Annotated in this window: 48 protein-coding genes and 4 pseudogenes (1 of these 52 running past the window's edge); 25 read left to right on the top strand and 27 right to left on the bottom strand. The window is 65.7% G+C overall.

Annotated elements, in window-relative coordinates; translation table 11 throughout:
• Together ABIE57_RS15545 and ABIE57_RS15540 are read right to left on the bottom strand one after the other, a co-directional pair.
• A protein-coding gene (locus ABIE57_RS15545; RefSeq protein ID WP_354539943.1) for a nicotinate-nucleotide adenylyltransferase crosses the window boundary here: on the bottom strand, nt 1–601 show its 5' portion. Its footprint begins 14 nt before the window's first position; only the first 601 of its 615 coding nucleotides appear in the window; it begins with the start codon at nt 599–601; its stop codon lies off the left edge, out of view.
• Nucleotides 602–648: 47 nt separating this feature from the next.
• Entirely contained in the window at nt 649–1821 is a 1173-nt protein-coding gene (locus ABIE57_RS15540) for an alpha/beta hydrolase (RefSeq protein WP_354539942.1), read from the bottom strand.
• Nucleotides 1822–1979: 158 nt separating this feature from the next.
• On the opposite strand from ABIE57_RS15540, the gene ABIE57_RS15535 reads away from it, so the two are divergent.
• Together ABIE57_RS15535 and ettA are read left to right on the top strand one after the other, a co-directional pair.
• Complete coding sequence (locus tag ABIE57_RS15535; protein WP_354539941.1) at nt 1980–3794, top strand: putative bifunctional diguanylate cyclase/phosphodiesterase; 1815 nt, start codon at nt 1980–1982, stop codon at nt 3792–3794.
• A gap of 71 nt (nt 3795–3865) precedes the next feature.
• Entirely contained in the window at nt 3866–5521 is a 1656-nt protein-coding gene (gene ettA, locus ABIE57_RS15530; protein WP_354539940.1) for an energy-dependent translational throttle protein EttA, read from the top strand.
• 159 nt (nt 5522–5680) lie between these two features.
• On the opposite strand, the gene ABIE57_RS15525 is transcribed toward ettA, so the two are convergent.
• The 20 genes from ABIE57_RS15525 to ABIE57_RS15430 form a co-directional block, all read right to left on the bottom strand.
• Nucleotides 5681–6574 (bottom strand): FAD:protein FMN transferase, encoded by an 894-nt coding sequence (locus tag ABIE57_RS15525; protein ID WP_354539939.1) that lies wholly within the window; start codon nt 6572–6574, stop codon nt 5681–5683.
• Nucleotides 6575–6579: 5 nt separating this feature from the next.
• Entirely contained in the window at nt 6580–7140 is a 561-nt protein-coding gene (locus ABIE57_RS15520) for a nitrous oxide reductase accessory protein NosL (RefSeq protein ID WP_354539938.1), read from the bottom strand.
• Nucleotides 7137–7958 carry an ABC transporter permease gene (locus tag ABIE57_RS15515; protein WP_354539937.1) on the bottom strand — a complete coding sequence of 274 codons (822 nt, stop codon included), beginning with the start codon at nt 7956–7958 and terminating at the stop codon, nt 7137–7139. The genes ABIE57_RS15520 and ABIE57_RS15515 overlap by 4 nt, the downstream gene beginning before the upstream one ends.
• Nucleotides 7955–8842 carry an ABC transporter ATP-binding protein gene (locus ABIE57_RS15510; RefSeq protein WP_354539936.1) on the bottom strand — a complete coding sequence of 296 codons (888 nt, stop codon included), beginning with the start codon at nt 8840–8842 and terminating at the stop codon, nt 7955–7957. The genes ABIE57_RS15515 and ABIE57_RS15510 overlap by 4 nt, the downstream gene beginning before the upstream one ends.
• The gene (locus tag ABIE57_RS15505; protein ID WP_354539935.1) at nt 8817–10139 is read right to left on the bottom strand and encodes a nitrous oxide reductase family maturation protein NosD; all 1323 of its coding nucleotides are present in this window, start codon (nt 10137–10139) and stop codon (nt 8817–8819) included. Before ABIE57_RS15505 ends, ABIE57_RS15510 begins: the two co-directional genes overlap by 26 nt.
• Before the next feature lie 2 nt (nt 10140–10141).
• Nucleotides 10142–12070: a TAT-dependent nitrous-oxide reductase gene (gene nosZ / locus ABIE57_RS15500; RefSeq protein ID WP_354539934.1), complete on the bottom strand. Its 1929-nt coding sequence runs from the start codon at nt 12068–12070 to the stop codon at nt 10142–10144.
• On the bottom strand, nt 12063–14267 hold the full coding sequence (locus tag ABIE57_RS15495) for a 4Fe-4S binding protein (RefSeq protein ID WP_354539933.1): 2205 nt from the start codon (nt 14265–14267) through the stop codon (nt 12063–12065). The genes nosZ and ABIE57_RS15495 overlap by 8 nt, the downstream gene beginning before the upstream one ends.
• Before the next feature lies 1 nt (nt 14268).
• Nucleotides 14269–14619, bottom strand: a complete 351-nt coding sequence (locus ABIE57_RS15490; RefSeq protein ID WP_354539932.1) for a DUF2946 family protein — start codon at nt 14617–14619, stop codon at nt 14269–14271.
• A gap of 55 nt (nt 14620–14674) precedes the next feature.
• Nucleotides 14675–14908, bottom strand: a complete 234-nt coding sequence (locus ABIE57_RS15485; protein WP_354539931.1) for a hypothetical protein — start codon at nt 14906–14908, stop codon at nt 14675–14677.
• Between the two features lie 16 nt (nt 14909–14924).
• Nucleotides 14925–16478, bottom strand: coding sequence for a cytochrome D1 domain-containing protein (locus tag ABIE57_RS15480; protein ID WP_354539930.1), 1554 nt, complete (start codon nt 16476–16478; stop codon nt 14925–14927).
• Nucleotides 16453–17664, bottom strand: coding sequence for a heme d1 biosynthesis radical SAM protein NirJ (nirJ, locus tag ABIE57_RS15475; protein ID WP_354539929.1), 1212 nt, complete (start codon nt 17662–17664; stop codon nt 16453–16455). The genes ABIE57_RS15480 and nirJ overlap by 26 nt, the downstream gene beginning before the upstream one ends.
• 3 nt (nt 17665–17667) lie before the next feature.
• Nucleotides 17668–18153, bottom strand: coding sequence for a siroheme decarboxylase subunit beta (ahbB, locus tag ABIE57_RS15470; protein WP_354539928.1), 486 nt, complete (start codon nt 18151–18153; stop codon nt 17668–17670).
• Entirely contained in the window at nt 18150–18623 is a 474-nt protein-coding gene (locus ABIE57_RS15465; RefSeq protein ID WP_354539927.1) for an Lrp/AsnC family transcriptional regulator, read from the bottom strand. Before ABIE57_RS15465 ends, ahbB (ABIE57_RS15470) begins: the two co-directional genes overlap by 4 nt.
• Complete coding sequence (ahbB, locus tag ABIE57_RS15460; RefSeq protein ID WP_354539926.1) at nt 18620–19606, bottom strand: siroheme decarboxylase subunit beta; 987 nt, start codon at nt 19604–19606, stop codon at nt 18620–18622. Before ahbB (ABIE57_RS15460) ends, ABIE57_RS15465 begins: the two co-directional genes overlap by 4 nt.
• Before the next feature lie 3 nt (nt 19607–19609).
• Complete coding sequence (locus ABIE57_RS15455) at nt 19610–20767, bottom strand: cytochrome D1 domain-containing protein (RefSeq protein ID WP_354539925.1); 1158 nt, start codon at nt 20765–20767, stop codon at nt 19610–19612.
• A complete protein-coding gene (locus ABIE57_RS15450; RefSeq protein ID WP_354539924.1) occupies nt 20764–21096 on the bottom strand; it encodes a c-type cytochrome in 333 nt (110 codons plus the stop codon). Before ABIE57_RS15450 ends, ABIE57_RS15455 begins: the two co-directional genes overlap by 4 nt.
• Nucleotides 21089–21871, bottom strand: a complete 783-nt coding sequence (gene cobA / locus ABIE57_RS15445; protein WP_354539923.1) for a uroporphyrinogen-III C-methyltransferase — start codon at nt 21869–21871, stop codon at nt 21089–21091. The genes ABIE57_RS15450 and cobA overlap by 8 nt, the downstream gene beginning before the upstream one ends.
• A gap of 66 nt (nt 21872–21937) precedes the next feature.
• Nucleotides 21938–22354, bottom strand: coding sequence for a hypothetical protein (locus tag ABIE57_RS15440; RefSeq protein ID WP_354539922.1), 417 nt, complete (start codon nt 22352–22354; stop codon nt 21938–21940).
• Nucleotides 22355–22434: 80 nt separating this feature from the next.
• Complete coding sequence (locus tag ABIE57_RS15435) at nt 22435–24183, bottom strand: NapC/NirT family cytochrome c (protein WP_354539921.1); 1749 nt, start codon at nt 24181–24183, stop codon at nt 22435–22437.
• Nucleotides 24184–24267: 84 nt separating this feature from the next.
• Complete coding sequence (locus tag ABIE57_RS15430) at nt 24268–25839, bottom strand: cytochrome D1 domain-containing protein (protein ID WP_354539920.1); 1572 nt, start codon at nt 25837–25839, stop codon at nt 24268–24270.
• Between the two features lie 252 nt (nt 25840–26091).
• Here ABIE57_RS15430 and ABIE57_RS15425 point away from each other — a divergent pair, with 252 nt between their 5' ends.
• The 7 genes from ABIE57_RS15425 to ABIE57_RS15395 all read left to right on the top strand — a co-directional run bounded on the left by ABIE57_RS15425 (nt 26092) and on the right by ABIE57_RS15395 (nt 32772).
• Nucleotides 26092–27303 (top strand): NnrS family protein, encoded by a 1212-nt coding sequence (locus tag ABIE57_RS15425; RefSeq protein ID WP_354539919.1) that lies wholly within the window; start codon nt 26092–26094, stop codon nt 27301–27303.
• Between the two features lie 76 nt (nt 27304–27379).
• A complete protein-coding gene (locus ABIE57_RS15420; protein WP_354539918.1) occupies nt 27380–27832 on the top strand; it encodes a c-type cytochrome in 453 nt (150 codons plus the stop codon).
• Nucleotides 27833–27844: 12 nt separating this feature from the next.
• Nucleotides 27845–29209, top strand: a complete 1365-nt coding sequence (locus ABIE57_RS15415) for a cbb3-type cytochrome c oxidase subunit I (protein ID WP_354539917.1) — start codon at nt 27845–27847, stop codon at nt 29207–29209.
• A 5-nt stretch (nt 29210–29214) separates the two neighbouring features.
• Nucleotides 29215–30024, top strand: a complete 810-nt coding sequence (locus ABIE57_RS15410; RefSeq protein ID WP_354539916.1) for a CbbQ/NirQ/NorQ/GpvN family protein — start codon at nt 29215–29217, stop codon at nt 30022–30024.
• An 8-nt stretch (nt 30025–30032) separates the two neighbouring features.
• The gene (locus tag ABIE57_RS15405) at nt 30033–31976 is read left to right on the top strand and encodes a nitric oxide reductase activation protein NorD (RefSeq protein ID WP_354539915.1); all 1944 of its coding nucleotides are present in this window, start codon (nt 30033–30035) and stop codon (nt 31974–31976) included.
• Complete coding sequence (locus ABIE57_RS15400; protein ID WP_354539914.1) at nt 31973–32515, top strand: cytochrome c oxidase subunit 3; 543 nt, start codon at nt 31973–31975, stop codon at nt 32513–32515. The genes ABIE57_RS15405 and ABIE57_RS15400 overlap by 4 nt, the downstream gene beginning before the upstream one ends.
• Nucleotides 32512–32772 (top strand): nitric oxide reductase F protein, encoded by a 261-nt coding sequence (locus ABIE57_RS15395; RefSeq protein WP_354539913.1) that lies wholly within the window; start codon nt 32512–32514, stop codon nt 32770–32772. The genes ABIE57_RS15400 and ABIE57_RS15395 overlap by 4 nt, the downstream gene beginning before the upstream one ends.
• A gap of 315 nt (nt 32773–33087) precedes the next feature.
• Here ABIE57_RS15395 and ABIE57_RS15390 read toward each other — a convergent pair whose 3' ends face one another.
• Complete coding sequence (locus ABIE57_RS15390; protein ID WP_354539912.1) at nt 33088–33792, bottom strand: Crp/Fnr family transcriptional regulator; 705 nt, start codon at nt 33790–33792, stop codon at nt 33088–33090.
• A 143-nt stretch (nt 33793–33935) separates the two neighbouring features.
• Here ABIE57_RS15390 and ABIE57_RS15385 point away from each other — a divergent pair, with 143 nt between their 5' ends.
• The 8 genes and pseudogenes from ABIE57_RS15385 to ABIE57_RS15350 all read left to right on the top strand — a co-directional run.
• A complete protein-coding gene (locus ABIE57_RS15385) occupies nt 33936–34247 on the top strand; it encodes a hypothetical protein (protein WP_354539911.1) in 312 nt (103 codons plus the stop codon).
• 247 nt (nt 34248–34494) lie between these two features.
• Nucleotides 34495–36282 carry a sensor histidine kinase gene (locus ABIE57_RS15380; RefSeq protein WP_354539910.1) on the top strand — a complete coding sequence of 596 codons (1788 nt, stop codon included), beginning with the start codon at nt 34495–34497 and terminating at the stop codon, nt 36280–36282.
• The gene (locus tag ABIE57_RS15375; protein WP_354539909.1) at nt 36279–37643 is read left to right on the top strand and encodes a sigma-54-dependent transcriptional regulator; all 1365 of its coding nucleotides are present in this window, start codon (nt 36279–36281) and stop codon (nt 37641–37643) included. The genes ABIE57_RS15380 and ABIE57_RS15375 overlap by 4 nt, the downstream gene beginning before the upstream one ends.
• Before the next feature lie 197 nt (nt 37644–37840).
• A complete protein-coding gene (locus ABIE57_RS15370; protein ID WP_354539908.1) occupies nt 37841–38815 on the top strand; it encodes a TAXI family TRAP transporter solute-binding subunit in 975 nt (324 codons plus the stop codon).
• A 97-nt stretch (nt 38816–38912) separates the two neighbouring features.
• A complete protein-coding gene (locus tag ABIE57_RS15365) occupies nt 38913–39842 on the top strand; it encodes a hypothetical protein (RefSeq protein WP_354539907.1) in 930 nt (309 codons plus the stop codon).
• 54 nt (nt 39843–39896) lie between these two features.
• The gene (locus ABIE57_RS15360; RefSeq protein WP_012112698.1) at nt 39897–41252 is read left to right on the top strand and encodes an IS1380-like element ISPme1 family transposase; all 1356 of its coding nucleotides are present in this window, start codon (nt 39897–39899) and stop codon (nt 41250–41252) included.
• Between the two features lie 267 nt (nt 41253–41519).
• The gene (locus ABIE57_RS15355) at nt 41520–42740 is read left to right on the top strand and encodes an MFS transporter (protein ID WP_101923154.1); all 1221 of its coding nucleotides are present in this window, start codon (nt 41520–41522) and stop codon (nt 42738–42740) included.
• 315 nt (nt 42741–43055) lie between these two features.
• Nucleotides 43056–44444: pseudogene (locus ABIE57_RS15350) on the top strand (TRAP transporter permease); the annotation flags it as partial.
• Between the two features lie 56 nt (nt 44445–44500).
• Here the strand turns inward: ABIE57_RS15350 and ABIE57_RS15345 are convergent.
• Complete coding sequence (locus ABIE57_RS15345; RefSeq protein WP_354539906.1) at nt 44501–45154, bottom strand: peroxiredoxin; 654 nt, start codon at nt 45152–45154, stop codon at nt 44501–44503.
• 123 nt (nt 45155–45277) lie between these two features.
• Between ABIE57_RS15345 and ABIE57_RS15340 the strand changes: the two genes are divergently transcribed.
• The 3 genes and pseudogenes from ABIE57_RS15340 to ABIE57_RS15330 all read left to right on the top strand — a co-directional run.
• The gene (locus ABIE57_RS15340) at nt 45278–46720 is read left to right on the top strand and encodes an aldehyde dehydrogenase family protein (RefSeq protein WP_354539905.1); all 1443 of its coding nucleotides are present in this window, start codon (nt 45278–45280) and stop codon (nt 46718–46720) included.
• 268 nt (nt 46721–46988) lie between these two features.
• Nucleotides 46989–47135, top strand: a pseudogene (locus ABIE57_RS20615) (SWIM zinc finger family protein); the annotation flags it as partial.
• A 1548-nt stretch (nt 47136–48683) separates the two neighbouring features.
• Nucleotides 48684–48827: pseudogene (locus ABIE57_RS15330) on the top strand (IS256 family transposase); the annotation flags it as partial.
• 107 nt (nt 48828–48934) lie between these two features.
• Here the strand turns inward: ABIE57_RS15330 and ABIE57_RS15325 are convergent.
• Together ABIE57_RS15325 and ABIE57_RS15320 are read right to left on the bottom strand one after the other, a co-directional pair.
• Entirely contained in the window at nt 48935–50965 is a 2031-nt protein-coding gene (locus tag ABIE57_RS15325) for a hypothetical protein (RefSeq protein ID WP_354539904.1), read from the bottom strand.
• A gap of 21 nt (nt 50966–50986) precedes the next feature.
• A complete protein-coding gene (locus ABIE57_RS15320; RefSeq protein WP_354539903.1) occupies nt 50987–52213 on the bottom strand; it encodes an ATP-grasp domain-containing protein in 1227 nt (408 codons plus the stop codon).
• Between the two features lie 329 nt (nt 52214–52542).
• Here ABIE57_RS15320 and ABIE57_RS15315 point away from each other — a divergent pair, with 329 nt between their 5' ends.
• From ABIE57_RS15315 to ABIE57_RS15295, 5 genes are all read left to right on the top strand, one after another.
• Entirely contained in the window at nt 52543–53511 is a 969-nt protein-coding gene (locus ABIE57_RS15315) for a helix-turn-helix domain-containing protein (protein ID WP_354539902.1), read from the top strand.
• 130 nt (nt 53512–53641) lie between these two features.
• On the top strand, nt 53642–54082 hold the full coding sequence (locus ABIE57_RS15310; protein ID WP_354539901.1) for a DUF6789 family protein: 441 nt from the start codon (nt 53642–53644) through the stop codon (nt 54080–54082).
• Between the two features lie 28 nt (nt 54083–54110).
• Nucleotides 54111–54857, top strand: coding sequence for a flavodoxin family protein (locus ABIE57_RS15305; protein ID WP_354539900.1), 747 nt, complete (start codon nt 54111–54113; stop codon nt 54855–54857).
• A gap of 38 nt (nt 54858–54895) precedes the next feature.
• Entirely contained in the window at nt 54896–55744 is an 849-nt protein-coding gene (locus tag ABIE57_RS15300; protein WP_354539899.1) for an alpha/beta fold hydrolase, read from the top strand.
• A gap of 50 nt (nt 55745–55794) precedes the next feature.
• Complete coding sequence (locus tag ABIE57_RS15295; protein WP_354539898.1) at nt 55795–55980, top strand: hypothetical protein; 186 nt, start codon at nt 55795–55797, stop codon at nt 55978–55980.
• Between the two features lie 215 nt (nt 55981–56195).
• Here the strand turns inward: ABIE57_RS15295 and ABIE57_RS15290 are convergent.
• Nucleotides 56196–56610 (bottom strand): annotated as a pseudogene (locus tag ABIE57_RS15290) (transposase); the annotation flags it as partial.
• Nucleotides 56611–56723: the final 113 nt, after the last annotated feature.

Here is a 56723-nt window from a genome sequence, read left to right as displayed (position 1 = left end):
CATCCGCCGTGATCCCGCGCGCGCGCAGCGCGGTGGAGGAAATATCCGTCATCGGCACGTTGACAAAGCACCATGCGGGCGGGCGCGCCGCCCCGAGCGCGTGGCTCTGTCCCGTCGCCAGCCGCGCGCCGCCATAGACCCGCGCCGCCACCGAGAGCCGCGCCGATATGCGCTGACCCGGCCGCGCCAGCACCCCCACCGGCACGCTGTCCATGATCGCGCGCCAGTCCTGCCAGCGGTGCAGTTGCGCCAGGTTGTCCGCCCCCATCAGCCACACGAACCGCCGCCCCGGACAGATGCGCCGGAGCGCGGCCAGCGTCTCGGCGGTGAATCGCATGCCCGCGCGCGTCTCGAAATCCGTGACCGCGATGCGCGGGTGATCCACCAAGGCGCGCGCCGCCGCCATCCGCGCGGGCAATGGCGCGGGGCCGTGGCGCTTCAGGGGGTTGCCGGGGCTGACCATCCACCACAACCGGTCCAGCCCGAAGCGGCGCAGCGCCTCGCGGCTGATATGCAGATGTCCGGCATGGGGCGGATCGAAAGAGCCGCCCAGAAGGCCAATCACCTGACCGGGACGTGAAAAGGGCAGGCCGTGGGTCATGCGCCTGTCATTGCCAGCGCGCCGCGCGGTGTAAAGCGGAAATGCGCTCAGCGGTCGGGATCGCCGATGCGCGGTGCGGGCCGGGCCTGCACCAGCCGCCAGAAATTGCCCTCATCCGGTTCAAGATTGCGCGCGCCGCTTGCGGGTGCCGCCCCGGTGGCGATGACGAGCGCCATGTCGCGCAGCACTTCGGGGTTGTTGCGGAAATAGTTGTGGCTGGAGGTGCCGGCGACCGCGCTCACATTGATGAAATCCACGTTGCGGATGCGGGTGAAGATCTCGCGCTCGGCCTCGTCCAGTTGCTCGAACGAGATCCGCCCGAACCGCGTTCCCGCCAGCAGCACCTGCGCGACGCCCAGCGCGCTGTCGCCGGGGTTGATATAGACGGTGATGCGGCCGAAGGCGGGGCCGAACCGTTCGGCAATGAGCCGCTGACGCACCACGGAGAAATCCAGATCGGGCGCGGCAAGGATCAGGTTCTCGACCTTGAGCGCCGCGCGCGGATCATGCCCGCCCGCCCGCGCCTCGATCACCAGCTCGCGCAGCGCGGTCGTGACCACATCGCTTCCCCGGCTATGGGCGACGATATGGATCTCGTTGAGCCCCGGCACATCGGCAAGGATGCGCAGCGTCTCCTTGAGATGAAACACCGAGAACTCGCCGCTTTCGCGGTCCTTGAAATAGCCGAAGGCGCCGGGATTTCCCGCAGGCCAGCCAAAAGCCACCGGCACCGTGCGCGCGCCGCTTGCCTGCCAGAGCCGGGCAAGCGTCGCCATCGTGTCGTCGAACTGGCTGTTGAAGCCGTGCACATAAAGCAGGATGTCGCGCCGGCCGGTCTGGCGCAGCGCCTCGGCAAGGCTGGCACGCATCTCGGCGCGCGCGGCCTCGTAGGTGCGCGCCTGTCCGGGGTCGGGGATGGGCCTGCCGTCCTGCATCGTGAAAAGAATCGGCGTGGCCGGAAAGCGCACCTTGTCGCGCGCAGCTTGCAGGCGCGGGCGGCCCTCGCCCGTGTCGATCCGGGCCGTGCCAAAGCTCATCGCCGCATCGCGCCGCACACTGAACCGCAGCCTGTCCGGTTCGTCGCGCTCGATCACGCGGTTGCTCACGAAGAAGAAGTCCGGCCCGGCGGGCGCGTCAAGGATAGGCAGGCTGCGGACGCCGCCACAGGCGGCCAGCATGAGCGCCAGCAAAAGCGCGAGAGAGGCCGCGAGAGGGCGCATCTTGGCTCCGCGTTCCGGTTTCCGTCAGTATGACGCCGAAGCCGCGCGCGGCAATGGTCAATGTCTTGCATCAGAGTGATTTCCTGTGCGGTTGTTCATGGTTTGTTAGCGTGTCGCGTGCAACGTCCGTCAGCAGCAGACCACAAATGGGGCAGGCCGTGGCTTTGACGGACGACAGCAGCGAGGACGGGGCGCAGGGGCTTTTCCGGCGCATCGTCGCGGGTGCGCAGGACGGTATCGTGGTGCAGGACATGGCCGCGCGCATCGAATGGGCCAACCCGGCTTGTGAACGGCTCTATGGCTGGCCTCTCGAGCAGATGCGCGGGCGCAAACCGCAGGAATTCATCCTCCCGCCGGAGACGCGGCCACCCGAGACCGAGATTGCCGGCTTCCGCTACGATCCCCGCAGCGCGCTCTTTGGCCGCTATCAGCTCAGCCGCCACATCCGCCGTGACGGCACGACCTTCTGGAACCAGCAGAGCTTTGCGCTTCTCGATCTTGGCGCGGACGGGCAGAAGGTGGTGATCACCTGCCGCGACGTGACCGATCAGGTCTCGACCGAACAGGCGCTGCGGCAGGTGCAGGTCGATCTGCGCCATGCGGCCCATCACGATGACCTCACGGGCCTCGCCAACCGCAAGAAGCTGGGCGAATATCTCGCCTCGTCGCCGGTGCGCGCGGCGATGGCGCGTGGCGCGCTCGGCGTTCTGGTCATCGACATCGACAAGTTCAAGGACATCAACGATTCGCTGGGCCATCGGGCAGGGGACCGGACGCTGGCCCATGTGGCGGCCGTGCTGGCGCGCGTGGCGGGGCCACGTGATCTTGCCTGCCGCACCGGCGGCGATGAATTCCTGCTCGTGTGTGACGCCCCCGACGGCGAGGAGGGGCTGAGGGCGCGCGCCGAGGCGGTGCTGCGCGCGCTGGACCGGCCGTTTCTCTGGCGCGACCACTCCATAGCCATCGGGGCGTCGATCGGGGCCTGTCTCGCCACCGGCCCTGCCAACACCGGCGAAGAGATGATCCAGCACGCCGATACCGCGCTCTACGCAGCCAAGGCGCGCGGCCGCGGTCGCGTGATTCAGTATACCGCCGATCTGGGACAGGCACAGCGCGCCCGCCAGACGCTCGCCCGCGACCTGCGCGAGGCGGTCGCCTGCGATCAGTTCGAGATCCATCTCCAGCCGCAGCTTTGCCTGAATTCCGGACGCATCCGCGGCTGCGAGGCGCTTATCCGCTGGCGCCATCCCCGCCGCGGCCTGCTCGCCCCGGCAGCCTTTCTGGACGCGGCGGACGGCTTGGGCCTTCTGGCCGAGATCGATTATCTTTCGATGACAATGGCGCTTGACGCGCTCCGGACCTTGATCGAGGCGGGTTTCGGCCACCTCACCATGTCGATCAATGTCTCGGCAGCGATTCTCGCCGATATCAACTATCCCGGCCTGCTCGACTGGGCCCTGCAATCGCGCGGCCTGCGCCCCGATCAGATCTGCGTCGAGGTGCTGGAAACCACGATCCTCGACGGTTCCGGCGCGGATGTGGTCAGCGCGGTCGCGCGGCTCAAACGGCTCGGTGTGCGCGTGGCTCTCGACGATTTCGGCACCGGCTACGCGGGTCTGGCGCATATGGCCAGCTTCGAGGTGGACGCAATCAAGCTCGACCGCTCGATGATCGCCCGGCTCGACCATGACCCGCGCAACCGCGTGATCGTGCGCGCCATCATCCGGCTCTGCCGTCTTCTGGACATGAGTGTGGTCGCCGAAGGGGTTGAGACGGCGGATCAGCTTGCCATTCTGCGCCGCGCCCACTGTCCGGTCATTCAGGGCTTTGGCCTCGCGCGGCCCATGCCGCTCGATGTGCTCATCGACTGGCTCTGTGCCAACGATCCCTTGCCCGCCACGGCCCCCTTCGGCGCAGCACTCGGCGCCCCCGCCGCGTCGGTGCCACCCCGCCTCATCGGTCATGTGCGCTGACCATTGCCCCCGGCCCGCGCGCCCGCTATCACCACGGGCGATCATGAAATCCCCGACGGAGAGGCAGTCCCATGGCGTCCTATCAATATGTCTACAACATGCAAGGGGTCTCCAAGACCTATCCGGGCGGCAAGAAATGCTTTGAAAACATCCACCTGAGCTTTCTTCCCGGTGTCAAGATCGGCGTCGTCGGCGTCAACGGCTCGGGCAAGTCCACGCTCATGCGCATCATGGCGGGGATCGACACCGATTTCACCGGCGAGGCGCGCGCGGCGCAGGGCGCGCGCGTGGGCTATCTCCCGCAGGAGCCGCAACTCGACGAAACCCTCAACGTGCGCGGCAACGTGATGCTGGGCGTGGCCGAGAAACAGGCCAAGCTCGACCGATTCAACGAGTTGGCGATGAATTACAGCGACGAGACCGCCGACGAGATGGCGCAGCTTCAGGACGAGATCGACAGCGAAAATCTGTGGGATCTCGACAGCCGGATCGACGTTGCCATGGAGGCGCTGCGCTGCCCCCCCGATGACGCGCAGGTTGCCAGCCTGTCGGGCGGCGAGCGACGCCGCGTCGCGCTCTGCAAGCTGCTGCTCGAGGCCCCCGACATGCTGCTTCTGGACGAGCCGACCAACCACCTCGACGCCGAAACCATCGCCTGGCTGCAACAACACCTGATCGACTACAAGGGCACGATCCTCATCGTCACCCATGACCGCTATTTCCTCGATGACATCACCGGCTGGATTCTCGAACTCGATCGCGGCCGCGGCATCCCCTATGAGGGCAACTATTCCGCCTGGCTGGAACAGAAGGCCAAGCGCCTCGCACAGGAAGCGCGCGAAGACAAATCGCGGCAAAAGACGCTGGAACGGGAACTGGAGTGGATCCGCCAGGGGGCCAAGGCGCGGCAGGCCAAGCAAAAGGCGCGGATCAACGCCTATGAGGATCTGGCCGGCAAGTCCGAGCGCGAGAAAATCGCCCGCGCCCAGATCGTCATTCCCAACGGCCCGCGCCTTGGCTCCAAGGTGATCGAGATCGAGGGGCTGAAAAAGGCCATGGGTGACAAGCTCCTGATCGAGGATCTCAGCTTTTCGCTGCCGCCGGGCGGTATCGTCGGCGTGATCGGCCCCAACGGCGCGGGCAAATCGACGCTCTTCAAGATGTTCACCGGGCAGGAAAAGCCCGATGCCGGCACCATCGCGTATGGCGACACGGTGCAGCTTTCCTACGTCGATCAGTCGCGCGATGACCTCAAACCCGATGACACCGTGTGGGAGGCCATTTCCGGCGGGGCCGAGATCATCCAGTTGGGCGATGCCCAGATGAACTCCCGCGCCTATTGCGGCGCGTTCAACTTCAAGGGCGGCGACCAGCAGAAAAAGGTCTCGCTGCTGTCGGGCGGCGAGCGCAACCGCGTCCACATGGCGCGGCTCCTGAAAGAGGGCGGCAACGTGCTGCTGCTCGACGAGCCGACCAACGACCTCGACGTGGAGACGCTGCGCGCGCTTGAGGATGCGCTCACGGATTTCGCCGGCTGCGCCGTGGTCATCTCCCACGACCGCTTTTTCCTCGACCGCATCTGCACCCACATCCTCGCCTTCGAGGGCGACGCGCATGTGGAATGGTTCGAGGGCGACTTCTCGGCCTATGAGGAAGACAAGAAACGCCGTCTCGGCCCGGACGCGCTGGAGCCGAAGCGGGTGAAATACAAGAAGTTCGCGAGGTGATCGTCATCCCCGACTTGATCGGGGATCTCCTGGCCACGAAGATCCTCGGGTCAAGCCCGAGGATGACGGCTCAAACCGGGTGAAGGCCGCGCGCAACCCGGACGCAAGGCCCGCCGCGCGGTCATCATTCTTCAATCATGGCTCTGGTGCGATCCGCTCTCACGCGCCTATATGTGCCACGCGCACCTTCGGGAAGTGCGCGACGAGCCGCGCCAGTTGCGCCGCATCGGGCATCAGGCAGGCGGCGGTCGAGAGCGCATCGGCCACCGCCGCGCGCGGCGCGGCAATCGAGACGCGCGCCCATGGAGCAGGGCGGTCCGCGCCGTCCGGTGACAGGATATGCCCCTGCCGTCCGTCCCGGTCCATGACCGTGCCGAAGAGGCCCGAGGTGGCCAGCGCCTCATTGCCAAGGCTCAGGTGCGGGCCGTCCTCGATGCGCACCGGCCAGCCCGCGCCGATGGCGGCGATCTCGCCGGTGTCGATGAGGCCAAGCGTCAGTCCCTCGGCTCGCAGAAGCGCCGCGACGCGATCGGCGACATAGCCCTGCGCCACCCCGTTGAGCGTCAGCGCCATGCCGGGCCCGAGCGTGATTGCGGCGGGCGTCACCGACACCCGTTGCCAGCCGACATGCGCGCGGGCCTGCGCGATCTGCGCGGGGTCGGCGGGCCGGCCCTTGGCATGGGCGTGCGCCAGCGTGGCCCAGAGGGGCTGCACCGTCGGGTCAAACCGCCCGCCGCTGGCACGGTGCACCGCGCCGCAAAGGCTGAGGATGTCGAGCATCTCGGGCGGCGGCGCGTCAAGCCGCCCCGATGCGTTGAGCCGCACCAGCGCCGAGTCGATCCGGTGAAGGCTGAAGAGGTGCTCGAGCCGCGCGATTTCGGCCAGTGCCAGAGCGGCGAGGCGTTTCGCTTCGGGGTGGCGCAGGTGCAGTGTGACCGCCGCCCCCATCGCCTGCCCGCGATGGACGGATGCGGGCACGGCCCCGGCCCCGCGCGCGGCCAGCGCCACCGGCAGGGCGGCGCAGATGGTGAGAAAGCGGCGACGGCTCTGCATCGGGGTCATCCTTCGGTCGGGGTCAGCGCCCTGAGGCGGCGGCGGAAATCGTCGGTATCTGCGGGGCTCTCTTCTGGCGTCGTCACCGGAGCGAGCAATGCGGCATCGGGGATATCGGCAAGGCCCATCACCCTGCCGCCATGGCGCGCGGCGAAGGCCTGCGCGGCACCGGCATCGGCGAAGGGCTGCGCCTCGGGCGCGCCCATGCCGCCAACCCGTTCCGAGCCGATCACGTAATGCGCGGCCCCGGCGGCGATCCAGTTATCCGCGCCCATCTCGTCCCAGCTTGGCGCGGCGCCCAGATCGTTGACATAGATGGCGGCGATGATGTGGCTTTGTTCGGGCATCCGCGCATAGGCCAGCGCATCGCGCACCTGGCTGAAGAAGAGCGGCATGGGCAGCCCGTCAAGATGCACCTGCGCCTTGGGGCCGGGATGCTCGATCAGGTCCATCTGACAGAAATGGCCCACGGCCTCGGCGGTCAGTTCCACCGGCGGCGGGGCCTCAGTTCGGTCCTCCTTGCAGGCGGTGAGCGCGAGAAGGGCAACAAGTATCAGGCGGATCATGGCGTGATCTTTCGAAAGGCGGCAAGCGCGAGGCCGAGGGCGGCCAGCGGCCACAAGAGAAGCGAGGCCAGCGCCGCGCCCGGCGGGATCGCGTTGGCCGCCCCGGCAAGCCCTGCGGCGGCGGCCCCGGCCTCGGAGGCGGCAAGGTTATAGAGGCGGAAGGCATCGGCCGGATTGGCCAAGAGCGCGACGGGAAAGACATCGGTGGTGAACCAGCCGCCATTATCCGCGACCAGCGCCGCCAAAAGCCCCAGATCCCACAGCACGATCACCCCAAGCCACAGCCCGATCGCCAGCCCCGCCGCCCCCGAAGGCCGCCGCGACATGGCCGAGAGCGCATAGCCCGCGCCAAGAAACACCGCCCCCAGCACCACCGAGGACCATGTCAGCCGCCAGAGCGCGGGCAGCCCCGCCACGGCGCGCGCGTCTGTGGCCCAGATCGCCAGCGCGGCAAGGCCGTAACCAACCCCCACCGCCAGCGCGAGCACCGCCACATGCGCCAGCAGCTTGCCCAAAAGCACCTCGGCGCGGCTCAGCGGATAGGTCAGCAGAAGCGGCAGCGTGCCGCGCTCGGCCTCGCCCGCGATGGCGTCGAAACTCATCAACAGCGCCACCAGCGGCACAAGATAGACCCCGAGCGAGGTGAGCGAGGCCACCGTCACCGAGAGCCGGTCCACTCCCACCGTGCCCGACGGGGCCGATCCGGCAGCGGCCAGCACGATGGAAAACACCGCCATCATTACCACCGACACCGCCACCCAGCGGTTGCGCAGGCTGATGCGGAATTCGGTCTGCGCCATGGACAGGATACGGATCATGGCGCGGCCTCGCGGCTGAAATGGGTGTAGAGGTCTTCAAGGCTGGGCGGGTGCATCTCGATATCCTCCAGGCTTTCGGTCTGCGCGCTCAGGCGGCGCAGAAGGCCCATCTTCTCGTCCTGCCGACAGCGATAGGTGATGCGGTCGCCGCGCAATTCGCCGCCCGGCACGGCATTCAGGATCGCCGCGCGCGCGCCGTTGACGGCGGTCAATTCCACCGTCACCGGCAGGTCGGCGGCGCGGCGCAGCGCGTTCAGGCTGCCCTCGGCCCGCAGGCGGCCATGGGCAAGGATCACCATGCGGTCGGTGCGCGCCTCGACCTCGGTCAGGGCGTGACTTGACAGAAGGATCGCCGCACCCTCGGCGGCAAGCTCTTCCAGAATGCTGTAGAAATCACGCCGCGACACCGGATCGAGCCCCGATGTCGGCTCGTCCAGAACCATCAGCCGGGGCCGCCCGATCAGCGCCTGCGCCAGCCCGACGCGCTGCCGCATCCCCTTGGAATAGGTGCCGATGCGCCGGTCGGCGGCGTCCGACAGCCCCACCCGGTCCAGCAGCGCGCCCGCCTGCGCGGCGCTCTGCCCCCGCAGGCGCAGGTAATGGGCGATGGTCTCGCGCCCCGTCAATGCGGGATGAAAGGCCGCGCTTTCGGGCAGATAGGCCACGCCCGCGCGCGCCGCCCCCGATCCGGGCCGCGCGCCCAGCACCTCGACCGTGCCGCCGTCATGCGGGATGAGGCCCAGCACGATCTTCATCAGCGTGGACTTGCCCGCGCCGTTATGGCCCAGCAGCGCCACGCGCTCGCCGGGGGCGACCGTCAGCGACACATCGTCGAGCGCGGTCGCGCCGTCAAAGCGCTTAGTGAGATGCGAGAGCGTCAGCATCGTCTCTCCTTTGTGTGCGGGACAGGGCCACGGCGCGCGCTTCATCGGCCAAAAGCGCCTTTGGCACGGCGATTTCCACCGGGGCCATCATCGGGTAGCTGTCCACCACGCCCCCCGGAAGCACGGCGGGAAACGCCGCCTGCGACCAGCGCAAAAGCTGCACCACCGGCGCGCCCAGAAGCAGCTTGGCGGCGGGTTGCGACCACAGGATATGGTCCATCAGATCGTTGGGGCGAAACGGGCCATCGGCACGCCCGTCACCATCAAGATCAAAGGCGGGATGGTCCGACCAGTAATTGCCGCGCCCGTCAAGGCTCCATTCCACATCGCGGGTGCCCACGTATTTGACCTGCGTGCGGTTGCCGACAAAGGCGTTGCCGGTGATGGCGTTACGCTCGGATCCGGCGGTAAAGTGAATCCCGATCTCGCAGCCCTCAAAGCGGTTGCCCGCGATCAGGTTCTTGTGGGCGTTGTAGATGAAGGTGCATTTCTCATGCGTGCCGCCACGGATCAGGTTGCCGGTCACATCGGCATTGTTGGCATAGTTGAGCATCAAGCCATGGGTGCGGTCGCCAAGCGAGAGATTGTCGCGCACTTTGATCCGGTCCGAGAACATCAGCGCATAGCCCAGCGTGTTGCCGATGCTGATATTGCCGCTGATCTCGGTGTCGTTGGTATACATGAAATGCACGGCAAAGCGCAGATCGCGGAAGATGTTGTCGCGAAACACGTTGCGGCGCGAGGCGTTGGAAAAGATGCCGTCGCGCCCCAGCCGGATATCGTTGCCCTCCACCACCGCACCGGGGGCGTTCCAGACATAGATGCCGTTGCCCCGGTCGTTGACGCGGAAGAAATCGCTGCCGATCACGGTATTGCCGCGCACAACGGCATCCTGCGCGCCGTGAATGTCGATGCCGTGCAGGTTGCCGGTCAGGTGGTTGCCCTCGACAAGCGCGCGGGTCGCCCCCTTGAGCAGGCGGATGCCGGAATCGACCGCCGCCCCGTCCTGCCCCGAGCCCGAGATGGCAAGCCCCCGGATGACCACATCAGGCGCGGTCACGGTGATGACCGAGCCTTGGCCGTTGCCGATGATCGCCGCCCCCGCCTCGCCTTCAAGCGTGAGCGGGCGGTCAAGGATCACCGGGCCATCATGGCGGCCCGGTGCAAGGATCAGATGCGCGCCGGGTCCGGCACGCCCAAGCATCTCCTGCAACGCCCCCACCGGCACCCGCTCCTGCGCCGCCGCCCAGAGGGGCAGCGCCGCGAGAAGCAACAGGGTGAGGGCGCGCAGGAACATGATCAGGCGCCTTTCGGCTCGACAAACATCCGGCCGCGCATTTCCATGTGAAGTGCGTGGCAGAACCACTGGCAGTAATACCAGTAAACCCCCGGTTTCGCCGCCTTGAAGGTAATCGAGGAGGTCGCGTTGGGGCTGATCTCCATGGCGACGCCGTGATCGCCCATGGTAAAGCCGTGGGTCAGATCCTCGATATCGTCGAGATTGGTGATGATCACCGTCACCTCGTCATCCTGCCGGACGGTAAAGCTCTCCATCGAGAAGTTGGGCGCCTGGCTCGACATATAGACGCGCACCTTGTCGCCGTCGCGAATTACCTCCTGCATGAAATCGTCGATATCGACGCCATCCGCCTCGGCCTGCGCCCGCGTTTCGGCCCACATCGGGTCGTTACGGTTGTAGACATGGAGCGGATTGACCACCGAGCGGTGCACGATGATGGAATCATGCGGCTCGGCGAAGGTGGGGCCGTCATGCGCCAGTTCCAGCTTGTCGCCATTGATGACGAAAAGCTGCTCGTTCTCGGGCTTGAGCGGGCCGACGTTCAGGAACCGGTCCTTGGAAAACTTGTTCATCGAGATGAAAAATTTTCCGTCCGCCTCCAGCGTCTCGCCCATCGAGGTCGAGTTGTGGCCGGGCTGATAATGCACATCGGTCTTGGAGATGATCGGGTTCACATCCTCGCCCTGATAGGCGCGCACGGCCTTTTCGATGTTCCAGAACGCGATCTGGCTGTCGAGGAACAGCGTGGTATAGGCGTTGCCGCTGCCGTCAAAGGCGGTGTGAAGCGGGCCAAGGCCCAGTTCCGGTTCGGCCACCACGGCGCTGCGCGGGTCGATATCGCTCTCGAACAGCGCATCGAGCTTGCGGACGTCGATCACCGACACCGTCGGCGACAGCTTGCCGCCGATGCACAGGTGGATCTTGTCGGGGGCCATGTTGCAGCCATGCGGGTTGTTGGGGATCGGGATATAGCGGGTGTAGTTCTTGTTTTTCCCCTTGCGCCCGTCGATCACCTTGACGCCGTTCTTTTCCTCGTAATCGCCGGCGGCGAGGCCCTTCTCGATCTCGGCGAGGTTGAAGATGACGACATGATCCATGTCGGATTCGGTCATCTCGCCAAGGTTCATCCCCATCTCCGAGTTGTAGGAGGTGGAAAACGCCCATTTGCCCTCGTAATCGGCATCGGTATTGTCAAGGTTGCCGGTGACCATCACCTGCCAGGCCACTTCCATCGTGTCGGCATTGAGCGCGGTGTAATAGTTCACATATTGCGACGGATCGTCGAGGATCTTGCCGTCATTGATGATCGGCGTCTCGTCCTCGCCATTGGCAAAGACATAGTTGGTGCGCGGCCATTTCTGCGGACGCAGACCGTGGATCGCCTTGGCATTGGGGATCTCGGTGATCTTGTCGCATTTCATGATGTCGCAGCGCACGCGGGCGACGCGGGTATTGGCCTTGTCGTTCATGAACAGATAGCGGCCGTCATACTTGCCCTCGGTAAAGGACATATGGACATGGTGCAGGTCGCCATTGTCGTGGATCTGCTTGCCGTTCGCGGCGAGAAAGGCCTTGGTCTGCGGCTGCATCCGTTCCTGATGGATGCGGATGGATTCGTTGGTCTGACCCCAGCCGGTGGCCGAGCAGCGGTTGAACACCGGCACGCGCATGAATTCGCGCATCGAGGGAATGCCGAGAATGCGCATCTCGCCGGTCTGGCCCGAGGACCAGAAGCCGTAATATTCGTCCAGCTCGCCGGGCGCGACGTTTGCTGCCCCGGCGGCGGCACGGGCGGGGGTCGCGCCGCCAATGGCAGCGGCCCCGCTCAAAAGCGCCGCGCCGCCCATGGTGCCAAGCGCGGCGGTGCCCGCCGTGGCCCCCAGCAGGCCCCGGCGGCTGATGCCGGCTTTCAGGATCTTGTCAGACATTGGTCGTTCCTTTCTTGAGGTTTGGAAGGTTCGGGTGATTGGTCAGGACCCGGTCGACGCTTGCCGCGCCCTTGGCGGCAGTGGCGCGGCGCTTGAGCGTCTTGATGACGACCGGGCATCTGTCTTCGGACTGATACAGAACCTGGCAATGCAGGCAGTTCAGGCATTCGTTGGGGTTGATCTCACCCGTCGGGTGGATCGCCTGCACGAAACATTCGTTGGCGCAGGTCTGGCAGGGATTGCCGCACTCGCGGTAGCGCCGCAGCCAGTCGAACATCCGCATCCGCGCCGGGATCGCCAGCGCCCCGCCAAGCGGGCAGAGATAGCGGCAATAGAACCGCTCGACGAACAGCCCCGCCCCCAGCAGCACCAGCGCATAGAGCACGAACGGCCAGGCGCGGTCGAACTTGAGCACGATGGCGGTCTTGAACGGCTCCACCTCGGCCAGCGTCTCGGCCTGCTCGATCGAGGCCAGCGAGACACCGAACAGCCCCAGGAAAAGGATGTATTTCACCGCCCAGAGCCGCTCGTGCAGACCCCAGGGCAGGGTCCATTGCGGCACCCGCAGGCGGCGCGCGATCTGGTTGCTGAGTTCCTGCAACGCCCCGAACGGGCAGAGCCACCCGCAATAGGCGCCCCGCCCCCAGAAGATCAGCGAGGCCGCGACCGAGAACCACAGGATGAAGGTCAGCGGATCAAGCAGGAAGGCCGACCATGTGAACCCTTCCTTGAGCGAAGAGGCAAGCGCCATGATGTTCACGACCGAGAGTTGCGCATTGGCATACCAGCCCAGAAACACCAGCGTCACCGTGAGGAACCCCATGCGGAACCAGTAAAAGCCGCGTTCCGAGACGGTCGCATAGGTCTGGAAGAAGAACGCGCCCGTCAGCACCAGCAGCATCGCGCCCAGCCCGGCGATTTCCACCGCCTTGTCACGCCAGATCCGTTGCCAGAGCGCGGTCATCGCGGCACTCTCGTTTTCTTCGATGGCCAGCGGCGCGGGGGCCTTGGCGGCGGGCGGTGCGGGCAGGTCGCGCAGCAGGTGCGCGGGCGGCCGCCAGCCGGTCTCGAAGGTGGTATAGATCCGCTCCAGCGCGCCCACCTCGCGGCTGACCAGCAGTTGCAAGCGCCAGGGCTGTGCCGGGTCAAAGCCGCTCTCGGCGGGGATGCGGAACATGTCCTGCTCGCGGAATCGCGGTGTCCCCTCCGGCAGAAGATCGCCCACGCGGCGATGATCGCGGTCGCGGAACCGGATCGCCATATCGCCCTGGATCAGCTGGATACGGTCGAAGATCCCGCCGCGCACATAGCCCGAGCCCTTGAAGGAATAGCGCCCCAGCCCCATGACCATGAGCACATGATCGCCCTCGCCCGCCCAGTCCTGCACCGTCTGGTATTCGCGCTCCAGCAGCAGCGCGCGCCCGATCGCGGGAATGCTGGGCAGGGTGGTGTAAAGCTCGATGAAATTGTCGGTCTCCGGCCCCTCTTCGGGCACGTCGAGCGCGCGCGGATCGCCCAGTTCGGCGAAGGCCGCGTTGACCTCGGCCACGCTCAGCACCATGCGCCGCACCGTGCCGTTGCCCACCAGGGTTTCCCAGTCGCCACTGACCTCTGCCTCGGGGTCGATCTCGACACGCGGGGCGGCGGGCGTGCCCGCCTGCCCCAGCCCGCCCAGATCAAGCGCGCGCGCCACCCTGAGCGATGAGCGCAGGATCGAATCGTCGATCACCATGATGGTGACGGTCACGCCCGAGATGATTTCCAGCGGATGCTCGGCCTCGCCGCGCGCCTCGGCGGCGATGTCGCGGCCCTTGAACTCGGAGGTGAGCTTGGCAATCCGCGCCTCGGGGATGCCGATGAGGACAATCGGCTCGGAATGCTTGACCAGCCGCACACCCTGCACCACCGCCGCCTCATCGAGCGCAATGAGGATATGGATGGGCTTGCCGGAATAGCCGGTGGTGCCCACGAAATCGGAATTGACGAAGGCATAGCCGATGCGCGCGCCACCCCTGAGCACGGGGGCGACCGGCAGATCGGGCAGCGGCGCGCCATAGCTGTCGGCACCCTCGAACAGCTCCGAGGCGGGGACTTCGGCCAGATAGCGGGTAAGGAGCGTGTGATCGGTCTGCGCCAGTGCGGCGCGGGGCAGGGCCAGCCCGATCAACAGAAGCAGAAGAAGCGCGAAACGGTGCATGTCAGACCTGTGCCAGCGGGGGGCCGCGCGGGGCCGGGAAAAGCGTCGCGCGTTCGGGCAAGAGCGCAACGCGCGGAAAGACGGATGCACTGAGCGCGCGCAAGGCGGGGCGTGGCAGGGCGATCATGTCGGGCAGAAGCGCCGGGGCCGGACCGCAGGCGGCGCAGCACAGCGCGCAATCCTCTTCGGTCTCGACGGGTTGGCCATCAAGGCCCACGCGGATCACATGCTCTGCCCCGCCCGTGCAGATCACCATGTCCAGCCCCAAAGCCCGACCGGGCAGGGGCAGGATGCCGGTCGCCAGACCGGGCAGAAGGCAGAGAAGCCAAAGGAATCGAAGGAGCGGTTTCATGGGGTCAGTATCGTGGCGCTGGGCGCGCCCGGCCTTGATATTGATCAATTGGGATTCATGATTTTGCGCTGGCTCTTTTCGGCCCCGCCGCCGCCTCGTCCATCAGCCCACGCACCCAGCGACCGCAGAGCCATGCGGCGGGCACGCCCAAGGGCAGCGAGAGCCAGAGCGCCAGCACCGGCGGCAGCGCGACGAGCCCTGCCTTGTGCGCGATCAACCCCGCCAGAAACAGGTTGATCGCCACGGCAGGCGTGGCGAAGGGGTAGAGCAGCAGCGCGAGTTTCCACACCGGCCAGCGGCCCGGTTCAGTGGGATGTGCCCTCGGCGAAGGTGATCTTGTTCCAGACATTGTATTTCCCCGAAGGTTTGCGCATGGGCAGCCGTGTCACCTCGGTCAGCGTCTCGGCGTCGTAGACGATCACCGCGCCGTCATCCTCCCAGATCGAGACCAGCGCGTGCCGTCCGTCGCGGGTGAACTCGGTATGGGCCACGGTCTGCCCCGGCGCGGGGCGCAGCGTGCGCACGATTTCCAGCGTCTGCTTGTCGATCACATGCATCGCGTCCTTGTTGGGGCCAAAGAACACGTCGGCCCAGACATAGCGGCTGTTGGCATGGGAGCGCATGAAGAAACCCGGCCCCTCGGTCTTGATCCGCTTGATGGTTTTCCAGGTGGTCATGTCGATGAAGGAAATCATCCCCTCCTTGAGATGCGGTGTTGCCATGATCCTTGTGCCGTTCCAGTCCCAGGTGATGCCCGATCCCAGATGCGGCATTCCGGGCAGGTCGATCTCGGCCACCTTGTGACCATAGTCGAGGTCGATCACCAGCGCGCTCTCGGTCGCGCGCGAGGCCCCGATCAGGTTCACATAGCCCTGATCGAAAAAGAAATCGTCGAGGATCTGCTCGGTGCGCATCTTGCGCACCGGAAAGCGGCGGGCAATCTCGGGCGGGCCCTCGACGCGGGTATCGTGGACCCAGCCGGTATGCGGCGGGGTCTCGGAGGTGGAGATTTCCCAGACCTCGGGAATGTCCTTGAGCGCCAGCACGAAGCTGTCGCGCGGCGGCGCCTGATAGACCGCCGAGACGCGGCTTGGCGTGCCGTCGCGGCCCCTGATCTCGATCACCTTTTCGGGCTTGAGCGTGACCGCGTCGAGAATGGTCAGCGTCATCGGCAGATAATTGGCCACGGCAAGCCATTTGCCATCGGCGCTGATCGCGATGTTGCGGGCGTTGAGACCGGCGCGGATGCGGCCCATCTCGGTCAGGCCCCAGATGTCGTATTTCTGCACCCAACCATCGCGCGACACCACGTAAACCAGCCGCCCGTCGGGGCTGAACTTCGGCCCGCCATGCACGGCAAAGGGGGTCTCGAACCGCGCCAGCACGGCGAAGGTATCGCCGTCGAGCACCGAGATATGGCTGTCGGCGATTTCGACCGCAAGCGTCACGTTCATCGGATCGGCGCTGAAAACCGGCGTGGTGGCGGGGGTGTGGGCGTCGTTGAAACTGCGCGTGGCCAGCATCTCGGCCATTCCCCAGTGCGGCGTCTCGGTGAGCGGTTCCTTGAGATGGGCGGCGATGGCGGCGATTTCCTCGGGCCTGAGCACCTCGGCAAAGCCCGGCATCTGCGTGGCGGCGCGGCCATGGGCGATCACCGCCTCAAGTTCCGGGCCGCCGATGCGGCCAAGCGTCTGCGGAATGAGCGCGGGGCCGGTGCCGCCCAGCCGCGTCTCGGCATGGCAGGCGGCGCAATGCGTGGCATAAAGCGCGGCACCGTCGGGCGCGGCCATCGCCGGGGTGGCGAGGAGGAGGGCGGCGGCGAGGGCCGCGCGCTCAGAAGAAACGATGCGCCGGATCATGGCTTTTCCCCCGGAATGGCGTGACGGTCAGGCGGGCCGCGTCGGCGCTCAGGCCGATTTCCTCGGCGCTGAGATAACAGGCCGGATCCTCGGCCCAGGGATCGCCCGAGACCTGAAGCGCGCGGATCCGCGTGTTGCCGCCGCAGATCGCCTGATGCGCGCAGGCCCCGCAGCGGCCCTTGAGCGGGCGCGGGCGGGTGCGCAATGCGGCCAGCATCGGATCGTCGCCGGTCCAGATCTCGGAAAAGGGCCGGTCCTTGACCGATCCCACGGTGTAATCCGACCAGTAGGTATCGGGATGCACGCGGCCTTGCGTGTCGATATTGGCCACGCCCAGACCGCTGGAATTGCCGCCCCAGGCGGTCAGGTGCGCGCGCAGATGCGCAATCTTTTCGGCGCTGAAATGCCGCTCGGCCCAATGCAGGAAATAGACCGCGTCGGCATCGTTGTTGCCGGTCACGATGTCGAGCGGCTGCTCTTCGGCCACCGCCACCCAGGCCCGGTCGATCAGGTGATCGAGCGCCACGCGGGTATGCAGATGCTGGGCATCCTCGCCGCGATGCTTGTCGCCGCGCCCGGCATAGACAAGGTGCGAGAGATAGAACTTGTCCACCCCCTCGGCGTCGCAGAGATCGAGCATGTCGGGCAGGGTATGGGCATTGTCGCGCGTCAGCGTAAAGCGCAACCCCACCTTGACGCCGCGCGCCTTGCAGGCCCGCACGCCCGCAAGGGCGGCGTCAAAGGCCCCGTCGACCCCGCGAAACCAGTCGTTCACCCCGCCGATCCCATCGAGCGAAATGCCGACATAGTCGAACTCGAGCGCGGCGATCCGGTCGATATTCTCCGAGAGCCGCGTGCCGTTGGTCGAGAGCGCCAGATACCGGAAATCGAGCGCGCGGGCGCGTTCCGCCAGGTCGAAGAAATCGATGCGCGACAGCGGCTCGCCCCCCGACAGGATCAGCGCGGGCACCTTGAAGGCGGCCAGATCGTCGAGCACATCCATCGCCTCGCCATGGCTCAACTCGCCGGGAAAGGAGATATCGGCAGAGGTGGTATAGCAATGCCGGCACCGCAGGTTGCAGCGGCGGGTCAGGTTCCAGATCACCACCGGGCGCACCGTTCCCATACGGGCGCGCACGGGACTGGGGTTCACCAGCTCGCGCATATATTGGGTCAGACGAAACATGGCTCAGCCCTCCGGCCTCAGGCGCATCCCGGTCTTTTTCAGGATGCGGGTGGAATAGAGAATGTCGTGGCGTGCGCAGGCAGCGCCGAGAATATCCGCCACCCCGGCGCGATGCGTCTCGACGGTGGCGCGGTCGGGGCCGTGCAGCATGGCGAAAAGGTTATAGGGCCAGTCGGGCAGGGCGCGCGGGCGCAGGTAGCAATGCGACACGAAGGGCAGCGCGCCCACGACCTCGCCAAGCGCCTCGGCGCGGGTATCGGCCACGTCCCAGACGCTCATCCCGTTGGCGAGCATCCCGAGCGCATAGTGATTGGGCGCAAGTGCCACGCGGCGCACGATGCCCGCGCGGTGCAGCGCGGCAAGCCGGTCGATCACCTCGGCCTCGGGCAGGGCCAGCCAACTTGCCACCTCGGCATAGGGTTCGGCCACCAGCGGCAGGCCTGCCTGTGTCGCGGCGATGATCCGGCGGTCGGTGGTGTCGAGTGTCATGCCTCTACCCTGAAGCCGATGAAGAACTCCCGCAGCTTGGGAAAGCGCAGGACTGTGATCCCCGTCTCCTCTTCGATGCGGGCCGCCACGGTCTCGATCCCTCCGGGGTCCTCGCAGGCGAGCACGAACCACATGTTGAGCCGGTGCGTGCGTTCATAATTATGCGCCACCTCCGGATGGGCATTGACCAAAGTCATGACCTCCTCGAAACGTGCCTCCGGGACCTCCATGGCGCAGAGGCAAAAGGCCCCGCCCATGGCCTCGGCGTCGAAGAACGGGCCAAAGCGGGTGACTGCGCCGATCTCGCGCAGATGCGCCAGCCGTTCGGTCAGTTCCGTGCCGCTCAGGCCAAGGGGGGCGGCGGCCTGCGTGAACGGGTCATGGGCGATGGGAAAGCCGTCTTGCAGCGCGTTGAGGATCGCGCGGTCCGTGGCGTCGAGCGCCTCGGGGGGGAGCGCCGCGCGTCTCATGCTGCCTCGGACGGCAGAAGCCGCGCACCGGTCTGCTTGAAGCAGCGTTGCGAGAACAGCACCTGATGGGGGGTGCCGCGCAAGTCGGGCAGGGCGCGGGCGGTGGCGAGAACCGCCATCGCCTCGGGGCGGCTGCGCCCGTGGATCATGCAAAAGAGGCCGTAGGGCCAGACCCCCGGCACGGTGCGGCGCTGATAGCAGAGCGTCACGCCGGGATGCGCGGCAAGCGCGCGGCCTGCCGCCTCCATCCGCGCCTCCGGCAGATCGAAGGTGACCATGGCATTGGCGGCCCAGCCAAGCGAGCGGTGGCGCACGATCACGCCCAGCCGGGTGAGGATGCCCGCCGTCAGCAGTGCGCCGATGCGCTCGATCACGGCTGCCTCGCTCATCCCCAGATCGCGGGCGGCGGCGGCGTAGGGATCGGCGACGATCGGCAGGCCTTGCGAGAGCAGGTGCAAAAGCGGGCGGTCGCCGTCGCGGAGCGCGGCGCAGTTCACCGGGGCGTCGCGCCGGGGGACCGGGCGCGCGCCCTGCAAAGGAAAGCCAAGGTCGATGTTGAACGCCCGCCGAAGCCGCAGGTCGAGCACCTCATGCCCGCTGCGCGCGGCGATGCGGTCAAGCGTGGCCTGCAACCCGGCACCGTCCGCTGCGGTGGCCACGAACCACAGGTTCCAGGCATGATCGCGCTGATAGCTGTGATTGACGCCCGGCTCCTGTCCGACGATGGCGGCGACCGCCTCGAGTTGCTCCGCCGGAACGCCAAGCGCCGCGAGCGTCGAGGCCCCGGCGGTGTTGGGCCGCACGGTGGCACCCACGCGGGCGATCTTGCCCTCCTCGGCAAGGCGCGCGAGGCGTTCGATCACGTCGGCTTCGGTCAGCCCGATCCGGTCGGCCATCACCGCAAAGGGGCGCGGCACCAGCGGCAAGTCGCGCTGAAAGCGGTCGAGCAGGGCGGTGTCACGGGGGTCGAGACGGGCGGGCATGGTCTATAGCCCCGTGCGATGCGCGCGCGCGGTGAAGAAGATGCCGGAGGGGCTTTCAGCCTCCAGTTCCGCCTTTACCGTGCGGTTGTGGGTGTCATAGACAAAGACCCGGTTGCCATCGCGCGAACTGACCCAAAGCTCGTGCCCGCGCGGGCTGAACTCCATGTGCAGCACGGCGGCGCCGGGGGTGAGGGTCGCCACCACCTCATGCGTGCGGCTGTCGATCACCTGAAGCGTGTCGTTATGCGGCAGGGCGAAATTCACCCAGACATAGGGGCTGCCGGGTTGCGCCACGGCAAAGATCGGCTGGCCATGCAGCGCCGTGCGGCCGGCCTGCGCAAGTGTCGCGCGTTCCACCCAGAGCAGCGCGTGTTGTCCCACGGCAGGCAGGGCGAACTGCCCTTCGGTCAACGCCCAGCCTTGCAGGTGGGGCATCTTGTAGACCGGCATTTCCGCGTCCTCGCGGCCGTAATCGTCAAGGAACCGCACCGGCTCGGGCGTGTCCTGCCACATGTCGAATAGCGTCAGGCCCTTTTCGCCGAACAGCCCCACGATGTAATGACGCCCGTCGCCCGAGAGCACCGCGTCATAGGGGTTGAGGCCCGCATGACCCAGATCGGTGATGACCGGCGCGGCCCCCGACAGATCGGCCAGCCAGACCGTTCCCGTTTCCCACACGGTCCAGGCAAAGCGCCGGTTCGGCAGATCGACAAGGCCCACGGTCTTGCCGTCCGAGGGAATGTCGGCGACCATCTCCAGCGTTGCGGCGTCGAACACGCGCACGCCGCCCGGCTCGTAATTCGATACCGCCACCAGCGCGCCATCGTCCGAAATCGCCCCGCCGATGGAATTGCCGCCCTGAATAACGCGGGCGGTGATCGCGCCCGTCAGCATATCCACCTGCGTCAGCCCGCCGTCGCGGCCAAAGACATAGGCCAGCCGCTCGTCGGGCGAGAAGGTGACCGAGGCGTGGCTGAGATCGCCCAGGCCGTCGATGCGCGTTATGACCTCATGCGCGATCCGGTCCACCAACAGGACCGAACCGGTCGCGCGCTCGATCACAAGTCCAAGCCCGCCGGTGGCGCGCAGAGAGGTCCCGGCCCCGGCGGGCGTTGCGAGAAGGGCGACCAAAACGGCGAGGGTGGACAGGATCCGTTTCATTCGTGTGGCTCCGTCAGAAGTTGCTGCGCCATCCACAGCGCCTCGGCGTCGGTCAGAAGCGCGCGCCAGGGCGGCATGGCGGTGCCGGGGATGCCGTCGAGGATGATCGCGGCGAGCCCCTCGGGCGCGGCATGGCCAAGCGCCTCGCGCGTCAGCGGGCTGCCAAGCCCGCCCTTGCGCGCCAGCCCGTGACAAGAGCCGCAATCCTGCACCAGCATATGCCCAAGCCGTTCGGCGCGCTCGGCACTGATCTCGGCCGTGGCGGGAAGCGGGGCGAGCCAGGTCATGACGACGGCAACGGCAAGGCAGAGGGCGGCCGTGTTACGCATAGACCCTCACCTCGGCATGGGGCAGCGGCAGGGCGGCATTGCCCTCGTAAAGCCGCACCACATGGCCGATGACAAAGAGCACCGGGGCGGCAAGGTCGGCCTGCGCGATCTCGGGGCCGATGCGGTCGAGCGTGGAGACCAGCCGCGCCTCGCGCGGGGTGGTGACGCTGGCCACCGCCATCACCGGCAGGTCGGCAGGCAGGCCATGGGCCATCAGTTCCGCCGCGATCCGCGCGATATTGGCCACGCCCATGTAGACGACAAGCGTGGTCTCCTCGCAGGCGAGCGACGCCCAGTCCAGATCGAGGCTGCCGTCGCGCGCGCGGTGCCCGGTGACATAGCGCACGCCGGTGGCCAGGCCGCGATGCGTGAGCGGCACACCCGTGGAGGCGGCCATGCCCTGCGCGGCGGTGATGCCGGGCACGTAATCCACCGTGATCCCGGCGGCGCGCAACACCTCTGCCTCTTCGCTGCCGCGCCCGAAGATCAGCGGATCGCCGCCCTTGAGCCGCACCACCCGCAGGCCCTGCCGTGCCAGATCGACCAGCAGCGCGTTGATCCCCTCCTGCGGCACGGGGTGGCATTTGGGCGTCTTGCCCACGTCGATGCGCCGCACGCGGGCGGGCACGAGGGCCAGGATCTCGGGGCTGACCAGCCGGTCAAAGACCAGCACATCGGCGTCTTGCAGGCACCTGAGCGCCTTGCAGGTCAAGAGGTCGGGATCGCCCGGACCGGAACCGACAAGGGAAACGTGGCCTTGGCTGGGGTATGACATGGGACTCTCCGGGCTTGGCTGTGATCCCAGATTGACCGATCGCCCGCGCGCGAACCTTGACTTTCGTTAAGGCCGCGCGTCTTGCGGTGCCGTTTCGCGGGTTGCCTCGATGAGATATGCAATCACCATGTCGCGGTCCTCGGTGCGGCGGCGGAAGCCGCCGAAATTCATCTCTGTGCCGGGGATGAATTCATCGGGCTTGGTCAGCCAAAGCTTGAGATTCTCGACCGTCCAGACCCCGCCCCAGGCGCGCATCGCCTCGGAATAAGGGAAATCGGGCACCGAGGCCGCGGGCCGCCCGATCAGCCCGTTGAGCCAGGGCGCCTTGTAGATCACGTGGTCAAGCCCGTGGCACTGGCTGCACCGCCGCTCGAAAATGGCCGCGCCCTCGGCCAGCGATTCGGGGTCTGTTGGCAGGTCGTCGGCCAGCGCAGTCAGCGGCAGGAACGCCAGAACGCTGGCGAGGGTGCGGATCGGGGGCATGGCTCTCTCCCTTTCTTGGGGTGGAAATGACGACCCCGGCCCGTCAGTGGAGCCGGGGCCGCCTCCTGCCGCGCCCGCCCTCAGGGCGCGACGGCGTTCAACTCGACCGACGCATCGTCGAGCGCCAGCCGCAGATCGAGCGAGACATGGTGGAACCGTGCCGCCGCGTGATCGTCATGGAGCGCGAACCCCACCGTGTAGACCTTGCCCGGCACGATGGCGATCTGTCCCGGCGCGGTGGCCGCAAGCGGGCGCACCAGCACCGCCGTCCAGGTATCGCCCTCCAGCACCATGGAGCCGTCGACCGGGTGGCCTGCATCCTCGTGCCGCCGCTCCAGCAGATAGCCGCGCCGCGCATTGCCCGAGGCGTCAAGCCGTGTGAAGTCCATGAAGGTGTCGTTCTCCAGGAAGGCGGCAAGCTCGCCCTCGTCGCGCAGCAGGTCCCAGCCGCCCATCGGGCGCGCACGGCCCTTGAGTTCGATATCGGTGCGGCTGTTGGGGATGTATTTCTGCACATAGCCGTGCCCGCCGAGCGCCGCGTCAAGATCGCCAAGGCTCTCGGGTGCATTGGGCATGGTGCGGCTGTCCATGTGGCAGCTTGACCAGCAGCCCGCCTGATCGGCGCGCTCCACCCCGCTGCCCACGATCATCATGGCGAGTTTGACGGGGTTCTCGGGGTCCATCATGCCGCCCTCGACGAAGGGCACGGGGGCGTGCCCGCCATCTTTCCAGCGCAGGCGCAGGTAGAGGTTGGTGTCGTCATGGGCGGCCTGAATGGCCACGTCCACCGACCCGCGCTTGCCCGGAATGGGGGTGGGTTCGGCCTTTTCGCCGCTGACCATCTTGGCCCCCATGGCGGCGGTTTCCTTGGCATGGCAGACCGAGCATTGATCGCCGCCCTTGGTAAAGGCGCGGGCGCCACCATGTTCCTTGCCGTTGAGCACCCATTCCCAGGGCGTCTGGCCGGGATAGAAGAGGCCGACCGTGACGGGGGTGATGGCGGACCAGTCGATGGCGCCGCCCGGCCCCTCGTCGGCAGGTGCCGCCGAGGCGTCGCTCGCGCTCAGGGCCTGTTCGACAGCCGCGGTGATGCGCGCCTCGACCGCCGCCTCTTCGGCCTGGGCCGCCTCTGCGGCGGCGGCGGCCTCTTCGGCCTCGACCTGCTGGATATAGGCCAGCCCGTCAAGGAAGCTTTGCGGGACCTGCTTGATGTGCTTCGGGTTGGGCGTCTCGAGCGCCTCGAGCAATTCGTCGGGCGCGCGGCTGCGCACATCCGAATGCGCAATCCCCTTGTGGCAGTCGATGCAGGTCTGCCCCGTCTCCATCGCCGTCAGGTGCTGCTGACGCGCGCGCGGCTTCTGGAAGCGGGGGTTCATGCTCTCGATGGTGTGACAGTTGCGGCATTCGCGCGAGTCGGTCTTTTTCATCGCCGTCCAGACACGGGTGGCGAGCCGCAGGCGCTCTTCCTCGAATTTCTCGCGGGTGTCGATCGTGCCCACGACCTTGCCATAAAGCTCGCGCGAGGCCTGCACCTTGCGCACCATCTTGTGCACCCAGGGGTCAGGGACGTGACAATCCGAACAGGTTGCCTGCACGCCAGAGCGGTTCTCGTGGTGGATGGTGTGTTCGTATTCCTTGAACACGTTCTCGCGCATCTCGTGGCAGGAGACGCAGAAATCCATCGTGTTTGTGGCTTCCATGGCGGTGTTGAACCCGCCCCAGAAGACAATGCCCGCGGCAAAGGCGGCGGCGGCACCGGCGACGGGCACGCCGAAAAGCACCCAGCGCCGCCATATGCGGCCGGGTTTCTTGGGGGTTTCGTCAGTCATGTGATCCGCGCTCCGTCCGGTCTGCGGTTGATCTTGGAAAGGGCGAAGGCCGGGGGGCGATGATGCCCCCCGGCCCGGTTTCGCTCAGGTCTTGTGGTTCGAGCGGTTGTAGACGTTGAACTTGCCGGTGGGGGCGAAGAGCCCCTTGATCCGGGCCTTTTCTTCCAGCGTCTCGGCGTCGAAGATCACGATCTCGCCATTGTCGGTTTTCGAATCCGACCGGTTCCAGACCGAGGCCCAGACCTCGGAGCCATCCTGGTTGAATTCGAAATGAACGGCGACAGAGCCTTCGGTCTCGGTCAACTGGATGGTCTTGACGATCTCGCCGGTGGCCTTGTCGATCACCTGCACCGATTGCTGGATCTCGGGCTCGGGATGCAGCGTCTGATCCGCCCAGACATATTTGCTGTCCGGATGGGTGCGCACGAAGAGGCCCGGCCCGTCGGTTTCGACCTCGTAGCAGATCTTCCAGGCATTGTCGGGATGGCCCTCGGGATCGTTGCCCCAGACCGTCACGAAGCCGGTGCCAAGATGCGTGGTGCCGCCCACGGGGCCGCAATTGGGGTCAACCCAGTTGGCGCCGGGGCCGGGATGCGGCTTGGACTTGACGTCGATCGTCGCTTCGAGCTTGCGGGTCTTGGTGTCGATCACGACCATCTGGTTCGAGGCATTCGCCGCGATCTGGAAATACCGGCCGGTCGGATCAAAGAACCCGTCATGCAGATATTTGGAGTTGTCGATCTTGTCGATCCGCAGGTTGTCGAGATCGGTGTAATCGACCTGCCAGATCTGGCCCAGTTCCTTGATGGCAACCACCCATGTCGGCTCGTGCGGGGTGGTGTAGATGGCGGCGACGCGCGCCTCTTCCACATACTCGCCGTCCACGTTGACGCCACGGGTCGAGACGACCTTTTTCGGCTCCATCGTTTCCGCGTCCACGATGGCGAAATGCGGCGGCCAGTAGCCCCCGCCGATGACGTATTTGCCATCGCCGGACACGGCCACGTCGCGGGCGTCATAGGCGATCTTGACCTCGGCCACGAGCATGTTCTCGGGGTTTTGCCACAGGTCGATCTTGGTCATCTTGCCGTCGCGGCCCATCGTATACCAGAACCGGCCCGGATTTTCCGGCTCGTCGATGCTGTGATGTTCGGAGGCCTTGAGCACGTGCACCGCATAGCCGGTGGGGATATGCGCCAGCACCTCCTTGGTGTCGCCGTCGATCACCGCGACCTTGCCCACGTCGCGTTCGATCACGACAAAGAAGTTCTCCCAGTTGCGGCCATGCAGCGGCTCTGTCGGGTAATCCTTTGGCTCGACATAGACCTTGCGGGTCTGCATCATCTGGGTGATCGACATCTCGGGCGGCTTGGGCGGGTCGATCTGGATATAGGTGGCCAGATCGACGATCTGCTCAGGGCTGAGGATGCCGTCGAAATTGTTCATCCCGCCTTCGGTGCCGTAAGCAATGATGCGCTCCAGCCGGTCCTGGCCAAGCTTGAGCGTGCCGGTCACCGTCTCGGTGCCGTCGGCGGCCTTGGTCTTGACCTCGGGCAAGAGCGGCTTGCCGGTAGCACCCTTGCGCAAGACGCCGTGGCAGCCGGCGCATTGCTCGAAATAGGTCTGCTTGGCGGCGTCGAACGCCTCCGGGCTCATGCTCGGTTGTTCCTGGGCGAGTGCGGGAAGTGCCGCCGTCGAAAGCAGGAAAGACAGACCGGCGCCGAGCAAGAGCCCTGGCGTCTGCGGTGTCCTCGCGGCTGGGATTGTCATGTCAGAATCTCCGTTGGCTGGTGAGGCTCCTTCAGTCTGGTCGATCACCGGCGCGCGATCCTTGACTTTCGTTAAGGTGTCCCGGGCGTTTCGGCGCGAGGGTCGATGTCAGGTTTTCCGGACAGCGGGGCGAGGGCCATGGCACAGGGCAACACGGGCGCGGTGGCGCGCTTTTTCTCCGACGGGTGGCGGGTGTTCTTCACCGCCGCCGCCCTTTACGCGGTGTTCTCGCTGATCGTCTGGACCGGCTGGCTCGGCATCCATGCCGCAGGCGGGATTGTGAGCGATCTGCCCTTCTCGCCGCCGCCGCATCTGTGGCACGCGCATGAAATGGTGTTCGGCTATCCGGCGGCGGCGATGGGGGGATTTTTCCTCACCGCCGTGCCGAACTGGACCGGAACCCCCGCCGCGCGGCGCGGCTTTGTCGTGACGGTGGCCGCGCTGTGGCTGGCGGGGCGGCTGGGCATCTGGTTCTCGGGCAGCCTGCCGGTGGTCATGGTGGCCGCGCTCGATCTGGCCTTTCTGCCGGTGCTGGCGGCCAAGATCCTGGGCCAGCTTCTCAAGCGCCCGAAGCCGCAGAACATGATGTTTCTGGGCGTGCTCGCGCTCATCTGGGCGGGCAATCTCATGGTGCACCTCGACTGGGCCGGGGTAACGGGCAGCGGGGCCGAGGGGTTGCGGCTGGGGCTTTTTGCCACCTGCGGGCTGATCGTGGTGCTGGGCGGGCGCGTCACCCCCGCCTTTACCCGCAACGCGATGACCCGCGCCGGGATCACGCAGCGCCTGCCGCAAAGCCGCCTGTCGCTCGACATGGCGGTGATCGCGCTCACGCTCCTGACCGCGCTGGCGGCGGGCCTGTCGCTGCCGGGGCCGGTCTTTGCCGCGCTGGCGCTGGCGGCGGGCAGCGCGCAGCTTTTGCGCGGCGCGTTCTGGCGACCGCTCTGGACCTGGAACCAGCCCATTCTCTGGGTGCTGCATCTCGGCATGGCGCTGCTGGGTCTCGGGCTGATCCTGTCGGGGCTGGCGGCGCTCGGGCTGGGATCGGAGGTGGCCGCGCTGCACCTGCTGGGCATCGGCGCGGTGGGGGTGATGACGCTGGCGGTGATGTCGCGCGCGGCGCTGGGCCATGGCGGTCACGCGCTTGTCGCGCCCTTTCCGGTGGCGCTGGCCTACGCGCTTCTGGTGCTGTCGGCGCTGGCGCGCTGGGCCGGCTCCAGCCTCGGGGTCGAGCATTATTATGCGGGCGTTCTCGGCGCGGGGCTTCTGTGGGTGCTGGCCTTCGCGCTGGCCGCCGCCGCGCTCTGGCCGGTGCTCACGGGGCCGCGCGCGCAAACCGCCGCCGCCGATTGACTTTCGTTAAGGAAGGCGCGACCCGCCCGCGCCACAGTGAACCCACCGTCAACCGCTCCGAAAAGGAGACTGCGCCATGCGCGAAGTCCTGACCAAGACGATGGCCCGCAACATATTCTACGGCGGATCATTGTTCTTCATTATCATCTTCGTGGGCCTCACCGCCCATTCCCACCGCTACATCGTGACCAAATCAACCGACCGTGGCGGCCTCACCGAGAGTGTCGCGGCGGGCAAGCATGTCTGGGAAAGAAATTCCTGCATCAACTGCCACTCGATCCTTGGGGAAGGCGCCTATTTCGCCCCCGAACTGGGCAATGTGATGGCCCGCTGGGGCGTTCAGGACGACCCCGAGGCGGCCGCCGACATGCTCAAGGGCTGGATGGACGCGATGCCCACGGGAATCGAGGGCCGCCGCCAGATGCCGAATTTCGGCCTGAGCGACGAAGAGTATCGCAACCTTGCGGATTTCCTTCTCTGGACGGGCCGCATCAACACGCAGAACTGGCCGCCGAACGACGCCGGTTGAGGAGCGAGAACCATGAAATACCAAACCCAGAAAATCGCCCTGGCCTATTTTGCCGTGGCGCTTGCGCTCTTCGCGGTGCAGGTGACCGTCGGCCTGATCATGGGCTTTGTCTATGTGGCACCCAATTTCCTGTCGGATCTGGTGCCCTTCAACATCCTGCGGATGCTCCATTCCAACAGCCTGATCGTGTGGTTGCTGCTGGGCTTCTTCGGATCGGCCTATTACCTCCTGCCCGAGGAATCGGAGCGCGAGATCCATTCGACCAAGCTCGCCTATCTGCAACTGGGCATTCTCGTGCTCGGCACGCTTGGCGTGGTGGTCACCTATCTCTTCAACATCTTCGAGGGCAATTTCCTGCTTGGCAAGGAGGGGCGTGAATTCCTCGAACAGCCGAAATGGGTCAAGGCGGGCATCGTCGTGGCGGCGCTCATCTTTCTCTACAACGTCTCGATGACGGTGCTGGCGGGGCGCAAGACGGCGATCACCAATATCCTGCTTCTCGGCCTCTGGGGCCTGTCGCTGCTGTTCCTCTTCGCCTTCTACAACCCCTCCAACCTCGCACTCGACAAGATGTATTGGTGGTATGTGGTCCATCTCTGGGTGGAGGGCACGTGGGAGCTGGTGATGGCCTCGATCCTCGCCTTCCTGATGCTCAAGCTGACGGGCGTTGACCGCGAAGTGGTCGAAAAATGGCTCTATGTCATCGTCGCGGCCGCGCTCTTCTCGGGCATCCTCGGGACCGGGCACCACTATTACTGGATCGGCACGCCGGGATACTGGCAGTGGATCGGCTCGATCTTCTCTTCGCTGGAGGTGATCCCGTTCTTTGCCATGATGTCCTTTGCCTTCGTCATGGTCTGGAAGGGGCGGCGCGACCATCCCAACAAGGCGGCGCTTCTCTGGGCGCTCGGCTGTGCCACGCTGGCCTTTTTCGGCGCGGGGGTCTGGGGCTTTCTGCACACGCTGCACGGGGTCAATTACTACACCCACGGCACGCAGATCACCGCCGCCCACGGCCACCTTGCCTTCTACGGGGCCTATGTCTGCCTTGTGCTGGCGATCGTGACCTATGCCATGCCGCATCTTCTGGGGCGCGATCCCTATAACCAGGTGCTCAACATGGTGTCGTTCTGGCTGATGTCCTCGGGCGTGGTGTTCATGACCTTCGTGCTGACCTTCGCAGGCACGGTGCAGACCCATCTGCAACGGGTCATGGGCGAGGAATACATGGCCGTGCAGGATCAGCTTGCGATCTTCTACTGGATGCGCTTCGGGGCGGGGATTGCGGTGGTGCTTGGCGCGCTGCTCTTCATCTACGCCGTGTTCGTGCCGCGCCGCGAGGTGATCGAGCCCGGCCTGAGCCAGCCTGCGGAGTGATGCAGATGGACGGATCCCACCCCACCCTGAAGGGGGCGGCTGACGCCCCCTTCTACCTGCCGCAGGGCGACGAGATCGCGCTTTTCGCGGCGGCGCATGACAACCGCCTGCCGGTCCTGCTCAAGGGGCCGACGGGCTGCGGCAAGACGCGGTTCGTCGCGCACATGGCCGCCCGCCTTGGCCGCCCGCTCTATACCGTGGCCTGCCATGACGACCTGTCGGCGGCGGACCTGATCGGGCGCTACCTGCTCAAGGGCGGCGAGACGATCTGGGCCGATGGCCCGCTGACCCGCGCCGTGCGCGAGGGCGCGATCTGCTATCTCGACGAGGTGGTGGAGGCGCGCAAGGATGTCACCGTGGTGCTGCACCCGCTGACCGATGACCGCCGCATCCTGCCCATCGAGCGCACCGGCGAAGAGCTTGCCGCGCCCGACGGCTTCATGCTGGTGGCCTCCTACAACCCCGGCTATCAGAACATCCTCAAGACGCTGAAGCCCTCGACCCGGCAGCGGTTCATCTCGGTCGAGTTCGACTTTCCGGCACCTGCGCGCGAGATTGCCGTGGTCGCGCGGGAATCGGGCCTGCCCGAGGACCGCGTCAAGCCGCTGGTGCGGCTTGCCAACCGGCTGCGCGATCTCAAGGGGCAGGATCTGGAGGAAGGGGTCTCGACCCGCCTCGTGGTCTATGCCGCCACGCTCATCCATCAGGGCATGCCGGTCGAGCGGGCGATCCTCGCTGCGATGATCGAGCCGCTGACCGATGACCGCGACACCAAACGCGGGCTCCTCGATCTTGTCACCGCCGTTTTCGGGTGAGGCCGGTGATGGGCAGGATCGACATCGACCCATGGGAACCTGAAGAATCGATCGGGAAACTGTGGCACGCCTATGCCAGCCGTCTCGACGCTCCGGGCGTGCATGACGGAGCCCGTGTCGACCTCTCTGAGGTCGCGGGGCGGCTGGCAGTTCTTTTCCGGGGTCTCGGCGGTGATCCCTCCGTCGAGGTCAAGGCCGTGGCGGAGGAGACGAGCCACCACCGCCTGTCCTTCCTGCGCCGCCTCGGCACGCCTGTCGAGGTCGTGCCGCGCGCCAGTTTCGACGGCGCGGCGCTGCGTCTGCCCGCCGCGCTTGCCGTCTATCCGGCGCGCGAGGCCAATGGCGCGCTTTACCTCTGGCTTGCGGCCTGCGCCGCCCATGCCCCCACGGCACCAGACCATGACGACCCGCTCGCCGCCGATCTGACCGCGATTGCCGCCGCGCAAGCCATGGTTGCCACCACGCTTGAGGCGGCGCCGGGCTTTCGCGCGCTTTATGCCGATCTCTGCGGCGGGCTTCGCGCGTTGCGCCCCCGCCCTGCGCTTCCCGCCACCGAGGACGCGGTCGAGGCGCTGATCCGGCACCATCTGGGCGATCCCGCGCCGCTCGGCGCGCGCGCCGAAGCGCTGGCCGGGGCCGACCCCGCCGCCTTGCGCGCGCCGCGCGGCTATCGCCCGTTCCGCCCCGTGCCGCTCTGGCCCGATCTGCGCGCGACGGGCCGCAGCGAGGCCGACCAGGTCGAGGACCGCGAGACCGAGGGCGCGCCCGAGACCGGCGAGGGCAGCGAGAAGACCCGCCGCGCGCGCCGCCGCAAATCCGACCTGATCGACCGCAAGGACAGTTTCATCCTGCACAAGTTCGAGGCGATCCTGAGTTGGGCCGAGTTCATCAACCTCAACCGCCGCGTCGAGGATGATGACGAGGACAGCGCCAAGAAGGCCGCCGACGATCAGGAGGAAATCGGGCTGGGGCAGGTGTCGCAGGCCCCCGCGACCCGGCTCAAGCTGCATCTTGATCTTGCGCCCGAGGATGTGGACCGCGAGGCGCTCTCGGACGTGCTGACCTACCCGGAATGGGATGTGCGCACGGGCCAATACATGCCCGATCACGTGCGCATCCTTGCCAGCGACCTGCGCCCCGAGGCGGGCGCGCTTGCCCTGCCCAACCCGCGCGCCGCCCGCCGCATCCGCGCGGTCAAACGCCAGTTCGAGGCGTTGCGACCGGGCCGCGTCTCGACCCCCGGCCATCCTGATGGTGACGAGCTTGACACCGAACGCGCCGTGCGCGCGCGGGTGGATTTCCTTGCCACCGGCGAAAGCGATGACCGGATCTGGCGGCAGACGCGACCGCTGGCGCGCGATCTGGCGGTGTCGATCCTGCTCGACGTGTCGCGCTCGACCGAAGGCCATGTGACAGGCCATGACGGCGACAGCCGCAGCGTGATCGAGATCGAGCGCGAGGCGCTGGCGGCGCTGTCATGGGGTCTCAATGCCTGCGGCGACAGCTTTGCCATCAACGCGTTTTCCTCGCTCAAGCGGCACCGGGTCTGGCTGCACCGGCTCAAGGGCTTCGACGAGCCGATGAGCGCGGCCATCGAGGCGCGTATCGCCGCCCTGAAACCCGGCCATTACACGCGCCTCGGGGCCGCGATCCGCCATGCCAGCGCCGAGCTTGCCCGCGAGACGCGCAAGCGGCGGCTGCTCTTGGTCATCACCGATGGCAAGCCCAACGATCTCGATCATTACGAGGGCCGCCACGGCATCGAGGACAGCCATATGGCGATCCGCGAGGCGCGGCGCGCGGGGCAGTCGGTCTTTGGCATCACCGTGGACCGTGACGGCAAGGCGTGGTTCCCGCGCATGTTCGGGCAGGGCGGCTATGCGCTCATCCCGCATCCTGACCGCCTGACCGCCGCGCTGCCGCAGATCTACCGGCAACTGGTCGGGGCATGACCGACCTGCTGGACGAGCTGCCCGGCGAGCCGATGATGTGGGTTCTGATCGTTTCGGAACTGCTGGTTTTCGGCGCGGGGCTGGCGGCGCTGAGTGCCATGCGCCTGACCGATCCCGCGGGCTTTGCCGAGGCGCAGGCGCATCTCAACCGCGCGGGGGCCGCGCTCAATACCGTGGTGCTGGTCACGTCCGGTTGCCTCGCCGCGCTTGCCGTGCGCGCGGCCCAATCGGGGCGCGAGGGGCGCAAGCGCGCGCTGCTGGCCGGCGCCATGGTGCTTGGCGTGGTGTTTCTGGTCATCAAGGGGCAGGAATATGCCGCCAAGGCCGCGGAGGGCATCACTTGGGAAACCCACCCGTTTTTCACCTTCTACTACCTGCTCACCGGGTTTCACGCGGCGCATGTGGTGGCGGGGATCGTGCTTCTGGGGCTGGTGGCGGTGCTGCGCGATCCGCGCGCGACCGAGACCGGCGCGGCCTTCTGGCACATGGTCGATCTGGTCTGGGTGCTGCTGTTCCCGGTCGTCTACCTGATCCGATGACCCGCGATCCGCTCCTCCTGGCCTGGGCTGGCCTCGTGACGCTGAGCCTTGCCGGTGCGGGGCTGAGCCTTGTGCCTGCGGGGCCTGTGCTCTCGCTCATGGCGCTCTCGCTGGCCTTGCTCAAGGGGCGGATCATCCTGCATCGCTATCTGGGCCTTGCCAACGCCCCGCGCTGGCGGCGCGGCTTTGACATGGTGCTGGCGGGGTTCTGCGCGGGGCTTGCGGGGCTGGCGCTGCTGCTGGGGACCGGCATTTGAAAGGCTGGTGCCGATTGGCAGTCGGACGTGGCGGGGAAAAATCTGGTCGGGAAGGGTCATGAATGGCCTGTTGTCGGCATTGGGGAGCCGCGCAAGGGCCCGACCGCGGGTGGGCGCTGCAACAGCCTTGGTGAGCGCTTTATGGTGCCAAATACTGGAACGATTGTAGGGGTTTCAACGTCGAAAAAGCGCCCGCCCGGGGGGCGGTCGGGCGCTCGCGCGGCGGCGTGCGGGGCACGCCTTGATTCCGCGCGGGGGCAACCAGCACCGTCCGCTCAACGCCAAGAACCGCCACCCCACCCGGGTCGCGCGACATCAGCGGTCCCGGCTCCACGCCTCGGCCGGGTCGGCCAAGGCATAGTCCTGCAACCGCTCCAGATCGGCTATTTCGGCCATGTTCTGCCGGATGCTCACACCATGGTCGCGCAGCTTGGCGAAGGCGCGGCTGAGGCTTTCGGGCTTCATCCCCAGACGCCCGGCAATCAGCGCCTTGTCATAGGGCAGGACCACCTCGCATTTGCCTTGCGTGCAAGTGGCAAGATCGAGCAGGAACTCTGCCACGCGCTGTGCCGCCGTCTGCGCCTTGAGCGCCTCGACCTGTCCGACAAGGGCCTGAAGATGGGCGAAGGTGGCCGAAAGGATTGCAATCGCCACCTCGGGCACGTCACGGACCTCGCGCAGGAGAGCGCCCGCATCCACCTGAATGAGCGTGCAATCCGTCACCGCCTCGGCAGCGACGGGATAGGCTGCATGGCGCAGCGCCACCGCCTCGCCGAAACTGCGGCCACGGGTGAAAACGCCCACAACCGCCTCTGCCCCGTTGGGCGCGATGCGATAGAGCTTCACCCAGCCTTCGGCGACGATATAGATCGAGCGCGCGGGCTCGCCCTGCAGGAAGATCGTCGCCCCCCGGTCGAAGCGGCGCACATGCGAGGCGGCAATCAGCTTCTCGGCCACCGGCTCGGGAACCGAGGCAAACAGCACCGATTGCCGTGCGATCTCGACATAGTCCGCTTTCATGACGATCGGCCCCGCTGTTTCGCACCCCGTGACAAGCGGCTTACCATGACCAGTGATACCGATACGAGCCTTGACCTTCATCAAGAGCCACCGCGATTGCCACGTTATGATGACTCGACACCACAACAAAGAGGCAACGCGACATGGGCCTGAACATTCTGGCGTTTCTCTGGTTTGCGGGCATGGCGGGCGCGGTGGCCTTCGCCGTGCGCGCGGGCGGCCAGAGGGGTGTGTTCCGGGGGATATGGGTTGTGCTTGCCTGCCTGGTGCTTTTGCAGATCATGCATCTTGCGGCAAGCCATGCCTGCATGCCCGGCAATTGCGGGGATCTTGGCCTGCTGCTCGGGAGAATAAGGATGACCCTTGGCGCGCTGACCCTTGCGGGTGGGCTCGCCGGCCTTCTGCTCGGCCTGTGTGTCCTCGCACCGAGGGATGACCGGGCAGGATCACACTGACGCAGAGGGTGCGCGATGCCGGTCCCCTGACGCATCCGGGCAATGCCCGTCCATGGTGGCGTGCGGGACGGGTGCGATTGTTCCTTGGCAGACCCCGGCCGCTTCGGTTTCGGGTCCGGTGACGCGGCGACGATTGCCGCAGTGTGAATCGGGTGGTATCAACAAATCCGTGTCACACGGGATATCACATGTCGCGCAGGCGCGGCGCCGGTCGCGTTGGGGCCTTTGGCTCGGCCTTGGGCTGATCATGCTTTTGGCCGTCGGGGCCGCTGTTCACGGTCAGGCAACGCGGGTGTTTCTGGGGGAAACGGCCGCCCGCGCCAGCGGGACGTTGCAGCTTGCGACAACCGCGCTGGGCGGCTATCTCGAGCGCTTTGAGCGGCTGCCGCCGCTTCTTGCGCGGCAAGAGGCGATCCGCAATCTGGCGGCGGCCCCGGACGATCCGGATGCCATAGACGCGGCCAACCTCTTCCTTCAGGAAGTGACCGGAGATCTTGGGGCGTCCGATATCTACTTCATGGACATGACCGGGTTGACGCTTGCCGCCTCCAACTTTGCCCAGCCGCATAGTTTTGTCGGCGGCAACTTTGCATTCCGCCCCTATTTCAGCGATGCGGTGGCCAGCGGGGCGGGTCGTTTCTACGCTTTGGGAACGACCTCGCTCAAGCGCGGATATTATTTCGGAGCGCCGGTTCTGGACGGCGACAAGATTCTCGGCGTTGTCGCGCTCAAGATCGACCTGGATGCTGTCGAGGCGACCTGGACGGGGGCGGATTACCACGTGATCGTGGTCGATCCCCAGGGCGTCGCATTTCTGACAAGCAAGCCCGAGTGGCGCTTTGGCCGCACCCGGCCCATGACCGCCGAAGGTCAGGCCGCGCTCGAGGCCACCCGCCGCTATGCGGATGCAACGCTGTTGGACATTCCGCTTGTGCAGGACCGGACCGGGGCCGGACATGTGCTGTGGCGCACCGGCGCGCCGGGGCAGGAGGCTCAGGAATATCTGGTGGCCGACTTGCCCATGCCCGAAGCCGACTGGACCATGATGGTGCTGCAAAGCACGGCACCTGCCCGCGCGCAGGCCATGATCGTCAGCTTGGGCAGCGTTCTGGCGCTGGCGCTTCTGGGGATGATCATCGCCGTCGTGCTGCAACGCCGGGCGCGGTTGCGCGATCTTCTGGAGATGCAGGCGGCGGCCCAGACCCAGCTTGAGACGCGGGTGGTCGAGCGCACGCGCGAACTGGCCGTGGTGAACGAGGCGCTCGGGGCAGAGGTGGCGGAACGGCGTCAGGCCGAGGCGTCGTTGCGCCGCGCGCAGAATGATCTGGTGCAGGCGGCGAAGATGGCGGCGCTGGGTCAGATGTCCACGGCATTGGGCCACGAGGTGAACCAACCGCTGGGGGCGCTGCGCAATTATGCCGAAAGCGCCGTCATGCTGCTGTCCAAGGACCGCCTGGCCGAGACGCAGACGGCACTGGAGCGCATCCTTGCCATGACCGACCGGATCGCGGCAATCGCCAAGCGGCTGCATACGTTCGGCAGGCGTCCGGGCGCGCAACTGGTTGCCGTCGATATCGGCGACACGATCGAGGCGGCGCGCGAAATCGCGGGGCCGCGGCTGCGCCAGATCGGCGTCGATCTCTTCGTGGATATCGCCGCTGGTGTCGCGCCGGTCAGGGCGGGGCCGGTGCGCCTTCAACAGGTGCTGGTCAACCTTCTGACCAATGCCGCGGATGCCGTGGCCCCGCGCGAGGATCGCCGGGTGCGGATCAGCGCCCGGGGCGACGGCGATGCCGTCATCCTGCGGGTCGAGGACAGCGGGCCGGGCGTGCCGCCCGACATTGCGCCGCGCATTTTCGATCCGTTCTTCTCGACCAAGGGCGTTGGCAACGGTCTGGGGCTTGGCCTGTCGATCACCTATAACATCGTCAAGGATTTCGACGGGGACATCACGCTTGTCGCGGGCACCCTCGGGGGGGCCGCCTTCGAGGTGCGCCTGCCCGCCGCACAGCCCCAGGCCGAGGCCGCCGCGTGACGGCGGGACGCCCGCCCGTGCATGTTCTCGTGGTCGATGACGACGTGGACCTGCGCGCCTCGACGGTGCAGGCGCTCGATCTTGCGGGTCATCAGGTGCAGGATGCGGCCTCGGCCGAGCGGGCGCTTGACTATGTAAGCTTCGGCTTTCCGGGCGTGGTGCTGACCGATATCCGCATGCCGGGAATGGACGGCCTGACCCTGATGAGCCGGGTGCACGAGATCGACCGGGAAATTCCGGTGATCCTGATGACGGGGCATGGCGATGTGCAACTGGCCGTGCGGGCGATGCGCGAGGGGGCGCATGATTTCATCGAGAAGCCCTTTTCGGCCAGCCAGATGACAGAGCTTGTCGCCCGCGCCGTGGATTTCCGGCGGCTGGTGCTGGAAAACCGGGTGTTGCGCGCGGCTGCCGGGCAAGCCGATGATCTGGAGCAGCGTCTGATCGGGCGCTCCAAGGCGATGATCGACCTGCGCCGACGGTTGCGCACCATCGGTCCTGCGGAAACCGATGCGCTCATCGTGGGCGAAACCGGATCGGGCAAGGAGGTGGTCGCGCGCGCCCTGCACGACCTGTCGCCGCGGGCGCGTCATCCGCTGGTGGTGATCGACTGCGCCGCGATCCCGCCGCACCTTATCGAAAGCGAGCTGTTCGGCCATGAGCAGGGGGCCTTTGCCGGGGCGATGCGGGCGCGGGCGGGCAAGTTCGAACATGCGCGCGGGGGCACGGTGCTGCTGGACGATATCGCGGCCCTGCCCCCGCCGCTTCAGGGCAAGCTTCTGCGGGTGATCGAGGACCGGGTGGTCAGCCGTCTGGGATCGAACGAGGAACACCGGCTGGATATCCGTATCCTCGCCACCGCCCGCGTGCCCCTGATGGCCGAGGTCGAGGCCGGGCGGTTCCGCGCCGATCTGCTCTATCGTCTCAATGTGGTCACGCTCGAGGTGCCTGCGCTGGAGGAGCGGCGCGAGGATATCGCGCTGCTCTTCCTGCGCCTTTTGACCGAGGCCGCCGCGCGGCATCGCATCGACACCGTGCCCGAGGTGCCCCCGGCATTCCTGGCCGCGCTCGGCAGCCGCGCGTGGCCCGGAAACGTGCGCGAATTGCGCAATGCCGCGGATCGCTTCGCGCTTGGGCTCGGGCTTGATGTGGCAGGCGAGACCGCGGCTCTGCCCGCACGGCTCGCGGATCGTGTCGCCGCGTTCGAGCGGCGCGAGATCGAGGCGGCGCTTGCCGCCCATGGCGGGGCGTTGCGGCCGGTCTACGAATCCCTCGGCCTGAGCCGCAAGTCGCTTTACGAGAAAATCCAGAAACTCGGGATCGACAGGACCGACTTTCTTGCCGATGGCGACGGCGGCTGACCGACGGACGATCCCATTCGGTGACATAAGCGGGCCGCGATGTCCCCTTTTCCACCCATTCAGACGCGCGGGGTGCCGAATATGCGCCACATCCCTGCCGTGGCGGTTGATCGGTGCGTGGAATCTGATTTGATGGATGCAGCGTCATTCCGTCCGGGATGGCGGTTGAAACGATGAAAGACTCTGGGAGGAGCAACATGACCTACCGCTTTATCGCGGCCATTGCGGCCGCTGCTACCCTGTCGCTTGGCACGGCGTCGCTGGCGCAGGACAGGGCCGGATGGCCCAACAGCCTGACCATCGGCACGGCAAGCCAGGGCGGCACCTATTTCGTCTATGGCAACGGTTTCGCCAGCTTCATCTCCGAATCACTCGGCATTGCCGCAAGCGGTGAAGTGACCGGCGGCCCGGTGCAGAACGTGACCCTGGTCGAGACCGGTGATCACCTCATGGGTCAGGTGACGATGGGCCCCGCCTATGATGCGTGGAACGGCAAGTCGGAACTCGCGCCGGGGCTGGAGCACCGCTCGATCCGCGCGCTCTTCCCGATGTATCAGACCCCGTTCCAGGTGATTGCGCTGCGCTCGTCGGGCATCACCTCGGTGTCGGATCTGGCCGGCAAGCGCGTGGGCGTCGGCCCGGCCGGCGGCACGCCCGGCACCTATTGGCCACAGTTCCTCGAGGTGCTTGGCGTTGACGCGACGGTTTCGAATGCGGGCGCCTCGGATTCCGCCGGCCAGTTGCAGGACGGCTTGATCGACGCCTTCGCCTTTGCGGCGGGTGTGCCGATTTCGGCCTTCGCGGAACTGGCGGCCAGCCAGGACGTGGTGATGTTCGGCTTCAACGACGCGGAAATGCCCAAGATCAAGGAAGCATTCCCGGCCTTCGCCCCGCTGACCATCAAGGCGGGCACCTATGCCGGGCATGATTACGATCAGAACACGGTCGCGATGTGGAACTTCACCATCGCGCATGAGGAAATGCCGGAGAGCCTCGCCTACGAGATCACGAAGCTTGCCATGGATAATCCCGAGCGCATGGTCCAGATCCACGCCGCCGCCCGCGAGACGCTGGTCGAGAACTGGGACAAGAACACCTTCATGCCGTTCCATCCCGGTGCCGTGCGGTATTTCGAGGAAAAGGGCATCACCATCCCCGACAACCTGCGCTGACCCAGAGGGGAGTCACACGGGCGGGCCCCGGGCCTGCCCCTGCCTGCTCCGGCGCGTGTCGGGGCGGGCGAGCTTGAGGGTGGAGGAGATCTGAACCATGACCGCGCAATCCGCAAGACCGGCGGCGACGCCATCACCGGTGCCAGACGCCATCGCCGATGGGGTCGATGCCGAGATCTTCACCGCGAACCAGCGCAAGCCGCTTGGCCAGCTTGGCCTGATCGCGGCGATCCTGTGCATCGCCTATACGGTGTTTCATGTCGGGGTGATGAACGGTCTGCATGACCGCATCACCGATTTTCTGGGCCTTAACTCCATCGATCTGACGGAGCCATGGCGCTATCGGCTGATCCATGTGGGCGGCGGTCTGGCGCTGGGATTTTTGCTCTATTCCTCCACGCTCTTCTCCGAAGACCGGCCCGGGCAGGCCGATCCGCGCCGGATGCTGGCGATCCTGCCCGGCGCTCTGGCCGTCACCCTCGCCTTCGCGCAGGTTCTGCTGTTCTGGATCACGGGGCAGGGGGTCGATCAGGCCGCCGGGGCCAATACGGCCGTCTGGACGTTCGGCCTGCCGCTTGTCGCGGGGAGTGCCTGGCTTATCGTCGTGGGCTGGTTCTGGCCTGACCGGCGGCGCGGGCATTTCGACATGGCGGACCTCTTTCTTGCGCTCGCGGCGACCACGGTGGCGATGTATCTGATCTTTCACGCGCCGTTCCTGCGGCTGCGGGCCGGAACCGGGCTGGCGAAACAGGCGGACATGTATGCGGCCCTTGCCGGCACGGTGCTGATCCTTGAATTGACCCGCAGGCTGGCGGGGCTGGCGCTGGTGGTGATTGCCGGGATCTTCGTGCTCTATGCCTTTGTCGGGCCGTGGCTGCCGGGCATCCTGCAACATCGCGGTTACACGATGACGCGGTTCTTCAGCTATGTTTATACCGATCAGGGCATTCTCGGGCCGACGACGGCGATTTCCTCGACCTATATCATCCCACATTCTCCAAGTAAGTCGCTGATTTCGCTGTCGTAATCGTGATATTTCGCATATAAATCATGGCGTTGACGGCTGCGAGGGGCGCGTTTCATGGATCACCTGGAGGGTGCGGGCTTGGCGCGGGGAGATCGGGTTGATTTCGACCGCCGTGTGCGTCTGGAGTTCCGTGGTGCGCAGATCAGTTCAGACGGTGGCCTGCTGGTGATGCGCGAGCTTGATGACGTGCTCGGCCTGTCCAATCTGGCGTCGGAGGCGCTGCGAGACAGCCGCACCGGGAAGAACACGCTCCATCGGCTTGACGGATTGTTCCGGCAATCGGTGTTCGGACGACTGGCCGGATACGAGGATGTGAACGATGCCGACCGCTTGGCCCTCGATCCCGTGATGCGTCAGGTCGTTGGCGGCAGGGCCGTCGAGGCGCAAGCTGCTTCGGCATCGCAGATGGGACGGTTCGAGACCGAGACGCTGGCTCTGGCCGCGAACCGGGCGGCGCTGGCCGATCTGAACGGCCAATGGATCGACCGGTTTCATGACCGCAACGGGTTGAAATACATCGTGCTGGACATGGACAGCTCGGTCAGCCCCACCCACGGCGATCAGGAAGGTGCTGCCTGGAACGGGCATTTCGACTGCACCTGCTATCACCCCATCTTCTTGTTCAACCAGTTTGGCATGCTGGAGCGCTGCGCCCTGCGTAACGGCAATGTCCACAGCGCCGATGGCTGGCGGGATGTCCTTGATCCCGTCATTGCCCGATATGCTGGCCGCGACCTTGGTGGACGCTTCTTCCGGGCCGACGCTGCCTACGCGATCCCCGCGATCTATATGCGGCTGGAAGAAGCCAGGTTCTTCTACGCCATCCGTCTGCCCGCCAACGCCGTCTTGCGCGAGAAGATCGCGCATCGGCTGACACGGCCCGTGGGACGGCCTTCGCTGACCAAGGTCAAACGGTTCTTCGAGGACTTCGAGTATCAGGCGGCGTCCTGGGACAAGCCGCGCCGCGTCATCGCCAAGATCGAATGGCATCCGGGCGAGCTGTTCCCCAAAGTCGGCTTCATCGTCACCAACCTGCCGATGGAGCCAGACTGGGTGGTGAGGTTCTACAACCAGCGCGGCACCGCAGAGCAGCACATCAAGGAAGGCAAATATGCCTTTCGCTGGACGCGGCTGTCATGCCGGAAGTTCCGGCACAACGAGGTGCGGCTGCAACTGCACGCGCTGGCCTACAACCTGGCAACCTTCCTGCGCTGCATCGAACTGCCCGAGGCCATGGCGGACTGGTCGTTGACCAGCCTGCAACTCAAGCTGATCAAGATCGGCGCCCGCGTCGTCCGCCACGCCCGCGCCATTACCTTCCAGTTGGCCGAGGTCGCCGTCACCGGCCCGATGGTGCGGGCCGTCCTTGCCGCCATCCGCCGTCTTCGAACGCCTCCGTCATGCGCATGACCACGATCCATGCCCAAGCTGAACGAAAGCGGCAGGACAGGTCCGTCTGCCGCGCGGGAAAGCGGCTCTGCCGGGCCAGAATGCTGCGGGTTCGAGGCTTGATCCACCCGACTTCGGCCGTTTGCGCGACGACAGACACCGCTCGGGGCGAAGAACGCTTGCCCAGCGAGCAAAATCAGGCGATCTTGAAGTCAAGCGGCAGGCCACTTGGGGAATGTCGGTGAAAGAGGGGCGAGATTTACCGGATGCAGCTGAAAGGGCTTTGACATGACCACCGCGCCACAGGCCGTCTTGCGTTGGCGGATACTGGCAATCATCTGCACCGGTGTTGTCGGCGTGCTTGCAACATGGTTTTCGGCAACCGCGATCATGCCCGCATTGATCGTAGAATGGAATCTGTCAGCGTCACAGGCGGCATGGATGACCAATGCTGTGCAGGTCGGTTTCGTCGTGGGGGCAATCGGCGCATCGCTTGTCAACCTGCCCGACATTATCTCCATGCACCGGCTGATGACTGCATCAGCGGTGCTGGCTGCACTGGCCAATGCAGCACTGCCCTTTTTGGGGCCAGAGGGTGCGATTGCCCTACGCTTTCTGACCGGCATGGCTCTGGCGGGGGTTTACCCGCCCGCCCTCAAGTTGATGGCAACATGGTTCGTACAGGGGCGTGGACTTGCACTGGGCTTCCTGATTGGCGCGCTGACGCTGGGGTCATCCATGCCGCATCTGGTGCGCGCAATGACCAGTGGGCTGGACTGGCGTGCGGTGGTCTGGGCAACATCGATCTCGGCTCTGGTCGCAGCCCTGATGTTCGCGACCCTGTTACATGAAGGCCCTCATCCTTTTGGCAAGGCCAGCTTCGACCCACGCAAAGCGTTGGCAGTCTTTTCCAACAGGCCGCTGCTTCTGGCCAATATCGGTTATTTCGGGCATATGTGGGAACTCTATGCCATGTGGGCGTGGATTGTGACCTTTGCCACTGCGGCCGAGGCGGGTCTGAATACCTTTCCTTTTGGATCAGCGTCCATGTTCAGCTTTATTGTCATCGCATCAGGTGTCCTGGGGTGCTTGTTGGGTGGCTGGCTGTCCGATCGCATAGGGCGCTGCCTGACCTGCGCAGGGATGATGCTGGTGTCGGCGGGTTGTGCAGCCCTGATCGGGCTGTTCTTTGATGGCCCCACGTTCATCCTCGGGCTTTTGGCTGTTGTCTGGGGAATTTCGGTGGTCGGTGACAGCGCCCAGTTTTCAGCAGCGGTGACAGAACTGGCCGACAGCGCATTTGTTGGCACCGCCCTGACATTGCAGATGGGGATCGGATTTGCGCTGACCGTGCTGGCCATCTGGGGCCTTCCTCTCTTTGCAGAGCTGATCGGCGGTTGGCAATGGGCCTTTCTCTTTTTGCTGCCGGGGCCGCTGGTTGGAGCATGGGCAATGCTGACTCTGCGTGCCCGCCCTGAAGCCAGAAATCTTGCCCAAGGCGCCCGTTAGGCGCAAAACGCCATGGCGTGCGTAAAGCCCTTTGCCAAACGCGGGACAAGATATGTGGGCACAGTCAAAGCCTGCCCTGCCGGATCAAGACCCCTGTCAGCAGAATCCCATGCAGGTCATTGCGACAGGGGTGGCAAAGCCCTGCCGCTGACATCCGGGCATTGAACATGGCCGTCGGTGCAACTGCTGCCTGTTCTGCCTATTGCGGGATTGTTTGATGTGACCCCATTTGCCGCCGCTTTTGCGGGGTACTGACGCCAATTGCAGCCACCGCAAGACGCACCGCAGCTTCCATCGCATCGATGACCACCACACGGTGTTTGCGGCACAAATACGGAACTATGTGAGAAACTTGGTATATCCGAGATCATCCTCTTCGTGACCTTCGCGGCCTTTCTTCAGGCAAGCCGCGTGGGCGAATATTTCGTCAACTTCGCCTTTGCGGTCGCGGGGGGCGCACGGGGTGGTCCGGCCAAGGTGGCGATCTTCTCCTCGGGGCTGATGGGGATGATCAACGGCACGTCGGCGGGGAATGTGGTCTCCACCGGATCACTGACGATCCCGCTGATGAAGAAGGTTGGCTACAAGCCCCAGACCGCCGCCAGCGTCGAGGCCGCAGCCTCATCGGGCGGGCAGATCCTGCCGCCGATCATGGGGGCGGGTGCCTTCATCATGTCCGAGATCACCGGCATCCCCTATTCCGAGATCGTGACCGCCGCGATCATCCCGGCGCTGCTGTATTTCGCATCCATCTATTTCAACGTCGACCTCAACGCGCTGAAATACGGCATGAAGGGCCTGCCGCGCTCTGAATTGCCGCGTTTTGACCGGCTGGCGCGGCAGGCGTTCCTGTTCCTGCCGATCTTCATCCTGATCGGGGCGCTGTTTGCGGGCTATTCGGTGATCCGCGCGGGGACTTACGGGATGGCGGCGGCGGCTGTCGTGTCGTGGCTGACCCCCTACCGGATGGGGCCAGGGCAGATCCTTTACGCTTTCGAGATCGCGGCCAAGATGACGCTTCAGCTTGTCGCGGTCTGCGCGGCGGCCGGGGTCATTGTCGGGGTCATCGCGCTGACCGGGATCGGGACGCGGTTTTCCTCGATGCTGTTGGGGATGGCGGATCAGAACCAGGCGATCGCGCTCTTTTTCGCCATGATCGTCTCGATCATTCTCGGCATGGGAATGCCCACGACCGCTGCCTATGCCGTGGCCGCGAGCGTGATCGGCCCCGGACTTGTGCAGATGGGCATTCCGCCGCTCACCGCGCATTTCTTCATCTTCTACTATGCGGTGATGTCGGCAATTACCCCGCCGGTGGCGCTTGCCGCCTATGCGGGCGCGGCCATCGCGCAGTCGGACCCGATGAAGACCAGCGTGGAAAGCTTTCGCATCGGTCTGGCGGCCTTCGTGGTGCCGTTCATGTTCTTCTCCTCGCCCGCCCTGTTGATGGATGGTAGCTGGGGAGAGATCATTCACGTGGTGGTCTCGGCCTCGCTTGGCATCTTCATGCTGTCGGCATCGGTGCAGGGCTGGTTCTTCGGCCTGCTGGCCTGGCCGCTGCGGATCGTTCTGCTGGTTGCGGCGCTGTCGATGATCGCCCAAGGGTGGTTTACCGACTTCATCGGTCTGGGAACGGCGATTGCGGTCTGGTTGTTCCAGAAACGCATGGTCAATCCCCAGACCGTCATCCGCGGCTCGGATTGACAGGGGAGCGGGGTGCGCGGGGTCCGGTTGGTCCAGATCCCGCCACCCGGCACCTGCTATCCCGGCAGTTTCACGCGGCGCAGATATGGCAGGTCCGCGTCGAAGCTGCCGAATTTCGCGCGCGCGGCCTCGTCATTCACCGAGGGTGGAACGATGACATCCTGCCCGATGGTCCAGTCGGCAGGCGTCGCCACGCCGTGTTTCGCCGTGGTCTGAAGCGCGTCGAGCGCGCGCAGCACTTCGGCGAAATTGCGCCCCACCGTCATCGGATAGGTCATCGACAGCTTCAGTTGCTTGTCCGGTCCGATGATGAAGACCGAGCGCACCGTGGCGCTGTCGGCGGGCGTGCGCCCGTCGGGCAGATAGGCCTCGGCGGGAAGCATGTCGAACGCCTTGGAGACGGCCAGCCCGTCATCGGCGATGATCGGGAAGCGCGGCGCGGCACCGCCGACCTTCTCGATATCGCCCTTCCATTTGCGGTGATCCTCGACGCCATCGACCGAAACGCCGATCACCTTGGTGCCGCGCTTCTCCCACTCATCGGCCAGCCGCGCGACGGCGCCGAATTCGGTGGTGCAGACGGGCGTGAAATCCTTGGGATGCGAAAAGAGAATCGCCCAGCTATCGCCGATCCACTCGTGCAGCGAAAACGTGCCGAGATCGGTCTCGACGGTCAGATCGGGGATCGTGTCGTTGATGCGAAGTGCCATGAAAGCCTCCTGTTCTGAGGGCGCGCGCGGGAATTTGATCAAATCTCCCGCGGGCCGGATGATCCGACCTTGCGGCGCGCGATTACCGCTGACAGAGTGCCGCCAAATCCACGGAGGTCAACCATGATCGAGAAAAAGATGTTCTATATTGACGGGGCTTGGCAGAAGCCCCGTTCTGGCCGCGATCACGCCGTCATCAACCCCTCGACCGAAGAGGCGTGCGCGGTGATCTCGCTGGGCGGGCAGGCCGATACCGATGCCGCCGTCGCCGCCGCGCGCGCGGCCTTCCCGGCATGGATGGCCACCCCGCCCGAGGAGCGCATCGCCCATGTCGAGAAAATCCTCAAGGTTTACGAGAGCCGCGCCGAGGACATGGCCCAGGCCACCAGCATGGAAATGGGCGCGCCCATCGACATGGCCCGCAAAAGCCAGGTGCCCTCGGGGACCTGGCACATCACCAATTTCCTGACCGCCGCGCGCGCCTTCAAATTCGACGAACCGCTCGGCGATCACGCCCCGAATGACCGCATCATCCACGAGGCCGTCGGCGTGGTGGCGATGATCACGCCATGGAACTGGCCGCAGAACCAGATCACCCTCAAGGTCATCGCGGGGCTGATCGCGGGCTGCACCATGGTGCTGAAACCCTCCGAGGAATCGCCGCTCAACGCGCTGATCTTCGCCGAGGTGATCCATGAAGCGGGCCTGCCCAAGGGGGTGTTCAACCTCGTCAACGGCGACGGCCCGGGCGTGGGCAGCCAGCTTTCGGCGCATCCGGATGTGGACATGATCAGCTTCACCGGATCGTCGCGCGCCGGTCGGCTCATCTCCAAATCCGCCGCCGACACGCTCAAGCGCGTCAGCCTCGAATTGGGCGGCAAGGGCGCGAACCTCATATTCGCCGATGCCGACGACAAGGCGGTCAAGCGCGGCGTGATCCACTGCATGAACAATACCGGCCAATCGTGCAACGCCCCCACAAGGATGCTGGTGGAACGGTCGCGCTATGACCGCGCGGTAGAAGAGGCCGCCGAGGTCGCCGCCGCGATCAAGGTCGGCCCCGCCCATGAAGAGGGCGGCCATATCGGCCCGGTCGTCAACGAGACGCAGTTCAACAAGATCCAAGGGTTGATCCAGACCGGCATCGACGAGGGCGCGCGGCTTGTGGCGGGCGGGCTGGGCCGCCCCGACGGGCTTAATCGCGGCTTCTTCGTGCGGCCTACGGTCTTTGCCGATGTCACCCCCGACATGACCATCGCGCGCGAGGAAATCTTTGGCCCGGTCCTGTCGATCATGTCCTTTGATACGGAGGAGGAGGGGCTGCGCATCGCCAATGACACGCCTTACGGCCTGACCAACTATGTCCAGACCGCCGATCCCGCGCGCGCCAATCGCCTTGCGCGCGGCTTGCGCTCGGGCATGGTCGAGATGAACGGCAAGTCGCGCAGCGCGGGATCGCCCTTCGGCGGCATGAAGCAATCGGGCCATGGGCGCGAGGGCGGCAAATGGGGCATCGAGGACTTCCTCGAGGTCAAGGCCGTCTCGGGCTGGACACCGGGGGCCTGACCCCGTCGGGATGGGGCCGCGCGCGGTCGGTGGCTGACAGGTTTTGCCCCATGATGATGCGGTCTGCCATGCGGCGCGGGGCGGTGCGGCAGGGGGCGTGAATGGCCTCTTGCTGCCATCAAGGCGCAGTTCCCTTGCGCGGAATCAGGGGTGCAGCCCCCGCCGCGCAGCGCCCGTCCGCCCAGAGGTGGTCGCGGAAATCCGGACCGATTGTTTGGCGCGGGGGCGTGAGTATGCGCGCCGAGGATTTGTTGTGTCGGTCGAGGCGATGCCCGATGGTGCGCTCCGGGCGCGGGTGTCGAACGGGCGCGGGCAGAGCTATCAGCAACGGATGACGCTGGATCACGGGCTGGTCGATGGCATGTGTTCCTGCCCGGTCGGATATAATTGCAAACATGTGGCTGCCGCCCTCGTGACATGGGACGCGGAGCAGGGCGGCCCCCGTCGCGCCGCATCAGGACTTGCGGCACCGGTGCAGGGCTGGCTGCGCCGGATCAAGGAGAGCACCGCCCCGACACTGCCGGAAATGCCGCCCGAGGATTACCCGGACACGGTGAAGGAACGGCTGCTTTATGTGCTGATGCCGCAAGACCCGAAGGTCAAGATCGACATCTACAAGGGCCGGATCAATGCGGCGGGCACCGCGCTCAACCGGTCCATCCGGCGCTATGACGCGCTGCGCGGGCTGCAAGGGGCCACCCCGGCCAAGTTCATCCGTCCGTTGGATCTCGACCTTCTCGCAGCCCTGGCGCAGGCGCGCCTGTGGGAGGCGCATTACAGCTATGGCCTACCCGACCTCATCCGACCCAAGGGCAAGGATGTTCTTACCCTGATCCAGCGGCTTTGCGACACGGGGCGGTTCCTGCATGACAACGCCCCCGAGGCGCATCTGGCCTGCTCGGCGGCGTGCCCGACGCCCCGGCTTGCCTGGCAGATGGCGGCGGATGGCAATCAGAGGCTGGGGTTCGAGGATGAGAGCGGCCAGCCGCTGGAATTGCGCGGGATGGACGGGGACGCGCTCTGGCTCGACAAGGGAAAGGGGCAGATCGGGGCGCTGGCGCAGGCGGTCGACACGGAGGTATTGCGCCTTGTGGCCGCCAGCCCCGAGATCGCCCCGCATGAGGCGGGCGCGCTGGCCACGGCGCTGCCCGAAACGCTTGGCGGGCTCGACCTGCCACGCCCGAGCGCGCCGCGCCAGATCCGGCGCAAGGCGACACAACGCATCGCGCGGGTGACGCTTGGGGCCGAGACCGCGCGCGACGGCCCGCGCTATTGGGGCAATTCGGTGCTGTTGCCGACGCTCACCCTGCGCTTTGTCTATGACGGTCAGGAGGTGCCCGAGGGCGGGGACGATCCGCGCAGGATCGAGGACGGCCAGATCGTGACGCTTGCGCGTGACCCCGACTGGGAACGGGCCTGCGCCACCACGCTGATGCGGGCGGGCGCGCTGCGGGTGGAAGAGCTGGAAACCCATTGGCCGGGCGAGCGGATGATGACATGCGATTTCGTCTTTGCCGATGGCGAGATGAACATGCACAGCCTTGAGATGGCGACCGGGCGCGAGGCACTGGATTTCGCCTTTCGCACCTTGCCTGCCTTGCGCCGCGACGGGTGGGAGGTGATCGAGACGCCAAGATGGCCGTTTCGCCTCAGCCCGCTTGCGCCCTTGCTGCATCTCTTTCTGACCCATCATGCCGAGCTTGGCGCGCTGCACCCCTCTGACGCCACTGTCGCGCGACTGGTCGAAGAGGCGCTGGCGGGCAGCGATATCCGCTTTGCCGACAAGGCCGGAGTCCTGCCACTGGCGCGCAGCCTTCAGACGCTGGCCGAGGCGAAAACCTTTGAGGCCCCCAAGGGGCTGAAGGCGCAGTTGCGCGATTATCAGGCCTATGGGGCGGCATGGATGGGCAACCTGCTCGCTGCCGGGTTCGGCGGTGTGCTGGCCGACGATATGGGGCTGGGCAAGACCGTGTTTCCTTGCGCCGAGACCGTGCCGATGCTGCTCTGGGCGCTGCTGGCTGCTGGTCAAATCACCATGCGCAAGATCGACGGCTGGCAAACCCTCGACAAGCCGATTACGCCCATGACCCTTGACCTCGCCGCCTGATCAGGCCCAAATCAACCTACCCGGAAAACGCCGCCGGAGAATTTCCACCAGATTCGAGACACGACCCGCCACGTGATCTGGCAGCTTCACAAAAACAGCGGCGAAGGTCAAAAATCCGGGTGGCCTTCCGTAGCGGCGAGGCGCGAGATGGCTTCGCCGCTGATTTCCTGCCGTCCGGCGGCCCATGTCCGGCGCGCCATTGTTGCGACGCGGTCGAGAATATCGCTTTCAGGGCGGCGCGACGGGGCCGGGCGCATCGCGTCCTCGTGGAACAGATAGAGACGCGAGGCGAAGATCTCGAACGGCAGCGAAGCCTCGCCGAAGCGCTCGCCACAGCCGTGGGTCGAGACCAGCGCGCCGTCGCCCAGATCCTGCCCCGAATCGTTATTCGGGTTGTAGAAATAGACCCGCATCACGCCCTCGCGGTCGCGGGCGACGCGCAGGATGGTGATGGCGTGCCAGCCGATGAAGCGACCGGCGGCGTCAGTCGCGGCAATGCCTGCGGGTTGCGGGTGGATCACCGGCTCGCCACCGTTATAGTCGGGGTGATAGGCACCGTGAAAGCGGGCGATGAAATCCTCGATGGCGGCCAGCGCGCCGGTGGGCACATCCACGGCCACCGCGCAGGACCGGCCCACCCACCAGCCGTGAAATTCCGGGTTGATCCAGATATGCGGATCGTCGTTGCGGTCGGCGCACAGGCGGCCCATTTCGGCATAGATGCGGTCGAGATGCGGCACCAGAACCACCGAGACCGGATCGGCATCAAGCGGCGCGCCGCTGGCAAGGCCCGCGGGCAGAGCGCCGGAATTGATCGCGTGCCCTTCGAAATGCATCATCACCGTATCGATGCGCGCGGCCTGCGTCACCAGATGCAGCAGGTAATCGGGATCGTTCTGCCCCCACATCGCGATGGCGCGGGCCGATTGACAGGTCGGGTTTGCCCCTTGCCCTACGCCCAGAGGCTGGCCCAGAACCTGGATACAGCCCGCAAGCAGCAGATCGGCGGGCGGGGCCGCGTGCAACCCTGCCATCGACAGGCGTTCGGCCACCGCCGCGCAGGGCTCCAACGTCAACAAACGCCTCAGCGCAGGCGCAATCGGCGCGTAATGCAGGATCCCGCGATCGAGCATGAGCGACATGCCGTAAAGCGCCTGCGCGGTTTCGGGCCGCACCGCGCGGCGGATCACCTCGATGACAAGGCCGCGATGGTGCTGAAGACAGTCGCGCCCGGTGGTGCCAAGGCCAAGCGTATCGGCGATCATGCCGTCATGTTCGGTATCGAGCACCCATGTCAGGAACGCCGCGTGATAATCCGACACGAGGCCGGTATCGTGCATGGCGCGCGCCAGCCCCTGCGCCTCGTGGCGCAGGTCGCTTTCATCCATCACGGCAAGACGCTGGCGATAGGTATCGAGCCCCGGATCACCGAGGCAGGCCGATGTCGGGCCGAACAGGGCTGAGACCAGCCGGTCGGCCCCAAGACGCCGGTCGCCGATCTCGCCACCGCGTTCGCTGAGGGTGATGGCGATCTGCGCGATCATGTCCTTGACATGGGCCACCTGGATGGGCCGTTGCCGCAGGATGCGCCAGATCTCGTCGACCAGTTCGCCCAACACGTCCTGAAACCCGACATGATCCGCGAGATACTGAAACAGCGCATCAATCGTCGCCTGCCGCGCGCCCGCCGCGCGCGCCGCCTCGTCCGTCGCGCCAAAGAACCGCCGCATGTTGAGCGCCAGAACCTGCGTCAGGAACCGCCGCGCCGCGGCGGCGTGGATGCCGGGATGCTCGGCCTCGCCCTTGGCCACGGCCAGCAGGCGCAGCAGGCTGACGGCCTCGACCGTCACTGATGCCTGCACGCCGTGGTCAAAGGTGCCCGCGACAAGCCCCGGCAACAGGTTGGCGGGTGCATCCCAGTCGGACCCGGCAAAGAGCCCCGCCGCATCCATCCGGGGGGCAAGCGCGTGCAGACGCTCCAGCCCGCCGGGCACAGCGAGCAACCGCCCCGCCACATCAAGCACCTGCGCCTGAAAGCGCGGCTTGGCAAAGGGGCGGGCCTGCTCGAGATTTTCCAGCGGCCTTTGAAGCGTGGCGACAAGGCGCCCAGCCTCGTCACCGTGATGCTGTTCGCTCATCCGAAATTCCCGCCAACCGGATCACACATAAAAATCCAGCTCTTCCTGTGCCTTCAGCAGGTCGCGCAAGCGGTGCGGATCCTCGCCAAAAAAGTATACCAACCCCCAATGGGTACCGAAAGCGGTGCGCTTTGTCACCTTCTGCTCCATCGGCTGGGCCAGTTCGTGGAATTCGAAATAGGGATCGTTGGCGGTGATCTCGGGGATTTCCATCCGCTCGACCACGCGCCTGCGCGGATAGGCCCCGAAACAGCCGGCATGGCCCTTGGAATCCTTGACCGGGGTCGGGAAGAAGGCGTCAAGCTCGTCCTGCGTGGCCTTGGGGTCGAAGGCCAGCACGATGCCCTGATAGCCGTTGAAGCCATAGGCTCGCTCGATGAGTTCCAGCGCGTTGAACCCCGGCGGACGATAGGCCACCTCGCCGAAATACATCGTGCCGTCGCTGGTCACGAAATATTCGGGGTGGATGAAGCCGAAGTCGATGTCGAATGCCTTGATCAGCTTGTTGATCTCGTCCTCGATGCGCGGCCGCCAGGATTCAAGCTCTGGCGTCGCGGGCACAAAGACGGAATAGCCAAGCGTCACGTATTCGGAAATATTGAGAAACTGGATCTTGCCATCCTTGATCCATGCCTCCACCGCAAATTCCCATCCGTCCAGATGACTTTCCAGCAGGGCCGGAAACTCGTCCTCCGAGATTGAATCCACATCCTCGACCGTGCGGATCGTGCGGTGGCCAAGGCACCCGGCCTTGTCGAAGGCCTTGAAGTGGATCGGGTCGTTCGGGTCGCCGTCAAGCTTGAGCAAGGTCTGGTTCACACGCTTGAGAAAGCGCACCACATCGGCGTGATTGTCCGCCTCCTCGAAAATGCCCACGCGGATACCGGCCAGTTGAGCGCGCCGTTTCATCAGCGACTTGTCGCGGAACAGCATGGATTGGCCCAGAAGGCGCGGATTGTCGACCAGGACCGAGTTGATCGCCCCGGCCCATTCCACGGTTTCCTCGTAAAGCGGGATTGCCACATCGCAGCCCTCTTCCTTGAGGATCTGCGCGATTTCGTGCGACCGCTCGTTCAGCCGGTAAAAATCCCAGGCGATGAAGGGAATGTCGTTGGCCCGCGCATACTCCTCGGCCCAAGGGGGTGCCACGATCACGTAGCGGCGGTCAAAGCGGTCGATGGCGTCGATGGCGTTCAGCGACCAGCCGAGGATCGCCACGTAGCCTTTGTCTGGGTTTTTTCCGGTCATATCTGCCTTTCGTGTCGTTGCGAGCGTCCAGACGTGGCCGCACGAAGTATCCTTGATATATAGCATGACTAAATAAAAAATCAAAGAGCTAGTGCTGCGACGGTCGATGATAGTGCCGGGGGTAAGCTATTAAATAAACGAAAAATATATAATTAATGATACTTGACGTGGATGGGCGTCGCCGGGCTGTCGCTCTGGCGACACTCCCTTTATTTAGAATAACTAAGTGTATATGATCGATCCTTGCCGCTTTCAATACGGCTCAGAATAAATTCTAGTTCCCAAAGGAGATCTGCATCGCGCGAGGGACTGTCATGCAAACCGGCCAGATGATCGATCAGCTGCTCATCCATCTGGATGCGCGCGTGGATGCGTTTGCGATCTGCGAGGTGGCCGATCGCTGGCGGCTTGGGCTTGGCCCGATGAAAATGCCGATGTTTCATTACGTACTGGAGGGAGAAGGCCAACTCGGCGGGGTGACACAGCCGCTTGGACCCGGCGCACTTGTAATCATCCCTGCGGCTCGGCGCCACGAATTGCAGGCACCGGGCTATAGTCCGCGCCATCAGGAGGCAATGTCCGAATTCCGCGTCCTGCCCGAGGGGTTGCTGCGGATCAACGCGGGCGACACCCCGGTCTTGCGCACCGCCTGCGCCACGATTGCCGGGCGGTATCTGCATCAGGCTGATCTATTTTCCGGCCTGACGGAACCGATGGTGTTCCGGTTTCCCGACACCGCCCGCGTCCCTGCGATTTTCGAGGAACTGGTGGAAGAGTTGCGCACCCCCCGCTTTGGCACCCGCGCATTGGCCTCGGCGCTGTTGAAACAGGCGTTTGTCCTGCTGATCCGCGCACAGTTGCAGGAAGGCGGTGCCGATTTTTCGTGGATCCTGTCGCTGCGCGACCGGCGGATCGCCCGTGCCGTCGGGGCCATGATCGACGCGGGCGAAGAGCGTCTGTCATCCGACGCGCTCGCCGATCTGGCAGGCATGAGCCGCGCCGCATTCCAGCGCCGGTTTCTCGACGTAATGGGCGTCACGGTGGCCGATTTCGATGTCCGCCTGCGCCTGCATCGCGCGGCCCTGCTGCTGGTCGAGACCGATTTGCCCGTGGGCGCCATCGCAAGCGCGATCGGCTATTCCAGCCGCAGCCACTTTTCGCGCGCCTTCCGCAAGGCGCTCGGTGTGGACCCGTCCCGCTTTCGCCGCGATCAGGCCTCGGGGGAAATCCTGTCCTCGGTCAAGGACTTCATCTCGGCGCTGCTGCACCCGCCAAAGGCGAAAAGCGCACCGGATTGAGCCGACATCGCACGTGCGCCCGTGTCAAGATCGCCTCACGGGTTGTGCGAGGCGTTCGGGACCTGAAAGCCGCAGCTTGGATTATCCGTTAAGGTTTTGCCACACTCTGATGCAAGAAAAGGAGGCTCAGATGACCCCACTTACCGCCGGAATAGCCGCAGGGCTGATCGCGACGGGCGTTCTGTCACTTCTGATGATCGTCAAGGGGATGATGGGCGTCATGCCCGATCTCAACGTGATCGCGATGCTCGCGGCGACCATGGGCACGGGGGCCGCGATGGGATGGGTCGCGCATGTCGTGATCGGCATCGGGTATGGCGTCGTGTTCAGCCGCTTGTCACAGGGCGGCGATGTGAACAAAGCCGCGCTCAAGGGTATCGTCCTCGGCATCGTCGGTTGGGCCGCGATGATGACCCTGCTCATGCCGATGATGGGCAAGGGGCTGTTCGGGGTCGAAATGGCATCCGATCTGCTGATCGTTCCACTCGCCACGCTCATGCTGCACGTGATTTTCGGCGCGGTGCTGGGGGCGACCTATCACATATTCGTCAAGGATCGCGTGCAGGCGTGACGCGGACCCGACAGATCGGACACACCCCATGACCCTCAACACGGTTCAAGAACGGCTCTGCGAGGAGCACGAGATGGATTTCTCGCATCTCACGGCGCTTATCCTCAACTGCACGCTCAAGCCGTCGGGGCAGCCGTCGCATACCGATGCGCTGCTGCAGGTGCCGCGCGCGATCATGCAGGCCAATGGCATCGCGGTCGAGATGCTGCGCCCGGTCGATTTCGATCTGCCGCCCGGCGTTTACCCTGATATGCGCGAACATGGGTTCAGGACCGACGATTGGCCGGACCTGTGCGCCAAGGTCATGGCCGCCGATATCCTCATCATCGGCACGCCGATCTGGCTGGGCGAGGAAAGCTCGGTCTGCCGTCGCCTGATCGAACGGCTCCATGCCGACTCCGGCAAGCTGAACGACAAGGATCAGTCCATCTATTACGGTCGCGTCGGCGGCTGCATTGTCACCGGCAACGAGGACGGGGTGAAACATTGCGCGATGAGCGTGCTCTACGCGCTGCAACATCTGGGCTATCTCATTCCGCCGCAGGCCGATGCCGGCTGGATCGGCGAGGCCGGGCCGGGGCCGTCCTATGCCGATGACGGATCAAACGGGCCGCAGAACGATTTCACGCAGCGCAACGCCACCTTCATGACGTGGAACCTGATGCACATGGCCCGCATTCTCGGCGACTGGGGCGGCATCCCCGCGCATGGCAACCAGCGCAGCGCCTGGGACGATGGCTGCCGCTTCGACCACCCAAACCCGGAATACCGCTGATCCGCGCGGATGGCGGCCCAATAGGAAAGGAAAATCGAATGAGCGACGTCACCCTGACCCATCACTTCGCAATGGTCGAAGGCCACCGCATGGCCTATCTCGACGAGGGCGCGGGCCCGCCTCTGGTCCTGTTGCACGGCATCCCGACGTCGAGCCTGTTGTGGCGCAATGTGATCCCGGAACTGGCAAAGTCCCGCCGGGTGATCGCGCCTGACATGCTGAACTATGGCCAGTCCGACAAGCCCGCGCGCGCCGATGTCTCGATCGCCGCGCAGGCGCGCATCCTGCGCGGCTTGCTCGATGCGCTCGGTCTGGCCCGTGTCGATCTGGCGGCGCATGATATCGGCGGCGGCGTGGCGCAGATCCTCGCGGCGCGGCACCCTGAACGGATCAACCGCTTGATCCTGCTCAGTGCCATCTGTTTCGACAGTTGGCCCATCCCGGAATTCGAGCCCCTGCTAGACCCGCATGCCGAGGCGGAGATGAGCCTTGATGCCTTCGGCAAGATGATGATCGATTTTCTGCCCCAGGGCGTGGCCTCCAAGGAGGGCTTGAGCCCCGAGGCGATGGAGATCATCCTGCGCCCCTGGAAGGGGGAGGACGGCAAGGCGGCGCTGTTCCGCAATTTCCGGCGCCTCAATCCCGAGTATACCATGGCCATCGCGCGGGAGCTGGAAGCGTTCGATATCCCCACGCTTGTGCTCTGGGGGGACAAGGACCCGTTCCAGAAACCCGCCTATGCGCGGCGTCTGGCCGACACGATCCCCGGCGCGCGGCTGGAATGGATCGAGGGGGCCGCGCATTGGATCATGGAGGAACAGCCACAAGCGGTGGCCGGTCATATCGCCGGATTTCTCGATGCATCGAAAGCGCACGGCACCGCGTGATGACGCAGAGGCGACACGGAATGACACTCACCGCACCTGTCCCGGATGACATGATCACCCTCTTAGCGGAGGTCCGCACGCAGACCGAGCAGCTGGCCGCGCCGCTCACCCCCGAGGATGCGATGCTGCAATCCATGGAAGAGGCCAGCCCGCCCAAATGGCACCTGGCGCATACCACATGGCTCTTCGAGGAGTTCATTGACGAAAGCGGGCTCGACACCAGGATGACCCGGTGATGCGGACGTGGGGCACGCGGCGCCCCCCTGCATCGGGACCGTCCCGCATGGGCACTGGCGCAACAACACCTTCATCGCAGGGCTGCGCAACGACCGGATCGACGCCCCGATGCTGATCGAGGGTGCCATGGACGCCGACGCGTTCTGCGCCTGGGTCGAGCAGATGCGCGCGCCAACCCTCGCCGCAGGCGACATCGTTCGTCGGGAAAACAGCCCCCCCGGACTGTTTTCTGATCCTCCTCGCTCCAGCGCGCGTCGATATCCTTCCGCGACCGCTTGGCAGGCTTGTCGGCCCAGCCCTCGGGCACGTCGCCGCCCTTGATCGTCTTGTTTTCATCGCGGGTGTTGCGATTGCGCGGCACCGGCACGATAGACGCGTCCAGGATCTGACCACCCCGCGCGATGTAGCCCTGCCGCGCCAGATAGCCGTCGAACTGGCTGAACAGCGCCTCGACCAGCCCCGCCTGCGCAAGCCCCTCGCGATAGAGCCCGACCGTCTTGGCGTCGGGCACCCGGTCCTCGAGACCCAGCCCCAGAAACCGTCCTGGCCGAAAGCCGGTCGCGCACCTGATACTCGATCTGGTCGTCCGACAGGTCGTAGTGCGCGCTCAGGACCAGCGTCTTGAACAGTGAGGCCCCGAACGCCATTGATGAAGTGGATGGCTCCCGCTTTCGGCATCGCAATGTGCCATGTTGGGTGCTGTGAAACGGCCAACAAAGGGAGCCATCCATGGACAAGGTTA

The sequence above is a fragment of the Roseovarius sp. MBR-6 genome (assembly GCF_040547525.1).
In the GTDB taxonomy this organism is placed as follows: Bacteria; Pseudomonadota; Alphaproteobacteria; order Rhodobacterales; family Rhodobacteraceae; genus Roseovarius.
This window is presented reverse-complemented; position numbering and strand designations above follow the sequence as displayed.

What these genes read in the sequence shown, in the direction of transcription:
- ABIE57_RS15540 (WP_354539942.1), bottom strand. Translation starts at nt 1,821, where the DNA reads ATGCGCCCTCTCGCGGCCTCTCTCGCGCTTTTGCTGGCGCTCATGCTG.
- ettA (WP_354539940.1), top strand. Translation starts at nt 3,866, where the DNA reads ATGGCGTCCTATCAATATGTCTACAACATGCAAGGGGTCTCCAAGACC.
- ABIE57_RS15525 (WP_354539939.1), bottom strand. Translation starts at nt 6,574, where the DNA reads ATGCAGAGCCGTCGCCGCTTTCTCACCATCTGCGCCGCCCTGCCGGTG.
- ABIE57_RS15520 (WP_354539938.1), bottom strand. Translation starts at nt 7,140, where the DNA reads ATGATCCGCCTGATACTTGTTGCCCTTCTCGCGCTCACCGCCTGCAAG.
- ABIE57_RS15515 (WP_354539937.1), bottom strand. Translation starts at nt 7,958, where the DNA reads ATGATCCGTATCCTGTCCATGGCGCAGACCGAATTCCGCATCAGCCTG.
- ABIE57_RS15510 (WP_354539936.1), bottom strand. Translation starts at nt 8,842, where the DNA reads ATGCTGACGCTCTCGCATCTCACTAAGCGCTTTGACGGCGCGACCGCG.
- ABIE57_RS15505 (WP_354539935.1), bottom strand. Translation starts at nt 10,139, where the DNA reads ATGTTCCTGCGCGCCCTCACCCTGTTGCTTCTCGCGGCGCTGCCCCTC.
- nosZ (WP_354539934.1), bottom strand. Translation starts at nt 12,070, where the DNA reads ATGTCTGACAAGATCCTGAAAGCCGGCATCAGCCGCCGGGGCCTGCTG.
- ABIE57_RS15495 (WP_354539933.1), bottom strand. Translation starts at nt 14,267, where the DNA reads ATGCACCGTTTCGCGCTTCTTCTGCTTCTGTTGATCGGGCTGGCCCTG.
- ABIE57_RS15490 (WP_354539932.1), bottom strand. Translation starts at nt 14,619, where the DNA reads ATGAAACCGCTCCTTCGATTCCTTTGGCTTCTCTGCCTTCTGCCCGGT.
- ABIE57_RS15480 (WP_354539930.1), bottom strand. Translation starts at nt 16,478, where the DNA reads ATGATCCGGCGCATCGTTTCTTCTGAGCGCGCGGCCCTCGCCGCCGCC.
- nirJ (WP_354539929.1), bottom strand. Translation starts at nt 17,664, where the DNA reads ATGTTTCGTCTGACCCAATATATGCGCGAGCTGGTGAACCCCAGTCCC.
- ahbB (WP_354539928.1), bottom strand. Translation starts at nt 18,153, where the DNA reads ATGACACTCGACACCACCGACCGCCGGATCATCGCCGCGACACAGGCA.
- ABIE57_RS15465 (WP_354539927.1), bottom strand. Translation starts at nt 18,623, where the DNA reads ATGAGACGCGCGGCGCTCCCCCCCGAGGCGCTCGACGCCACGGACCGC.
- ahbB (WP_354539926.1), bottom strand. Translation starts at nt 19,606, where the DNA reads ATGCCCGCCCGTCTCGACCCCCGTGACACCGCCCTGCTCGACCGCTTT.
- ABIE57_RS15455 (WP_354539925.1), bottom strand. Translation starts at nt 20,767, where the DNA reads ATGAAACGGATCCTGTCCACCCTCGCCGTTTTGGTCGCCCTTCTCGCA.
- ABIE57_RS15450 (WP_354539924.1), bottom strand. Translation starts at nt 21,096, where the DNA reads ATGCGTAACACGGCCGCCCTCTGCCTTGCCGTTGCCGTCGTCATGACC.
- cobA (WP_354539923.1), bottom strand. Translation starts at nt 21,871, where the DNA reads ATGTCATACCCCAGCCAAGGCCACGTTTCCCTTGTCGGTTCCGGTCCG.
- ABIE57_RS15440 (WP_354539922.1), bottom strand. Translation starts at nt 22,354, where the DNA reads ATGCCCCCGATCCGCACCCTCGCCAGCGTTCTGGCGTTCCTGCCGCTG.
- ABIE57_RS15435 (WP_354539921.1), bottom strand. Translation starts at nt 24,183, where the DNA reads ATGACTGACGAAACCCCCAAGAAACCCGGCCGCATATGGCGGCGCTGG.
- ABIE57_RS15430 (WP_354539920.1), bottom strand. Translation starts at nt 25,839, where the DNA reads ATGAGCCCGGAGGCGTTCGACGCCGCCAAGCAGACCTATTTCGAGCAA.
- ABIE57_RS15425 (WP_354539919.1), top strand. Translation starts at nt 26,092, where the DNA reads ATGGCACAGGGCAACACGGGCGCGGTGGCGCGCTTTTTCTCCGACGGG.
- ABIE57_RS15420 (WP_354539918.1), top strand. Translation starts at nt 27,380, where the DNA reads ATGCGCGAAGTCCTGACCAAGACGATGGCCCGCAACATATTCTACGGC.
- ABIE57_RS15415 (WP_354539917.1), top strand. Translation starts at nt 27,845, where the DNA reads ATGAAATACCAAACCCAGAAAATCGCCCTGGCCTATTTTGCCGTGGCG.
- ABIE57_RS15410 (WP_354539916.1), top strand. Translation starts at nt 29,215, where the DNA reads ATGGACGGATCCCACCCCACCCTGAAGGGGGCGGCTGACGCCCCCTTC.
- ABIE57_RS15405 (WP_354539915.1), top strand. Translation starts at nt 30,033, where the DNA reads ATGGGCAGGATCGACATCGACCCATGGGAACCTGAAGAATCGATCGGG.
- ABIE57_RS15400 (WP_354539914.1), top strand. Translation starts at nt 31,973, where the DNA reads ATGACCGACCTGCTGGACGAGCTGCCCGGCGAGCCGATGATGTGGGTT.
- ABIE57_RS15395 (WP_354539913.1), top strand. Translation starts at nt 32,512, where the DNA reads ATGACCCGCGATCCGCTCCTCCTGGCCTGGGCTGGCCTCGTGACGCTG.
- ABIE57_RS15390 (WP_354539912.1), bottom strand. Translation starts at nt 33,792, where the DNA reads ATGAAAGCGGACTATGTCGAGATCGCACGGCAATCGGTGCTGTTTGCC.
- ABIE57_RS15385 (WP_354539911.1), top strand. Translation starts at nt 33,936, where the DNA reads ATGGGCCTGAACATTCTGGCGTTTCTCTGGTTTGCGGGCATGGCGGGC.
- ABIE57_RS15380 (WP_354539910.1), top strand. Translation starts at nt 34,495, where the DNA reads ATGCTTTTGGCCGTCGGGGCCGCTGTTCACGGTCAGGCAACGCGGGTG.
- ABIE57_RS15370 (WP_354539908.1), top strand. Translation starts at nt 37,841, where the DNA reads ATGACCTACCGCTTTATCGCGGCCATTGCGGCCGCTGCTACCCTGTCG.
- ABIE57_RS15365 (WP_354539907.1), top strand. Translation starts at nt 38,913, where the DNA reads ATGACCGCGCAATCCGCAAGACCGGCGGCGACGCCATCACCGGTGCCA.
- ABIE57_RS15360 (WP_012112698.1), top strand. Translation starts at nt 39,897, where the DNA reads ATGGATCACCTGGAGGGTGCGGGCTTGGCGCGGGGAGATCGGGTTGAT.
- ABIE57_RS15355 (WP_101923154.1), top strand. Translation starts at nt 41,520, where the DNA reads ATGACCACCGCGCCACAGGCCGTCTTGCGTTGGCGGATACTGGCAATC.
- ABIE57_RS15345 (WP_354539906.1), bottom strand. Translation starts at nt 45,154, where the DNA reads ATGGCACTTCGCATCAACGACACGATCCCCGATCTGACCGTCGAGACC.
- ABIE57_RS15340 (WP_354539905.1), top strand. Translation starts at nt 45,278, where the DNA reads ATGATCGAGAAAAAGATGTTCTATATTGACGGGGCTTGGCAGAAGCCC.
- ABIE57_RS15325 (WP_354539904.1), bottom strand. Translation starts at nt 50,965, where the DNA reads ATGAGCGAACAGCATCACGGTGACGAGGCTGGGCGCCTTGTCGCCACG.
- ABIE57_RS15320 (WP_354539903.1), bottom strand. Translation starts at nt 52,213, where the DNA reads ATGACCGGAAAAAACCCAGACAAAGGCTACGTGGCGATCCTCGGCTGG.
- ABIE57_RS15315 (WP_354539902.1), top strand. Translation starts at nt 52,543, where the DNA reads ATGATCGATCAGCTGCTCATCCATCTGGATGCGCGCGTGGATGCGTTT.
- ABIE57_RS15310 (WP_354539901.1), top strand. Translation starts at nt 53,642, where the DNA reads ATGACCCCACTTACCGCCGGAATAGCCGCAGGGCTGATCGCGACGGGC.
- ABIE57_RS15305 (WP_354539900.1), top strand. Translation starts at nt 54,111, where the DNA reads ATGACCCTCAACACGGTTCAAGAACGGCTCTGCGAGGAGCACGAGATG.
- ABIE57_RS15300 (WP_354539899.1), top strand. Translation starts at nt 54,896, where the DNA reads ATGAGCGACGTCACCCTGACCCATCACTTCGCAATGGTCGAAGGCCAC.
- ABIE57_RS15295 (WP_354539898.1), top strand. Translation starts at nt 55,795, where the DNA reads ATGATCACCCTCTTAGCGGAGGTCCGCACGCAGACCGAGCAGCTGGCC.